The 55587-nt window shown below is 73.9% G+C and carries 55 protein-coding genes and 1 riboswitch (1 of these 56 only partly in view); of the genes, 30 read left to right on the forward strand and 25 right to left on the reverse strand.

Features of this window, described 5'->3' with window-relative positions; genetic code table 11:
• Positions 1 to 215 precede the first annotated feature (215 nt).
• Both Q0963_RS05190 and Q0963_RS05195 read right to left on the reverse strand, forming a co-directional pair.
• Positions 216 to 1397 (reverse strand): hypothetical protein, encoded by a 1182-nt coding sequence (locus Q0963_RS05190; RefSeq protein WP_299443655.1) that lies wholly within the window; start codon positions 1395 to 1397, stop codon positions 216 to 218.
• Positions 1390 to 2157, reverse strand: a complete 768-nt coding sequence (locus tag Q0963_RS05195; RefSeq protein WP_299443658.1) for a fructosamine kinase family protein — start codon at positions 2155 to 2157, stop codon at positions 1390 to 1392. Before Q0963_RS05195 ends, Q0963_RS05190 begins: the two co-directional genes overlap by 8 nt.
• An 88-nt stretch (positions 2158 to 2245) precedes the next feature.
• On the opposite strand from Q0963_RS05195, the gene Q0963_RS05200 reads away from it, so the two are divergent.
• The 5 genes from Q0963_RS05200 (at position 2246) to Q0963_RS05220 (ending at position 6511) form a co-directional block, all read left to right on the forward strand.
• Complete coding sequence (locus tag Q0963_RS05200; RefSeq protein WP_299443661.1) at positions 2246 to 3016, forward strand: GAF and ANTAR domain-containing protein; 771 nt, start codon at positions 2246 to 2248, stop codon at positions 3014 to 3016.
• 23 nt (positions 3017 to 3039) lie between these two features.
• Complete coding sequence (locus tag Q0963_RS05205) at positions 3040 to 4194, forward strand: App1 family protein (protein ID WP_299443664.1); 1155 nt, start codon at positions 3040 to 3042, stop codon at positions 4192 to 4194.
• Positions 4195 to 4203: 9 nt separating this feature from the next.
• On the forward strand, positions 4204 to 5064 hold the full coding sequence (locus Q0963_RS05210; RefSeq protein WP_299443667.1) for an Fpg/Nei family DNA glycosylase: 861 nt from the start codon (positions 4204 to 4206) through the stop codon (positions 5062 to 5064).
• Between the two features lie 100 nt (positions 5065 to 5164).
• Positions 5165 to 6145, forward strand: a complete 981-nt coding sequence (locus Q0963_RS05215) for a hypothetical protein (protein WP_299443671.1) — start codon at positions 5165 to 5167, stop codon at positions 6143 to 6145.
• A gap of 30 nt (positions 6146 to 6175) precedes the next feature.
• Entirely contained in the window at positions 6176 to 6511 is a 336-nt protein-coding gene (locus Q0963_RS05220) for a rhodanese-like domain-containing protein (RefSeq protein WP_299443674.1), read from the forward strand.
• 138 nt (positions 6512 to 6649) lie between these two features.
• Here the strand turns inward: Q0963_RS05220 and Q0963_RS05225 are convergent, their stop codons facing one another.
• Positions 6650 to 6964 (reverse strand): multidrug efflux SMR transporter, encoded by a 315-nt coding sequence (locus Q0963_RS05225; protein WP_299443676.1) that lies wholly within the window; start codon positions 6962 to 6964, stop codon positions 6650 to 6652.
• A 10-nt stretch (positions 6965 to 6974) separates the two neighbouring features.
• Positions 6975 to 7040, reverse strand: a riboswitch (guanidine-III (ykkC-III) riboswitch).
• A gap of 228 nt (positions 7041 to 7268) precedes the next feature.
• Here Q0963_RS05225 and Q0963_RS05230 point away from each other — a divergent pair.
• Complete coding sequence (locus Q0963_RS05230; protein ID WP_299443679.1) at positions 7269 to 8480, forward strand: ATP-binding protein; 1212 nt, start codon at positions 7269 to 7271, stop codon at positions 8478 to 8480.
• Between the two features lie 332 nt (positions 8481 to 8812).
• Here Q0963_RS05230 and Q0963_RS05235 read toward each other — a convergent pair whose 3' ends face one another.
• Entirely contained in the window at positions 8813 to 10000 is a 1188-nt protein-coding gene (locus tag Q0963_RS05235; protein ID WP_299443682.1) for a serine hydrolase, read from the reverse strand.
• Between the two features lie 300 nt (positions 10001 to 10300).
• On the opposite strand from Q0963_RS05235, the gene Q0963_RS05240 reads away from it, so the two are divergent.
• Both Q0963_RS05240 and Q0963_RS05245 read left to right on the forward strand, forming a co-directional pair.
• On the forward strand, positions 10301 to 11170 hold the full coding sequence (locus Q0963_RS05240) for a peptidase inhibitor family I36 protein (protein WP_299443685.1): 870 nt from the start codon (positions 10301 to 10303) through the stop codon (positions 11168 to 11170).
• 160 nt (positions 11171 to 11330) lie between these two features.
• Positions 11331 to 12140, forward strand: coding sequence for an alpha/beta fold hydrolase (locus tag Q0963_RS05245; protein ID WP_299443688.1), 810 nt, complete (start codon positions 11331 to 11333; stop codon positions 12138 to 12140).
• A gap of 41 nt (positions 12141 to 12181) precedes the next feature.
• On the opposite strand, the gene Q0963_RS05250 is transcribed toward Q0963_RS05245, so the two are convergent.
• Together Q0963_RS05250 and Q0963_RS05255 are read right to left on the reverse strand one after the other, a co-directional pair.
• Positions 12182 to 12787: a DUF664 domain-containing protein gene (locus tag Q0963_RS05250; protein WP_299443691.1), complete on the reverse strand. Its 606-nt coding sequence runs from the start codon at positions 12785 to 12787 to the stop codon at positions 12182 to 12184.
• Entirely contained in the window at positions 12784 to 13359 is a 576-nt protein-coding gene (locus tag Q0963_RS05255) for a dienelactone hydrolase family protein (protein WP_299443694.1), read from the reverse strand. Before Q0963_RS05255 ends, Q0963_RS05250 begins: the two co-directional genes overlap by 4 nt.
• Positions 13360 to 13414: 55 nt before the next feature.
• On the opposite strand from Q0963_RS05255, the gene Q0963_RS05260 reads away from it, so the two are divergent.
• Positions 13415 to 14380 carry a YafY family protein gene (locus tag Q0963_RS05260; RefSeq protein ID WP_299443697.1) on the forward strand — a complete coding sequence of 322 codons (966 nt, stop codon included), beginning with the start codon at positions 13415 to 13417 and terminating at the stop codon, positions 14378 to 14380.
• 687 nt (positions 14381 to 15067) lie between these two features.
• On the opposite strand, the gene Q0963_RS05265 is transcribed toward Q0963_RS05260, so the two are convergent.
• The 6 genes from Q0963_RS05265 to Q0963_RS05290 form a co-directional block, all read right to left on the reverse strand.
• The gene (locus Q0963_RS05265; RefSeq protein ID WP_299443700.1) at positions 15068 to 15574 is read right to left on the reverse strand and encodes a metallophosphoesterase; all 507 of its coding nucleotides are present in this window, start codon (positions 15572 to 15574) and stop codon (positions 15068 to 15070) included.
• Positions 15575 to 15668: 94 nt separating this feature from the next.
• Positions 15669 to 18443 carry a sugar-binding protein gene (locus Q0963_RS05270; protein ID WP_299443703.1) on the reverse strand — a complete coding sequence of 925 codons (2775 nt, stop codon included), beginning with the start codon at positions 18441 to 18443 and terminating at the stop codon, positions 15669 to 15671.
• A 43-nt stretch (positions 18444 to 18486) separates the two neighbouring features.
• On the reverse strand, positions 18487 to 19314 hold the full coding sequence (locus Q0963_RS05275; RefSeq protein ID WP_299443706.1) for a carbohydrate ABC transporter permease: 828 nt from the start codon (positions 19312 to 19314) through the stop codon (positions 18487 to 18489).
• Positions 19314 to 20249 carry a carbohydrate ABC transporter permease gene (locus Q0963_RS05280; protein WP_299443709.1) on the reverse strand — a complete coding sequence of 312 codons (936 nt, stop codon included), beginning with the start codon at positions 20247 to 20249 and terminating at the stop codon, positions 19314 to 19316. The genes Q0963_RS05275 and Q0963_RS05280 overlap by 1 nt, the downstream gene beginning before the upstream one ends.
• On the reverse strand, positions 20246 to 21607 hold the full coding sequence (locus Q0963_RS05285) for an extracellular solute-binding protein (protein ID WP_299443712.1): 1362 nt from the start codon (positions 21605 to 21607) through the stop codon (positions 20246 to 20248). The genes Q0963_RS05280 and Q0963_RS05285 overlap by 4 nt, the downstream gene beginning before the upstream one ends.
• Positions 21604 to 22758: a carbohydrate kinase family protein gene (locus Q0963_RS05290; RefSeq protein ID WP_299443715.1), complete on the reverse strand. Its 1155-nt coding sequence runs from the start codon at positions 22756 to 22758 to the stop codon at positions 21604 to 21606. The genes Q0963_RS05285 and Q0963_RS05290 overlap by 4 nt, the downstream gene beginning before the upstream one ends.
• Before the next feature lie 131 nt (positions 22759 to 22889).
• On the opposite strand from Q0963_RS05290, the gene Q0963_RS05295 reads away from it, so the two are divergent.
• From Q0963_RS05295 to Q0963_RS05305, 3 genes are read left to right on the forward strand one after another with little or no spacing between them, the layout of a single operon-like run.
• Complete coding sequence (locus Q0963_RS05295) at positions 22890 to 23651, forward strand: DeoR/GlpR family DNA-binding transcription regulator (protein WP_299443717.1); 762 nt, start codon at positions 22890 to 22892, stop codon at positions 23649 to 23651.
• Complete coding sequence (locus Q0963_RS05300; RefSeq protein ID WP_299443720.1) at positions 23648 to 24997, forward strand: 6-phospho-beta-glucosidase; 1350 nt, start codon at positions 23648 to 23650, stop codon at positions 24995 to 24997. Before Q0963_RS05295 ends, Q0963_RS05300 begins: the two co-directional genes overlap by 4 nt.
• A gap of 48 nt (positions 24998 to 25045) precedes the next feature.
• Positions 25046 to 25693: a DUF2510 domain-containing protein gene (locus Q0963_RS05305; RefSeq protein ID WP_299443723.1), complete on the forward strand. Its 648-nt coding sequence runs from the start codon at positions 25046 to 25048 to the stop codon at positions 25691 to 25693.
• 9 nt (positions 25694 to 25702) lie between these two features.
• On the opposite strand, the gene Q0963_RS05310 is transcribed toward Q0963_RS05305, so the two are convergent.
• The 3 genes from Q0963_RS05310 to Q0963_RS05320 form a co-directional block, all read right to left on the reverse strand.
• On the reverse strand, positions 25703 to 27052 hold the full coding sequence (locus Q0963_RS05310) for a serine hydrolase (RefSeq protein WP_299443726.1): 1350 nt from the start codon (positions 27050 to 27052) through the stop codon (positions 25703 to 25705).
• A 54-nt stretch (positions 27053 to 27106) separates the two neighbouring features.
• Positions 27107 to 27910 carry a sigma-70 family RNA polymerase sigma factor gene (locus Q0963_RS05315; RefSeq protein WP_299443729.1) on the reverse strand — a complete coding sequence of 268 codons (804 nt, stop codon included), beginning with the start codon at positions 27908 to 27910 and terminating at the stop codon, positions 27107 to 27109.
• A gap of 165 nt (positions 27911 to 28075) precedes the next feature.
• Complete coding sequence (locus tag Q0963_RS05320; RefSeq protein WP_299443732.1) at positions 28076 to 29002, reverse strand: NADP-dependent oxidoreductase; 927 nt, start codon at positions 29000 to 29002, stop codon at positions 28076 to 28078.
• Between the two features lie 157 nt (positions 29003 to 29159).
• On the opposite strand from Q0963_RS05320, the gene Q0963_RS05325 reads away from it, so the two are divergent.
• Positions 29160 to 29456, forward strand: a complete 297-nt coding sequence (locus Q0963_RS05325; RefSeq protein ID WP_299443735.1) for a hypothetical protein — start codon at positions 29160 to 29162, stop codon at positions 29454 to 29456.
• Between the two features lie 167 nt (positions 29457 to 29623).
• Positions 29624 to 30592 carry a DUF808 domain-containing protein gene (locus tag Q0963_RS05330; protein WP_299443738.1) on the forward strand — a complete coding sequence of 323 codons (969 nt, stop codon included), beginning with the start codon at positions 29624 to 29626 and terminating at the stop codon, positions 30590 to 30592.
• 132 nt (positions 30593 to 30724) lie between these two features.
• On the opposite strand, the gene Q0963_RS05335 is transcribed toward Q0963_RS05330, so the two are convergent.
• A complete protein-coding gene (locus tag Q0963_RS05335) occupies positions 30725 to 31552 on the reverse strand; it encodes a class I SAM-dependent methyltransferase (RefSeq protein ID WP_299443741.1) in 828 nt (275 codons plus the stop codon).
• A gap of 167 nt (positions 31553 to 31719) precedes the next feature.
• Here Q0963_RS05335 and Q0963_RS05340 point away from each other — a divergent pair, with 167 nt between their 5' ends.
• Positions 31720 to 32436: a helix-turn-helix domain-containing protein gene (locus Q0963_RS05340; RefSeq protein ID WP_299443744.1), complete on the forward strand. Its 717-nt coding sequence runs from the start codon at positions 31720 to 31722 to the stop codon at positions 32434 to 32436.
• An 82-nt stretch (positions 32437 to 32518) separates the two neighbouring features.
• On the opposite strand, the gene Q0963_RS05345 is transcribed toward Q0963_RS05340, so the two are convergent.
• Both Q0963_RS05345 and Q0963_RS05350 read right to left on the reverse strand, forming a co-directional pair.
• Positions 32519 to 33157 (reverse strand): TVP38/TMEM64 family protein, encoded by a 639-nt coding sequence (locus tag Q0963_RS05345; protein WP_299443747.1) that lies wholly within the window; start codon positions 33155 to 33157, stop codon positions 32519 to 32521.
• Positions 33158 to 33207: 50 nt separating this feature from the next.
• On the reverse strand, positions 33208 to 34671 hold the full coding sequence (locus tag Q0963_RS05350; protein ID WP_299443749.1) for an MFS transporter: 1464 nt from the start codon (positions 34669 to 34671) through the stop codon (positions 33208 to 33210).
• Positions 34672 to 34817: 146 nt separating this feature from the next.
• Here Q0963_RS05350 and Q0963_RS05355 point away from each other — a divergent pair, with 146 nt between their 5' ends.
• Both Q0963_RS05355 and Q0963_RS05360 read left to right on the forward strand, forming a co-directional pair.
• The gene (locus Q0963_RS05355) at positions 34818 to 36449 is read left to right on the forward strand and encodes a cation:proton antiporter (protein ID WP_299443752.1); all 1632 of its coding nucleotides are present in this window, start codon (positions 34818 to 34820) and stop codon (positions 36447 to 36449) included.
• Positions 36450 to 36477: 28 nt separating this feature from the next.
• Positions 36478 to 36861, forward strand: coding sequence for a tetratricopeptide repeat protein (locus Q0963_RS05360; RefSeq protein WP_299443755.1), 384 nt, complete (start codon positions 36478 to 36480; stop codon positions 36859 to 36861).
• 28 nt (positions 36862 to 36889) lie between these two features.
• On the opposite strand, the gene Q0963_RS05365 is transcribed toward Q0963_RS05360, so the two are convergent.
• Both Q0963_RS05365 and Q0963_RS05370 read right to left on the reverse strand, forming a co-directional pair.
• Positions 36890 to 37471: a methylated-DNA--[protein]-cysteine S-methyltransferase gene (locus Q0963_RS05365; RefSeq protein WP_299443758.1), complete on the reverse strand. Its 582-nt coding sequence runs from the start codon at positions 37469 to 37471 to the stop codon at positions 36890 to 36892.
• Positions 37468 to 37947, reverse strand: coding sequence for an RNA polymerase sigma factor (locus tag Q0963_RS05370; RefSeq protein WP_299443761.1), 480 nt, complete (start codon positions 37945 to 37947; stop codon positions 37468 to 37470). The genes Q0963_RS05365 and Q0963_RS05370 overlap by 4 nt, the downstream gene beginning before the upstream one ends.
• Positions 37948 to 38084: 137 nt before the next feature.
• Between Q0963_RS05370 and Q0963_RS05375 the strand changes: the two genes are divergently transcribed.
• From Q0963_RS05375 to Q0963_RS05400, 6 genes are all read left to right on the forward strand, one after another.
• Complete coding sequence (locus Q0963_RS05375) at positions 38085 to 38486, forward strand: rhodanese-like domain-containing protein (RefSeq protein ID WP_299443765.1); 402 nt, start codon at positions 38085 to 38087, stop codon at positions 38484 to 38486.
• Between the two features lie 89 nt (positions 38487 to 38575).
• Positions 38576 to 39400 (forward strand): glycerophosphodiester phosphodiesterase family protein, encoded by an 825-nt coding sequence (locus Q0963_RS05380; protein WP_299443768.1) that lies wholly within the window; start codon positions 38576 to 38578, stop codon positions 39398 to 39400.
• A gap of 9 nt (positions 39401 to 39409) precedes the next feature.
• A complete protein-coding gene (locus Q0963_RS05385) occupies positions 39410 to 39901 on the forward strand; it encodes an ATP-binding protein (protein ID WP_367180030.1) in 492 nt (163 codons plus the stop codon).
• A gap of 150 nt (positions 39902 to 40051) precedes the next feature.
• A complete protein-coding gene (locus Q0963_RS05390; RefSeq protein ID WP_299443771.1) occupies positions 40052 to 40939 on the forward strand; it encodes a DUF5926 family protein in 888 nt (295 codons plus the stop codon).
• Positions 40939 to 41682: a glycosyltransferase gene (locus Q0963_RS05395; protein WP_299443774.1), complete on the forward strand. Its 744-nt coding sequence runs from the start codon at positions 40939 to 40941 to the stop codon at positions 41680 to 41682. The genes Q0963_RS05390 and Q0963_RS05395 overlap by 1 nt, the downstream gene beginning before the upstream one ends.
• Positions 41679 to 43214, forward strand: coding sequence for a hypothetical protein (locus Q0963_RS05400; RefSeq protein ID WP_299443777.1), 1536 nt, complete (start codon positions 41679 to 41681; stop codon positions 43212 to 43214). Before Q0963_RS05395 ends, Q0963_RS05400 begins: the two co-directional genes overlap by 4 nt.
• On the opposite strand, the gene Q0963_RS05405 is transcribed toward Q0963_RS05400, so the two are convergent.
• The gene (locus Q0963_RS05405) at positions 43132 to 45300 is read right to left on the reverse strand and encodes a hypothetical protein (RefSeq protein ID WP_299443780.1); all 2169 of its coding nucleotides are present in this window, start codon (positions 45298 to 45300) and stop codon (positions 43132 to 43134) included. The two genes, Q0963_RS05400 and Q0963_RS05405, sit on opposite strands and share 83 nt — an antisense overlap.
• Positions 45301 to 45336: 36 nt before the next feature.
• Here Q0963_RS05405 and Q0963_RS05410 point away from each other — a divergent pair, with 36 nt between their 5' ends.
• From Q0963_RS05410 to pheA, 4 genes are all read left to right on the forward strand, one after another.
• Positions 45337 to 46611 (forward strand): glycosyltransferase 87 family protein, encoded by a 1275-nt coding sequence (locus tag Q0963_RS05410; protein ID WP_299443783.1) that lies wholly within the window; start codon positions 45337 to 45339, stop codon positions 46609 to 46611.
• Entirely contained in the window at positions 46608 to 47114 is a 507-nt protein-coding gene (locus tag Q0963_RS05415) for a hypothetical protein (RefSeq protein ID WP_299443786.1), read from the forward strand. Before Q0963_RS05410 ends, Q0963_RS05415 begins: the two co-directional genes overlap by 4 nt.
• A gap of 61 nt (positions 47115 to 47175) precedes the next feature.
• Positions 47176 to 47601 (forward strand): DUF4446 family protein, encoded by a 426-nt coding sequence (locus Q0963_RS05420; RefSeq protein WP_299443789.1) that lies wholly within the window; start codon positions 47176 to 47178, stop codon positions 47599 to 47601.
• Positions 47598 to 48527: a prephenate dehydratase gene (gene pheA, locus Q0963_RS05425; protein WP_299443792.1), complete on the forward strand. Its 930-nt coding sequence runs from the start codon at positions 47598 to 47600 to the stop codon at positions 48525 to 48527. Before Q0963_RS05420 ends, pheA begins: the two co-directional genes overlap by 4 nt.
• Positions 48528 to 48529: 2 nt before the next feature.
• Here the strand turns inward: pheA and Q0963_RS05430 are convergent, their stop codons facing one another.
• Genes Q0963_RS05430 through Q0963_RS05440 form a run of 3 tightly spaced genes read right to left on the reverse strand, consistent with a single transcriptional unit; the run spans position 48530 to position 50954 of the window.
• A complete protein-coding gene (locus tag Q0963_RS05430) occupies positions 48530 to 49027 on the reverse strand; it encodes an META domain-containing protein (protein WP_299443795.1) in 498 nt (165 codons plus the stop codon).
• A 52-nt stretch (positions 49028 to 49079) separates the two neighbouring features.
• The gene (locus tag Q0963_RS05435) at positions 49080 to 50090 is read right to left on the reverse strand and encodes a 1-acyl-sn-glycerol-3-phosphate acyltransferase (RefSeq protein WP_299443798.1); all 1011 of its coding nucleotides are present in this window, start codon (positions 50088 to 50090) and stop codon (positions 49080 to 49082) included.
• Positions 50091 to 50129: 39 nt separating this feature from the next.
• Positions 50130 to 50954, reverse strand: coding sequence for a patatin-like phospholipase family protein (locus Q0963_RS05440; RefSeq protein ID WP_299443801.1), 825 nt, complete (start codon positions 50952 to 50954; stop codon positions 50130 to 50132).
• Between the two features lie 51 nt (positions 50955 to 51005).
• On the opposite strand from Q0963_RS05440, the gene Q0963_RS05445 reads away from it, so the two are divergent.
• The 3 genes from Q0963_RS05445 (at position 51006) to zwf (ending at position 54901) form a co-directional block, all read left to right on the forward strand.
• A complete protein-coding gene (locus tag Q0963_RS05445) occupies positions 51006 to 51437 on the forward strand; it encodes a DUF1801 domain-containing protein (RefSeq protein ID WP_299443804.1) in 432 nt (143 codons plus the stop codon).
• Positions 51438 to 51447: 10 nt separating this feature from the next.
• Positions 51448 to 52833 carry an HAD-IB family hydrolase gene (locus Q0963_RS05450; RefSeq protein ID WP_299443807.1) on the forward strand — a complete coding sequence of 462 codons (1386 nt, stop codon included), beginning with the start codon at positions 51448 to 51450 and terminating at the stop codon, positions 52831 to 52833.
• 619 nt (positions 52834 to 53452) lie between these two features.
• Positions 53453 to 54901, forward strand: a complete 1449-nt coding sequence (gene zwf, locus Q0963_RS05455; protein ID WP_299443810.1) for a glucose-6-phosphate dehydrogenase — start codon at positions 53453 to 53455, stop codon at positions 54899 to 54901.
• A gap of 36 nt (positions 54902 to 54937) precedes the next feature.
• On the opposite strand, the gene Q0963_RS05460 is transcribed toward zwf, so the two are convergent.
• Positions 54938 to 55587: the 3' portion of a diacylglycerol kinase family protein gene (locus Q0963_RS05460; RefSeq protein WP_299443813.1), read on the reverse strand. Its footprint extends 493 nt past the window's final position; only the last 650 of its 1143 coding nucleotides appear in the window; the start codon falls outside the window, past its right edge; its stop codon occupies positions 54938 to 54940.

A 55587-nucleotide genomic window follows, 5' to 3' on the forward strand; every position in this document is an offset into this window, starting at 1 on the left:
GGCGCCGCCGGGGGTCGGCCTCGGTGAGGGCGGTGTCGGACGGGTCCCTGCAACCCGTTCGGCGCCGCCGGGGGTCGGCCTCGGTGAGGGCGGTGTCGGACGGGTCCCTGCAACCCGTTCGGCGCCGCCGGGGGTCGAGCCCCGTCGAGGGGCGGTGTCGGACGGATCCCCTGTGCCCGTCCGGCGCCGCCCTACCGGCCCCAGGACCGGCGTGCTCAGCCGGCCGTGACGAGCTCGAAGGCTCCACTGGACAGGAGGCTGCGGACCGTCGCGTCGACCACCTCGGCCGCGCGCGGGTGGCCGCCGTGGACCGCGACCGCAGCCGCGGTGAGCGCCTTGATGCCCAACGGCTCGGCCGCCGCCTGCCACAGCGTGGCGGCCAGGCCCGGCAGGCCGAGCGGGACCATGCCGACGACGGCGAGGGTCGCTCCTTCGGAATGCAGCGCGAAGCGGTACGACGCGCGGCGGACCCGACCGGCAGTGGACCAGCCGGTCACGTCGCCTCCCGCCGACGCCTGACGGGCCTCGGTGCCGTCGCCCAGGCACGGGCCCGGCTCCCAGGTCCAGTCCATCCGCGGGGGGACGGCCGGGGGGCGGACGAGCCCCTCGAGCAGCGCCCGGCAGTCCGCGATCTCGCGGTACCGCAGCCGCCACGGCCCCCCACCGGCGCACAGCGCGCCCGCCAGGGCCGTCGCCGGCTCCGCCATCCGCAGCCAGGCGGAGGTCTGCGGGATGACCTCGACGGCGGCCTCGACCAGGCCGATCTCGGTGAGGGTCGGCGCGTCGACGGCGGGGTCGCGCTCGAGGACGACGACCCCACCCAGCCGCAGCCGGTCCGGGGCCCGGACCAGCCCGAGCTCGTCGGGAGAGGACTCGATCTTGTCGTGGGGTGAATCGGGGTCGACGACGACCGAGAGCGGCTTGGGGTAGGCGCGCACCGTCAGGTCGTCCTCGATCGCAACGGTCTCGTCGCTCACGTAGCCGAAGGACCGCCCCAGCGTCCGCGCGGCCGTCGTCTTCCCCGTGCCGGAGGGCGCGACGAGGGCCAGGGTCGTCCCGTCGGGGGCGGCGACCCCTGCCGCGTGGAGCAGCAGGCAGGCCCCGCTGCGCCGCCCGATCGAGGCGACGGTGAGGGCGCGGGACACGGCGTACGGCACCGCGTCGTCGTGCACCCGGTACGGGGAGCCGTCGATGATCACCGCGTCGTCGGCGCGGGTGATGACGAAGTCGCGGACGTCCTCTGCCTCCCCGCCGAGGTGGGGCGGTGCAGCCCGGCGCCACAGCTCGCGCATCCGGGCATCCAGAGGGGCCCCGAGCCCGTGGACGTCGAGCCGCCATCGCGCGCCGAAGGCGTCGACGGCGCTCGGCCCCGGGGCGTCGCCGGCGTGCTCAGGCATACCGTGCGGCCGCATCGAGGGCGCGACGGACGTAGGAGCCGCCGAAGAGGACCGCGTGCACCAGCAGCGGGTGGACCTGGTGCAGCAGCACCCGGTCCCGCCACCCGGTGGCGAGCGGGGCGGCCTCGTCGTAGGCCGCGAGGATCCGGTCGAGGTGCGGCGCCCCGAAGAGGGCGAGCATCGCGAGGTCGGCTTCGCGGTGGCCGCCGTGGGCCGCCGGGTCGATGAGGACCGCCCCGTCCGCGGTCCACATGATGTTGCCGGACCACAGGTCGCCGTGCAGGCGGGCGGGGGCATCCGCGGTGTCGAGCCCACCGGACCGGAGGGTGGCGGCCAGGCGGTGCAGGGGGGCGTCGGCGCCGGCGTCGAAGACGCCCCGCTCGCGGCCGAGCCGGGCCAGTGGGAGCACCCGTGCCTCGGCGTAGAAGGCGGCCCAGCTGTCCCAGGCCCCGAGCGTCAGCGGCAGCGGCTCGTCGAGAGGGCCGAGCCACCCGTCACCGGCCCAGCCGGCCGGGCCCGCGCCGAACGCGCCAGCCCCGGCCGCGTGGGTGGTGGCCAGGGCACGCCCGAGCCGCTCGGCGGCGTCCCGGTGAGACGGGGCGGGATCGAGCCGGACCAGGTCGAGGTGCGTGGCGGCCACGTCGACCACCCCGACGATCGGGGCACCCCCGGCGTCGGCGAGCCACCGCAGCCCGGCGGCCTCCCAGGCGAAGTAGCCCGGGGGCACGTCGTCGGAGGACTTGCGGTACCGGGGGGGCATTGCCACATCGTCGCACCGTGGGCCCACCGGGGATGGACATGGCGCTACAGTGCGGGTCGCACCCAGGTTGACCTCGGAGGACAGACGCATGGCCGACATCCTGACGCAGCCGCTGCCGGACGACGCCGACACCGACGCGACGACCGTGCTCGAGTCCATGAGCAACGACATCGGCGGGGTCCTGGAGTCGATGGAGGAACTGTCGGACTACCTCGAGCGGGTCGTCCACGCGGTCCGTCGGCACGTCGTCGGCTGCGACGAGGTGGGCATCACCATCCTCAGCAACGACCGCCCGCACACGGCGGCCTACTCCACCGTGCAGACCCTCGAGATCGACGCCGTCCAGTACGCCCTCGACGAGGGTCCGTGCCTCGACGCGGCCCGCACCGGTGAGGAGCAGCGCGTCGACGACCTCGCCACGGACGACGGACGCTGGCCCGCCTTCGCGCAGGTCACCCGCCAGGACGGGATGCGCAGCCTCTACGCGGTGCCGCTGCGCAGCGGTGAGGAGTGTGTGGGCGCGATCAACCTGTACGCGTGGGAGCGGAACGCCTTCGACGGCTTCGACGCCGCCCTCGTGCGCGTCGCGGCCGGCCGGTGCGCCGATGCGGTCGTCGCCCTCACCCAGCTCGACGGGATGCGACGGCTCGCCGGCCAGCTCGAGCAGGCGATGGCGAGCCGGGCGGTCATCGAGCAGGCCAAGGGCGTGATCATGGCCCTGCGTGGCATCCCGGAGCACCAGGCGTTCGAGGTGCTGCGCCGGACCTCCCAGGACCGCAACGTCAAGGTGCGGGCGCTGGCCGAGCAGGTCATCGCGGGTGTCGTCGACGGAACCGACGGGTTGCGTCCACCGGTCTGAGAGTTCTCACATAGAGTCACGGCATGGCGCGACCGCACGCGGCTGCACTCATCGAGGACGCCTATACCGACCGTAAGGCGCGCCTCCTGGAGAGGCGCGGCTGGGCGACCCGCATCGTCCCGAGCACCGGATACGGCAGCACGGCGCAGCTTCGGGTCTTCGGCCGGGTCATCATGAGCCGGCCCCGCCCGGAGGAGGAGCCCCTCGACGCGACGTACGCGGCACGGCTGCGCGCGGTCGAGCTCGAGACGCGCGGCTGGCGCGCCTTTTTCGCCGCGCCCGTCGCGGACGAGCCGGTCACGGTGCGGGTCAACGAGCGCCTGGTCACGACCCGCACCGACCGCGGTGGCTACATCGACCTCACGGTCCGCGGGCACGGGCTCACTCCGGGCTGGCACCAGGTCTACCTCGACTCCCCCCGGGCGCAGCCGATGGAGGCGCCCGTGCTCGTCGTCGGGTCCCAGGTGACGCACGGGATCATCAGCGACATCGACGACACGGTCCTGTCGACGTCCCTGCCCCGCCCCCTGATCGCCGCCTGGAACACCTTCGTCCGGTCCGAGGGGGCCCGCCGCCCGGTCCCGGGGATGGCGACGATGTACCGCGAGCTGCTCGCGTCCCAGCCCGACGCCCCGGTCATCTACCTCTCCACCGGCGCCTGGAACACCGCCCCCCAGCTGACCCGGTTCCTGCGCCGCAACGGCTACCCGGCGGGGCCGATGCTCCTCACCGACTGGGGGCCGACGAACACCGGGTGGTTCCGGTCCGGGCAGGAGCACAAGCGCGCCCAGCTGCATCGGCTGGCACGGGAGCTGCCGAACGTGCGTTGGCTCCTCGTCGGCGACGACGGTCAGCACGATCCGAGCCTCTACACCGAGTTCGCGAGCAAGCGCCCCGACCGGGTGCGGGGCATCGCGCTCCGCGAGCTGACGGCCGGCGAGCAGGTGCTGTCGCACGCCCTCCCGGTCGCCACCGACGACATCGCCCCGGCGCCCACCGCGCGCCTCGAGGTGCCGGTCCTGCGGGGCGCGGACGGGTACGCGCTCCGCCGCCGGGTGCGCGGGGTGTGGGGCGAGCGTGAGCACCCGCGCACCCTCGGCGAGTACGCGTCGGCCGTCGCCACCGGCGGTGTGGACGACCCGCCCGACTACCTGCTGCCGGACCCCGACGAGCGATAGCGTCGGCACATGCCCGAGCTGCCCGAGGTGCAGGCGCTGGCCGACTTCCTGCGTGAACGCACGGACGGGCTCGTCGTCACCGGCGTCGAGCTCGGGTCCTTCCACGTGCTGAAGACCTTCACCCCGCCGCCGGAGGCGCTCGCCGGGGCGCCGGTCGACGGCGTCTCCCGGCACGGCAAGTTCCTCGACCTCGATTGCGGGGGAACGCACCTCGTCTTCCACCTCGCTCGTGCCGGGTGGCTGCGGTGGTCCGACGCGATGCCGGCGACGAGGCTGCGGCCGGGCAAGTCGCCGATCGCCCTCCGGGTGCGCTTCGACGACGGCTCGGGCTTCGACCTCACCGAGGCGGGGACCCAGAAGCGGCTCGCGGCGTACCTCGTCAACCGGGTCGAGGACGTCCCCGGCGTGGCCGCGCTCGGGCCCGACCCGCTGGCGGACGACTTCACCGAGGAGGCCTTCGGCGCGATCCTCGCCGGGCACCGGATGCAGGTGAAGGGCCTCCTGCGCGACCAGTCGATCATCGCCGGGGTCGGCAACGCCTACTCGGACGAGATCCTGCACGTCGCCAAGCTGTCGCCGTTCGCGCTGGCCGCGACCCTGGACCCCGAGCAGGTCCGGCGCCTCTACACGGCGCTGCGCGACACCCTGGGGCACGCCGTCGCCACCGCGTCGGGCAAACCCGCGAAGGAGCTCAAGGACGCCAAGCGTGCCGGCATGCGTGTCCACGGCCGCACCGGCGAGCCGTGCCCGGAGTGCGGCGACGTCGTCCGGGAGGTCTCGTTCGCCGACTCCTCCCTGCAGTACTGCGCCACGTGCCAGACCGGGGGCAAGCCGCTGGCCGACCGCCGGACGAGCAAGTTCCTCAAGTAACGGTCCGGTCGCTGTTCCCCTGGCCGGTCGAGGCGATCGGGTCTAGGGTCTGGAACCGACGCGTCGGGGGGAGACCGGCGCCCGAGGGGGAGGACCCACCATGTCCGTCGTTCACACCCGCCGTCGGCTGCTCGGCCGAGGCGCCATCGCCGTCGCAGCGCTGGCCGGGGCGCTGGCCGGCGGGCCGGCCCCCGCCGCCGTGGCGGCGTGCCCACCCGACGACCAGTGCACCTCGCTGCCCAACGTCAACGCAGGCCGCGTCCTGCTCGCCGCGACGCTCGACCCGTACCGCACGGACTCGGTGACGACCGCGCACGACCACGTCCTCCGGGTCGAGAAGGCCCTCGTTGCCGAGGGGTACCTCGCGAGCACGTGGTCCGACGGGTACTGGGGGACGACGACCACCGCTGCGTGGGCGACGTTCGAGAAGGCGCTGGGCCAGAACGGCGTCCACACCCGCAACGGCATTCCCAGCCCCTGGGAGCTGCGGCAGCTCGGCGGCAACCGGTTCGACACCGTCGGGTCCTACGACGTCGGCAAGCGCATCACGCTGAGCAAGGCCCCGGGCGGGCTGAGCAACGACGGCACCGACGTCGTCAACGAGCGGACCCGCGACATGTTCGTCGAGGCGCGGGCGCTGCTCACCCGGCGCGGCCAGGACAACGCCGCGAAGATGATCATCACCCAGGGCGGGTACTGCGGGGCGTCGTGCGCCGGCTCCTCGTACGGCACGCACGACGGCGGCGGCATCATCGACGTCCGGATCACCGACTACGCCGGCAACCGCACCGTCATCGACAACCGGCTCCAGGCCCTACGCGACGTCGGCTTCGCCGCCTGGGAACGCAGCGACCACATCCACGCGGTGGCCGTCAACGACTACCAGATGGCCTGGACCGTCCACGGCGACACCACGCCCCCGGCCGACGTCCTCGACCAGGGGTACCCGCGCGGTTACTGCCAGGTCTACGAGTGGACGTTCAAGAAGGACGGGCTCGGCAACTGCGACGACCGGGTGCCGTCGAGCTCGCCGCAGCGCACGGTGGTCACGTGGGAGGACTACCAGGCAGCCCAGGGCTGATCGGGTCCCCTGCTCTGGGATGCTGGAGGGATGAGTGAGTTCCCCGAGGTCCCCGTGACCGACGTGCCCGACGACCAGGCCTTCCTCGACATCCGCGAGCAGGACGAGTGGGACCGAGGGCACGCCCCGACCGCCGTGCACATCCCCATGTCCGAGCTGCCGCAGCGGGTCGACGAGCTCGCGCCCTTCCTCGACCGCGACGAGCCGCTGGTCATCGCCTGCCGGTCCGGTGGGCGGGTCCAGCGCGTCATGCCGTGGCTCGCGCAGCAGGGGTACGAGGTGGCCAACCTCGCCGGCGGGATGCGGGCGTGGCTGGCCGCGGGGCGCCCCATGGACGCCAAGGACGGCGAGCCCACCGTCTCCTGACTCGTTGGATCTCGGGGGCGCGGACAGTCGGGTGAGCGGACGACCCGGCCGCGGCACACCGGTTCGTCAGCGTGGCGCGGCTTCGGACCCCGTGCCGGCCTGACATTCCGGAGTGACCCCGGAATGTCAGGCGGGGGGTCAGTGGGTGAGCTTGAGGCCGATGACGCAGCCGACGACGCCGAGCACGAGCAGGATCCGCACGATCGAGACCGCTTCCTCCCCGGTGGCCATTGCGTACCCCACGGTGAGCACCGCGCCGATGCCGACCCACACCGCGTACGCCGTGCCCACGGGCAGGTCGCGCATCGCGAAGCCGAGGCCGAGCATGCTCGCCAGGAGCGCCACCGCGAAGACCACGATCGGGCCGACGCGGGTGAACCCCTCGGCGCGACCCAGGGCGGTGGCCCAGACGGCCTCGAGCACCCCGGACAGGATGAGGACGAACCAGGACATGACGCACTCCTTCGAGCCGTCTTGTCGCGTGTCCGGGTACGGCGTCCCTCGTCCGGGAGCCCGTACCGGGCTCTGCACCCAGGGTCGCACGCCGCCGCGGCGGGCAGCAATCCGGCGAACAGCATCATTAGGCGCCGGGCCGTCCCCCTCGATCGGTTCGTCTCACGTCGTCTAGCGTCAGGGATAGATGACCGTAGCGAGGCGAATCGGAGGCCGGCCCCCTCGGACGGCTGCCGCCCGACACGCGATGCCGCTCTCTGCGGATGTATCGGGTGGGCGCTAGAGAACCTCATACGCTGCGATCGTGGACCCGATCCGGAACCCGTACGCCCCTGGCGCCGGCCAGCGCCCGCCCGAGCTCGCCGGGCGCGACGAGCAGCTCGATGCCTTCGACGTCGTGCTCGAGCGGGTGGCGCGCGGCCGGCCGGAGCGCTCCATCGTCCTCACGGGGCTGCGCGGCGTCGGCAAGACCGTGCTGCTCAACGCGCTCCGGTCCGCCGCGGTGCGGGCCGGATGGGGGACCGGCAAGCTCGAAGCGCGGCCGGACCAGTCGCTGCGGCGACCGCTGTCCTCGGCCGTGCACCAGGCCGTGCGCGAGCTCGGGCCGGCCGGCGGAGCAGGGGACCACGCCCTCGGGGTCATCCGGTCCTTCGCGCAGCGCGAGCCCGTGGCGGCCACCCGCGGAGGTGCCGCGCCCAAGCTGCGTGACCGCTGGAACCCGGGCATCTCGGTGCCGGCGGTGGCCGGGCGGGCCGACTCCGGGGACATCGAGATCGATCTCGTCGAGCTCCTCTCCGACCTCGGCGGGATGGCAGCCGACACCGGGCGCGGCATCGCCGTGTTCATCGACGAGATGCAGGACCTGGAGCCCGACGACGTCTCGGCCCTGTGCGCGGCCGCCCACGAGATCAGCCAGACGGGGTTGCCCCTCATCGTCGTCGGGGCCGGCCTGCCGCACCTGCCGGCCGTGCTGTCGGCATCGAAGTCCTACTCCGAGCGCCTGTTCCGCTACTCCCGGATCGACCGGCTCGACCGCGCCGCCGCCGAGGCGGCGCTCGTCCGTCCCGCGCAGGAGGAAGGTGCGGAGTACGCAGCCGACGCGCTCGCGGCGCTGTACGCGGCCACCGGCGGCTACCCGTACTTCATCCAGGCGTACGGGAAGGCGGTGTGGGACAGGGCTCCCGGCTCGCCCATCACGGCCGCGGACGTGGAGGTCGCCGCGCCCGAGGCCGAGTCCGAGCTGGCCGTCGGCTTCTTCGGCTCCCGGTTCGAGCGGGCGACGCCCGGCGAACGCGAGTACCTGCGCGCGATGGCGGAGGTCGCGGCCGCCTCCGGCGCCGACGAGATGGACGCCGTCCCGACCGCCGACGTCGCGGCCCACCTCGAGCGCAAGCCGCAGTCGCTCTCGCCGGCACGTGACGCGCTGCTGAAGAAGGGCCTCATCTACTCGGGCGAGCGCGGCCTCATCGCCTTCACGGTCCCGCACTTCGGCCGGTACCTGCGCGACCACACCTGACCGCTCGGCGCCCACCTGACATTGCTTCCACAGCACGCCTCAGCTCGAAGGGCCCCGGCTTCCGCGGCCCCGAGTCACCCAGGTACCGCCCGTTGTGGGGTCACCTTCGATCGTGGAGTCCGGGCGCGTGCGCGTCCCCGCGCGGTCCCCCGACCTGTGCTCACCCGTCGAGCCACGACGACGGTCGACCACGATCGCAACGATCGCAACGACGACGATGGCCCCGATCGCCCATCCCCACATCCACATGTGCGTCTCCTTTCGCCGCTCTCGCGTCACCGATGGGTCCGTCCAGGCTCGCCACGGAGGTCCCTTCTCGTGGGCCCGAGCCCTCAATCGAGGAGCAGTCCCGCGTTGACGAGGTGGCGTACGTAAGGGAGGACGTCGACCGTGGAGGGGGAGAGGATCGCGACGCTCAGATTGTGGGCGGGGTAGACGGCCACGACGCTGCGGTAGCCGACGGTCCCGCCCCGCATGCCGTATCCGTCTATGTTCCACCTGAGCCAATGGGGCGTCGTGAAGTCGAAGGTCGCCAGACCGTAGCCGGGTCCGACGTTCTGGTCGAAGTCGGTGAGCTGGGCCACGCTCGCGGGCGCCAGCACGAGCCCGCCGTAGAGGGCGTAGCCCCACTGGGCCACCGATGCAGCGTCGCCGGCGACCCCATGGGACGCCGCGATGGCGCTGGCCAGGGAGCGGAACGGGAGGTAGGGCCGACCGGTCTGGCCCTGGGGAAGGTCCTCGTCCTCGCCGGGGGCGGCGATCGGTTCGGGTAGACGCTGCTCGTCCTGGTAGGCGAGCCGCTCGAGCCCGAGCGGCGTCCACAGATCGCCGTCGATCGCGGTGGCGGTGCTGCGACCCGACACCTTCTCGAGAACGAGGGCGGCCAGGACGTAGTTCGTGGTGTCCTCGTAGAACGTCTCGCCGGGGGGCGCCGTCGCCTTCGGCACGGGAGCGAGGAACTGCTTGGTCGACCAGTGCGTGTCCGGGGTGGTGAACACGGCGGCGTACGGCTCCTGGCCGGGGTCGGGGATGCCGGCGCGGTGGCCGAGGAGCTGGCGGGTCGTGACGCCGTTGGCGAGCTGCCGTGCGGGGACGTAGGTCGAGGCCGGACGATCCAGGTCGAGCTTCCCCTGCTCGGCGAGCAGCAGCGCCTCGGCGGCCACGAAGGTCTGAGTCACGTTCCCCAGCGACATGCCAGAGGTGGGCTCGAGACGGGCCCCCTGCCCGTCGACGCCGACGGCCGCGCTCCAGACACCGTATGGCGACACGACGGCAGCGGTCGCGCCCGGCATGAACTCCCGGTCGATCCAGCGCTGCATCTCGGCGAGCATCGGCGTGCTCCGGTCGGCGGGCAGGGCAGAAGTCGGCGGCGCCGGCCACGGGAGTGCTCTGGAGGACAGGATCGGCGTCTGCGCGGGCCTGGTCGTCGGCAGGACGGACGGGTCCGAACCCATTCTCGAGCCGGTGCACGCGGCGAGCATGAGGACCGAGAACAGCGCCGCGCCTGACCGGGCCGACATCCCCATGGCCACCTCCCGACCACCGAGCCCGCGCCTCGGCAACGGACGCAGGCGTCCCGCGGTCCAGTATCGACCCGGGCCGCTTCGGGGACCATAGTCACGTCGGACCCTCCCCGAGGCCATCCCGGGTCGTCGCCGACGTTGGCGCCGCACTCCCTGGGCTGGCGGGGGCCCGTCGGCTCGGGCACGATGGCCGCGTGCGGGCTCGTCGAGCCCGCCGGGGGAAGGCCCGGGGCGCCACGAGGCGGGTCCGGGCGTCGATTCGTCGGCGGCCGCAGGGCCGTCGCAAGGGGGTTCACCATGATGAAGAAGATCGCGCTGCTCGGCGCGGCCGCGGCACTCGCCGCGGCGACACTGGCGACGGCACCGGCGGCCCAGGCCGCCACGGCCAAGAACGGGGTGTGCGAGACGGGCGAGTTCTGCCTGTACTACAACTCCGACCACGGCGGCTCGCTCGTCGACCTCGCGAACAGCCAGAAGGACTACGGCACCGGCGCGGGGTGCATCGAGTTCGTGTCGACCGGCAGCGGCAAGGGCCAGTGCATCAAGAACAATGTCGCGTCGGTCTGGAACCGTGAGTCCACCGTCGTCACGGTGTTCTACAAGAGCAACTGGTCTGGCGCCATCGACTCCATCGCCGCGGGTGACAAGGTCAATCTCCGGCCCGAGCTGAAGAACGAGAACGCCGGCCACGTCGTCGGCGTGGCGGGGAACGATACCTTCGAGTACGGCGTCTACCACACCGGGTCGGCGCGGGTCACTGCCTGGTTCGACGGCTACCTCCAGACCTCCGGCCGGCACGAGGGCATCGATGTGGCCCACCAGTCCGGCGCGGACGTGCACTCGATGCTCAACGGCACGGTCACCCGGGTCAGCGAGGGCGGGGGCACGGGCAACGACCTGTCCACCCTGGCCATCTACAACGCCGGCTTCGACAAGACGGTCATCTACCTCCACCTCAACCCGCTGAGCCTCTCGGTCGGGCAGTCCATCTCTCGAGGACAGAAGATCGGGACCGAGGCCTCCCGCGGGGCAGGCTCGTCGCACACCCACGTCGAGGTGCGCAACGGCCGCCAGACCGCGGCGAACTACAGCAGCGACAGCACGCTCGTGAACGACATCCCCACCCAGTTCTGGATGGACCGGGGCTACAACGCCTGCTGCCAGTGACGCACGCCCGCTGACCCGACGGCCCCCTCCGAGCGAGGGGGCCCGTCGCGTCGCGGGGGCGCGGACGGCCGTCGGTGCCGCGTGCCGCGCCCCAGGACGCAGCTCTCGCGGGGTCGCACTAGCGTCGGGGGCGGACCACACGACCGACGAGAGGGCGGACATGCCGGTGACGGCCAGCGGGATCAAGTACGACCGTGCGGGTGACCCGGGGCGACCATCGGTGCTGCTCGTCCACGCGGGGGTCGCCGACCGGCGGATGTGGGACCCCCAGTGGCCGGCGCTCGCGGCCGGGTTCGACGTCGTCCGGCCGGACCTGAGGGGCTTCGGCGACTCCGCGGCGGCGCCCGAGGGTGCGCTTGACCACGTCGCCGACCTCCTCGCCCTCCTCGACGGGCTGGGCGTCGACCGCTGCCACGTCGTGGGGTCCTCCTTCGGCGCCGGGGTGGCGGTCGAGCTGGCCCTGACCGCCGCCGACCGGGTGGCGTCGCTCCTGCTCGCCCCTCCGGGTGGCAGCCTGCTCGCCGCGATGACCCCGGACCTGCGGGCCTTCGTCGACGCCGAGTCGGCGGCACTCGACGTGGGTGACCTCGACGCCGCGGTCGAGGCCAACGTCGACGCCTGGGTCGTGGGCGCCGACCGCGACCGGGCCGACGCCGACCCGGCCGTCGCCGCGGCGGTGCGCCGGATGCAGCGCCGCGCCTTCGAGGTGGGGGAGGCGCTGGGGGAGCCCGAGGAGGTCGAGCTCGACCCGCCTGCGCTCGACCGGCTCGGCGAGGTCCGCGCACCCACCCTCGTCGTCGTCGGTCGGCACGACCTGGACACGAGCCGGGATGCCGCCGACCGGGTGGCCCGCGGCATCCCGGGCGCCCGCCGGGTCGACTGGCCGGATGTCGCGCACCTGCCCTCGATGGAGCAGCCGGCGCGCTTCACCGACCTCCTCCTCGACTGGCTCGCCGAGCACCGCGCCTGACCCCAGCCGTCGCCGACGGGGAGGTGCCGGCGAGCCGCACCTCAGGAGAAGGTGGCGGAGCCCGTGGCGCGCCAGCCCGGGGGCGGGTCCTCGCCGACGCGGCCGTCCACCGCCTCGCGCAGCAGGTCGGCGTGCCCGGTGTGCCGGCCGTACTCCTCGAGGAGGTCGAACAGCACGCGGCGGACGCTCGCGTGCCGACCGTCCGGCATCGAGATGTGGGCCTCGCCACCGAGTCCGCGTTCCGAAATCACCGCGGCGACAGCGGCCCGGGATCGGGCGACGGCGCCGTCGTACGTCGCGTAGAGCGTCGCGGGGGCGTCGGCATCCGCCGAGGTCAGCTCCCAGTCCTCGTCCTCGTCCCAGCCGTTGTCGTCCCAGACAGCCGGCAGGGGTGCCCCCGTCAGCTTCTCGGTGGAGTAGGAGTCCTCGACGGCGGCGAGGTGCTTGAGCAGGCGCCCGAGGGTCAGCGCGGACGCGCCGACACGAGTGCCGAGCCCCTCGGCGTCGAGGGCGTCGACCTTGTACCGGAACGTCCACCGCATCCGGTCGAGCGCCCCGAGGAGGTGCTCGGCCTCGCCCCCCGCCAGCGGCGGCTCCCACAGCGTCTCGGCGCTTCCGGGCCCGGGCGCCACGGGTGCCTCGCTCACGACAGCCGTCCGAGCAGGTCGAGCGAGCGCTCGACGACGAGCCGGGTCGCCCCTTCGTCGTAGGACGGTAGTGAGCTGTCGACGAACAGGTGCTCGCCGCCGGGGTACGTGAAGACCTCGACCGCCTCATGGTCGGCTGCGAAGGCCCGAGCGGCCTCGAGGTCGCCCTCGAGCGCGAAGAACGGGTCCGCGTCCATCCCGTGCACCTGCGCCGACAGACCGTCGGGCCAAGTCCCGAACTCCGCCGGGTCGGCGAAGCTCTCGTAGAGCAGCGCCCCCGCGATGCCCGGCTGGTTCGTCGCCACCTGGAGCGCGGCCATGACCCCGAAGGAGATGCCGGCGACGACGAAGCCCGGCGGCAAGCCGTCCGCCGCGGCGAGGGCAGGTGCCCGGACCGCGTCGAAGCCGACCGAGCGGGCGTAGGCGAACCCGTCGTCGATCGCGCCGAACGTCCGGCCGTCGAAGAGGTCCGGGGTGTGGACCTCGTGACCCGCGGCGCGCAGTGCATCGGCCAGTGCGACGACCCCGGGGGTGAGGCCCTGGATGTGGTGGATGAGCAGGACGTGTGTCATGGCGAGCACCGTAGGCCCGGTTGCGGACGGAACGCGTCCGGATCACGATGGCGTGGTGAGATCGGAGACCTCGCCCGCGGCGCGGGCCCTGCTCGCGATGGAGGCGATCCGGGACCAGCCGGGCATCACGGCCGACCGGCTCGCGGCGCGGCTCGGAGTGTCCGACCGAGCCGTGCGTCGCTACGTCGACATCCTCCGGCAGGCGGAGATCCCCGTCGAGTCGGTCCGTGGGCCGATGGGGGGGTACCGGCTCGGCCGGGGGACCCGCCTGCCGCCGGTGGCGTTCAGCGGGGACGAGGCGCTCGGGCTCGTCATGGCCGTGCTCGACGGGCACCACCCGACCGCCGACCCGTCCGACCCCGTCGGCGCCGCCGTCGCCAAGCTGCTCCGGGCGATGCCGCAGCACGTGGCCGACCAGGCCGACGTCGTCCGCCGGGCCACGGCCGCCGCGCCGGACCGTGGCGCCGCCCGGCCCGACCCGGCGACGACGGTGGCCCTGGTCCGGGCGCGCAGCGAGCTGCGCTGCGTCGCGGTCGAGTACCGATCGGAGAACGGCCGGGAGTTCAGGACCGAGGTCGAGCCGTGGGCCGTCGTCGTGCGGCACGGACGCTGGTACCTGCTCTGCCGCTCGGTCCGCTCGGGGTCGGTCCGCACCTACCGCGTGGACCGGGTCCTGCGGGTGGAGGACCTGGACCGGACCTTCGCGCTGCCCCCCGCCCTCGACCCCGTCGCGACGCTCGAGGAGCATCTGGGGGTCGGGTGGGAGCACCCGACCGAGGTCGTCATCGACGCACCGATGGCCGAGCTGGCCTGGCTGAACCGGGCGATGGGCCGGCTCGAGGCGGTCGACGCGACGAGCACGCGGCTCGTCGGCAGCACGAGCGACGTGAACGGCTACGCGCATGACCTCGCTCGCCTCCCGGCCCCGTTCCGGGTCATCGCCGGCCCGGAGCTCCGCGCGGCCGTCGACGCGCTCAGCCGACGTCTCGCCGACGCGACGCGGGCGACACCCGCCCCGTAGCGCGCCCGGGACCCCGCACCTCACCCGGGAACCCCGCACCTCACCCAAGGAGTCTTCCCGGGCGATGTGACGGCTTCCCGGGTGAACTGGCGCGGCCGAGCCCGGTCAGCGCGGGGGCAGTCCGTGCAGGCGCTCGTGGCCCCGCCGTCCTCCAGGTGCAGCGCCATCCGCGTGGAGTCGGGCCCCCGGCCGGACACCTCGGCCGGGTCAGGGGTTCTCAGATGCCGCCGAGCCCACCCGGGAGGTCCGGATTCGAGCCTTCCTGATCTACTCGCTTGTGGGCCGGTAGATCCTCCTTGCGAATGGTCCCGCTGGCCCGTCGTCTGCGAAGCATGAGCACCACGACGAGGAGGGCCGCCGCCAGAGCCAGGGCCCACACCCACCACATGGTCGGTTCCTCCCTACCGGGGGGCTCGTAGCCTCCACCGTCACGGATGTCCGGGCGGTGGAGGTGACGATCCTCCGCCTTCTTGCTGCCTGACGAGCCGCGTCGATTCTCGACGACGACCGCCAGGACGAGGGCCACGACGACGGCCAGAACCCACCGCCACGTGTCCGACTCCTTCCGCGGACGTCGCAGATCGCCCTCCCAGGATCCGCCCGTGCTGCCCGGTTGTCCAGGTGTCGCCGTCGAGTCGAAGCGGGCGCCCCGCCGTGCTCTGAAAGCGCCCGGCTTCGTGCCTGGTTTCAGTGGGGCGCGAGGCGGTGCAGGACCACGTCGTGGACCCCGCCGTCGGCCAGGCGCAGCGTCATCCAGGTGAAGTCGGGCTCCCGGCGCCGGTCCGTCGGCGAGCCGGGGTTGAGGAGGCGGAGCCCGTCGTGCGAGGTGTCCCAGGGGATGTGGCTGTGCCCGAAGACGAGCAGGTCGACGTCGGGGTAGTCCCGACGCATCCGCTCTCCCCGGCGGTCCTTGGAGCCGGTCTCGTGCACGACGGCCACACGCACGCCCTCGACGGTGGCGCGGGCCACCTCGGGGAGCCGGGCCCGCAGATCCTCGCCGTCGTTGTTGCCCCAGCATCCGAGCAGGCGGGCCGACCGGGCCTCGAGACGGTCCAGGAGGTCGACCTCCATCCAGTCGCCGGCGTGGATGACGAGGTCGGCCTCGTCGACGGCCCGCCACAGCGCCGGCGGCAGGTCCTTGGCGCGCCGGGGCAGATGGGTGTCGCTCATGAGCAGGACGCGGCTACCGGTCACCCGCACCACCCTGCCACCCGCCCCGAGCCAGGGACCCGCGAGGGGCCGAGCCGCACGATGGCGACCCGGCCCCTCCCGGTGGTGCTGCCGTGCGTCAGCCGAGGTCGGCCCGCGAGGCGAGCGTGCCTCCGGACCCATCGAGCCAACCGACGAGGACGCGGGCATCCTCACCCGGTGCCTCGTCCAGGTCGAGAGTCACCGCGGACCTGCCCGCCGGGACCTCGACGGTGCGCGAGCCGACCGTGCCGTCGGCGTCGACGACGAACACGTGCGCCTCACCCGGCCCGTTGGCCCTCATCTGCACGGTCACGGTGTCGCCCGCTACCGAGGCCGACTCGGCCCACCCGGCGTCGCCGCGGGTGCTGGCGGGGTCGCCGGCGAGCGGCACGTCGATGCGCACCGCCTGCTCGATGCTCTGCGGGCTGTCGAGCGAGGACAGCGCCGTCGTCGGGATGACCGGCTCCGGCGCCTCGCTCGGACGGTCGGCCGGGGGCTCGTAGCCCGGGAGCGTCGCGACGCCCCAGCGGTACGGGTCGCCCTGCACGCCGCCGAAGGTGGACCAGCCGATGCGGCTCTGCCCCGTCTTGTCCTGGGTGTCGGAGTCGTAGACGAAGATGTTCAGCCCCATGTGCTCGGGGTCGATCGCCCCGGGCAGCTCGGCCATCGGGATCGCCACCTCCACGGTGTACCCGTCGAACGGCTCGGCCACCGTCGAGGCGACCTCCATGCCCGGGGCGGTCTCCGCTGCCGGACCCTGGCGGTTGTCGGCGTCCCGCAGGCCGCACGCGGGGCCCTCGGTCGTGGCCGGCAGGACCGCCGCCTTGAACGTCGTCGACGTGTTCTCGCTGTCACCGCGGGGGTCGACGGCGATCTCGACCGAGTCGGTCCGCCAGTGCCGCTTGCAGTCCGAGGTGTCGAGCCGGGTGCCCAGCACGTCGTCGGTCACGTGGACGAGGACGTTGAGGGTGTCGTCGTGCCAGGCGACCTTGGCCGTGGCCGAGCAGTCGGCCGCGGACTCGCAGGCGCTGCCCTCCCACCGCCGGGAGATGTCGATCGCCTCGCCCGGGTACTCGCCGTCACCCTCGACGCCGTCGACGACCGGCGCGGCCGAGGCCTCGTCCACCGCCGTCGTCGGGACGAGCTCGAGTGCTGCCCGGCTCGTGGCCGGCCCCGCTGCCGTCGTCGTGACGATGGAGTAGGCGTAGTCACCGGCCGCGGCCCCGGGCGTGCCGCCCTGGTTCGCGGTCGGCAGCGAGGAGTCGGTGTTGGTGACGGTGAAGGTGACGCTGCCGTCGGCACCGGCCGCGAGCGGGCCGTACGCCCGGCTCGCGGGTGACGCCGAGAAGCCGTCCGGCAGGTCGAGTGAGACCTCGCCGGACTCGGCGTCGGACCCGTTGTTGTGCAGGTCCACCCGGACCTCGCGGGAGCCGCCGGACGGCAGGGTCAGGACCGGGGTCACCGTGCCGCTCAGCTGCGGCTGGTGCGCCTCGTCGGGAGCCCAGTCCTCGAAGACGGCGACCTGGGGCAGCAGCTGCTGCTGCGCCGTCACCGACGGCACGACCTCGACGACGCGGTCCGAGTAGCCGGACCCGGCCTTCGTCGACAGCCGGGCCGCGACCCGCTGGCGCTCACCGGAGGTCGCGTCGGCCGCCGGGGTGACCGTGAAGGTCTTCGTGACGGTCCGGCCCGGGGTCAGCGTGCCGAGCGCGCCCGACCCCGTGGCTGTCCAGCCGTCGGGGAGGTCGAGCGCGACCGAGGCGCCCGGCAGGGCGCGCTTCGGAGCGGTGACCGTCACCGTCGCCTCGAACGGCGAACCGGCGAGGACGCCGTACTGCTCGGTGTCGACCCGCAGACCGGTGCCGAGCGGGACGGCGCCGGGGGCCCGGACGACGGACCCGGCGAGGGCGGCCGAGGACTGCTGGGCCGCCGCCGTCCCCGGCTCGGCGAAGGGGACCCGCGAGTCGATCTGCCGGAAGTAGTCGCAGCCGATCTTGGCGGGGTCGCTCGGCACGTCGGGGAAGCTCGCCCATCCCTGGGAGGCGTACTGCCGCTGCGCCTCCCGCTCGACCTCGGCCCAGGTGCGGCCGTCGGGCGCGGTCTCACCGGCCCAGACGCCGTAGACCGTCTGGGTGGGGTCGGTGAGGCTGATGTCGCTCATGCAGCGCTCGCCGGTGGGCCCGGTGGCCCGGCCGCGCATGAGCAGCTTGTCGGGGGAGAAGGGCTCGAGGCCCTCGTCGGTGATCTGCTCGGGGAAGCGGGACGGGTCGCCGGCCACCTCGAATGCCTCGATGGCGAGCCGTGCGGCGTGCTGGTGGTTGCCGTGGTTCCCCGGCGACGGGGCCGGGTCCATCGTCGAGAGGATCTCGGGCCGGGTCTCGCGGATGATCCGGACGACCTTGCCGAGCACCTGCTCGTGGTCCCACACCTGCTGGGTCAGGGCGTCGCTGACGGTGTAGTAGAAGTCGACCTCGTCGAGGTTGAAGATCTCGGTGATGCCGGCCCGGGCGACGGCCGCGCGCTCCTCCTGCTCGCGGAGCAGGCCGAGCGCGGGTCCCTCCTCGGGTCCGACGGCGTTGCCGCCGCCCTCCCCGCGGGTGACGGTGACGACCCCCGTCCGCAGGTCGTGCTCGTCCCCCCACTCGCCGTAGGCCGACAGCTGGAAGGCCTCGTCGTCCGGGTGGGCCCCGATGAACAGGGCCCCGAGGTCGACCGGGGTGCCGGCCGAGGTGGTCGCGTCCGGCGGCTTCGGGCCCCCGGCTCCGGGCGCCGCCGTGACGGCTCCCGCCCCGGCGAGCGCGAGCGCGGCCGCTGTCGCGACGGCTCCCGCTGCGCGCCGGGTGGCGCGCGCTCTGGTGTCGAACCTGGTCATCGTTGACCCTCCCTGTCGTTCTGTCGGATTCCCCTGCGTGGTGTTACTCCCGGACGGCCCCTTCGAGCATCCCGGCGATGAAGTGGCGCTGCAGGAACAGGTAGAGGACGACCACGGGGGTGGCGACGATGCACGCCCCGGCCGCGAGCAGGGTGAAGCCCTGCGTGTACTGCCCCTGGAAGAACGCCAGCCCGAGCGGTGCCGTGCGCAGCGACTCGGAGACGACCATGACGAGAGGGACGAGGAACTCGTTCCACGTCCACATGAAGACGAGCACGGTGAGCGTGACGATCGCGGGCCGGGCCAGCGGCACGAGCACCTGCCACAGGATGCGCCAGGTCGACGCGCCGTCGAGCCGGGCGGCCTCAACGATGGAGCGGCTCGAGGAGCGGAACCAGGCACGCATCCAGAAGGTCCCGAACGCCACCGACTGCGCGATCTGGGGGAGCACGATCGCCCAGATGGTGTCGGTGAGCTGCAGCGCCCGCAGGTCGTAGTACAGCGGCACGAGGACGGCCTCGCTCGGCATCATGATGCCGACGAGGAACACGTAGAACAGGACCGTGGCGCCGCGGAAGCGCATCGTCCCGAGGGCGTACCCGGCGAGCAGCGACAGGACGAGGCTCACGACGACCACGGTGCTCGAGACGAGCAGGCTGGTCTGCAGGTAGGTGCCGAACCTGCCCTGGTCCCAGGCGGTGACGAAGTTCTCGGGGTGCAGGCCGAGGACCCCCCCGGTCACCGAGGCGCCGGCGGCGTCGTCCGGGCCGAGCGCGGCCACGACGACGCTGAGCACCGGCCAGAGGGCGAACACGGCGAAAGCGACGAGCACGACGTAGTTGGCGGTGGCCTCGCCACGGTTGACGCGCATCAGCGGTCCCGTTCCGCGATGCGGGTGATCCCGAACGAGATGGCGAAGATGATGACGGTGAGGACGACCGCGATGGCGGCGGCCGAGCCGACGCGGCCCTGCTGGAAGGCCCGGTTGTACACCTCGTAGGACGGCACCGACGTGCTCGTCCCCGGCCCGCCGCGGGTCGTGACGTAGACGAGGTCGAAGGTCCGCAGCGCCGCGATGACGGTCAGGGTCAGCGCCACGGCGATCTCGCCGCGCAGCGCCGGCAGGGTGACCGTGAAGAACTCGCGGACCGGGCCGGCGCCGTCGAGGCGGCAGGCCTCGTACAGCTCACCGGGGATCTTGCCCATGCCGGCGAGGAGCAGGACGGTGACGAGGCCGATCTCGAACCAGGTGCCGATGAGCCCGACCGCGGGCAGCGCGGCGGTGTAGTCCCCGAGCCAGCCGCGGGTGAGCCCCCCGAGCCCCAGCGCGCGCAGGAGGTCGTTGACGCCGCCGTCCGGGGAGTACATCCGCCGCCACGCGACGGCGATGACGACCATCGCGACGACCTGCGGCAGGAAGACGACGGTGCGGAAGAACCCGAGGCCGCGGACCCTGGCGCGGCCCAGGATCGCCGCCAGGACGAGCCCGACGGCGAGGGGGAGCACGGCGTAGAAGCCGATGAGGACGAGCGCGTGGCCGAACGAGGCGCGCAGGGCGGGGTCGCGAACGACCTCGACGTAGTTGTCGAGCCCGACCCAGGTGGCGAGGGTGTTGCCGTTCCAGTCGTACAGCGAGATCTGGACGGCCCGCCCGAGCGGGTAGAGCAGGAAGGCGGCGTAGACGAGCAGCGCCGGCAGGGCGTACAGCCAGCCGACGTTGCGGGGCTCCCCGGGCGGGCCGGAACGGTGGCGCGGCCGGCCCGGGGAGCTGACGCGGTGCGGGACCGCGGTCGTCGTGTCCGTCATCCGTTCTGCGCGACGAAGTCGCCGTAGTCCTTCTGGACCGTCTCGAGGAACTGCTCCGGCGTCGCCTTCTTCGCGAGGAGATCCTGCAGTGCGGCGCCCAGGGTGTCGGCCATCGTCGGGGTGGCGTAGTCGAGGTACGGCACGAGCGCGTCGTCCTCGACGGCGGTGCCGAACGCGGTGAAGACGTCCTGCCCGAGCGCGTTGGGGGCCTTCTGGGCGGCCGTGTCGGCCACCGGGAGGTTCTCGTTCTCGGCGAGCACGGTCATCGCGTCGGCGTTCGTGATGAAGTCGATGTACGCGGCCGCGGCGTCGGGGTGCTCGGTCTTGCTCGAGACGGCCCACGGGATGCCGGTGCCGCCGGTGGCGACCGGAGTGCCCTGCGCCGGCGGCGGGAGGACGAAGGTGACGTCGTCACCCATCGCGCTCGCCAGGTCGGCCTGCAGCCAGGTGCCCGCAATGAGGTAGGCGCCCTCGCCCTTGGTGAAGTCCTGCCAGGCCGGGTCGTAGCCGAGGCCGTTGACGTCCTTGGACAGGTATCCCTGGTCGACCCAGTCGACGAGCGTCTGTGCGGCTTCGGTGTTCTCGGGGGTGGTCCAGCTGCCGCCGGGCTGGCCGAAGCCGAGGGTGCGGATCTGGTCGGCGGGCGTCGTCTGCGCCTGCACGGTGCCGAAGACGTGGATGGCCGGCCACTTGTCGAGGTTGCCGAGGACGAGCGGCAGCTCGCCGGCGGACTTGACGGTCTCGAGGCTGGCCTCGAAGTCCGCCCACGTGGCGGGGACCTCGTCGACGCCGGCGTCCTCGAGCAGGGCGGTGTTGGCGAAGATGCCGACGACCTCGCCGACCTGGGGCAGGCCGTACAGGTTGCCGGTCCCGAAGGTCGTGCCGTCCTCGGAGTAGCTCGAGTACTTGCGCACCGACTCGGGGTAGCGCTCGCCCCAGGCGTACGCCTCCGCGTAGCGGTCGAGCGGCAGCAGCTGCCCGGCCTGGACGAACTTGCCCATGTCGGGGCGGCCGTTGTTGGCCTGGAACACGTCGGGCGCGTCGTTGCCGGAGAGGGCGAGGCCCAGCGTCGTCTTGAGATCGTCGAAGGACCGGGTGACCCGCTCGATCGTGATGTTGGGGTACTTCTCCTGGAACTCCTTGTTGAGCTGCTCGATCTGGGCCGCCTGGCCGCCGCGCACCTCCTGGTCCCAGACGGTCAGCGTGACCTCGCCCATCGAGGCGGGGTCGGTGTTGACGTCTCCGCTCGGCTGCTCGCTCGGGCTGCTGCCGGTGGTCGAGCCGGGCGTGCAGGCGGTCAGGGCGAGTGCCCCGAGCACGCTTGCCGCGAGCAGGGTGGTGGTCGGACGTCTCCTCATGCGGATGCTCCTCGGTGACGGGTGGTGTCGGGGGGGTATCCCTCGACGTCGACGTGGCGGGCGATGGTGGCGGTGGCGCGGTGGACGGCCCCGAGCGGGACGTGGGGGACGAGGTCGTCGAGGAACTCGTAGCGGCGGCGCAGCGACCGGTGGTAGCTGTCGGTGGCGGCGCCGTCGCGCAGCCCGTGCCACCAGTCGGCGATGTCACCCCAGCCGGGGGCGGCGAGGGAGCCGCCGAAGTGCTGGACGGCCAGCGCCGAGCAGAGCGACGCGAACGCGACGCGCTGCGGCAGCGGCCATCCGGCCACGGTGCCGAGCACGACGGCCGCGCCGAAGACGTCGCCGGCGCCGGTGGGGTCGAGCGCGTCGACGCGCAGTGCCGGGACGACGGCCTCCTCGCCGGTGCGTGAGTCGATGGCCAGCGCGCCTTCCTCGCCGTTCGTGACGACCGCGAGCGGGACGAGGTCGGCGAGCACGTACAGGGCCTCGTTGGGGGTCCGGGTGCGGGTGTAGGCCATCGCCTCGACGGCGTTGGGCAGGAAGGCGTCGCACACCTGCAGCTGGTCGAGGAGGTCGAGGGGCCAGCGACCCGTGGGGTCCCAGCCGACGTCGGCGAAGATGAGCGCCCCGCCCGCCTTGGCCTTCTCGACCCAGGTGGGCCCGTCGGTGCCCAAGAGGGGGCGGTCGGGGGTGAGTTCGGCCATGACCGCGCGCGACCGGGGAGGGTCGCCGATCAGGGCGGAGGCCTCGATGGGCGGCGGGTGGCCGTGGCTGACCATCCCCCGGTCACGGGCGACGGCCATCGACACGGTCACCGGCGAGTGCCAGCCCTCGAAGCGGCGGGAGCGGCTGAGGTCGACATGCTCCTCGTCGGCGAGGGTGTCCCAGCAGAAGTCCCCGTAGGCGTCGTCCCCGAACGCGGCGGCGAGCGAGGTGCGCAGGCCCAGCCGACGGGCCGCGACGGCGAGGTTGGCGATGCCGCCGGGGCAGGACCCCATCCCCTCGGCCCACACCTCCTGCCCGCCTTCGGGCAGCGCCTCGAGACCCGTCATGATGATGTCGAGGAACACCGTCCCCCACACGAACACGTCGACGTCGGGGTCGCCGTCCCGTCGCAGTGCAGCGAGCGGGTCGAAGGCCTGCGAGGACACGGTGGGGCTCCTTGGTCTCGTCGGTGAAGTCGCCAGCATGCACCCCACGAGGGGTCCGAGCAAGCAATAGATGCACAGAAACATTCAACAGCCATCAGGCTTTGAAGAATTATGCTCGGTATGGTGTCGGCATGCGGGTAGCCCGACAGCGATCGATCGTGGGCCGTGTCCAGGCCCAGGGCACCGCCACGACCGAGGAGCTCGCGAGCCTGTGCGGGGTCAGCATCGCCACCGTGCGCCGCGACCTCATCGAGCTCGAGACGCTCGGGGCGCTGCGGCGGGTGCACGGGGGTGCCATCCCTGCCGACGTCGCGGATGCCGACGCCGTCCGGGGCTTCGCGGAGGTCGCCGCCACCGATGCCGCGGACAAGACCGTGGTCGCGCGGCGGGGCGCGGCGCTGGTGCGCGACGGCGACTGCGTCGTGCTCGACATCGGGACGACGACCATGCTGCTGGCGAAAGAGCTCCGGGGGCGCCCGATCACCGTCGTGACGGCCAGTCTCGCCGTCTTCGACGTGCTGCGCGACGACGACGCCGTCGAGCTGATCCTCCTCGGGGGCGTCGTCCGGCGGACCTACCACTCGCTCGTCGGCTCGCTCACCGAGGACGCCGCCCGCCAGGTCCACGGCAGCCACGTCTTCCTCGGCGCCAGCGGCGTCCGCGCCGACGGGACCGTGCTGGACACCACCGCCGTCGAGGTGCCGGTCAAGCGGGCGCTGCTGCGCGCGGCCGACACCGCGGTCCTGCTCGTCGACCGGCACAAGATGCCCGGCACCGGCTCGCTGCGGGTCTGCGAGGCGGGGGCCGTCGACGTCCTCGTGACGAACGAGGGAGCCGACCCGGCGACGCTCGCCGCGTGCCGTGCGGCGGGCACCGAGGTGATCCTCGGATGAGGCTCGCGATGCTCGGCGGGGGAGGCTTCCGGACCCCGCTCGTCTACGGCGCCCTCCTGCGGGACCGGCACGAGAGCAGGGTCGACGAGGTCTGGCTCCACGACGTCGACGAGGCGCGCCTCGCCACCATCACCCGGGTCCTCACCGAGATGGCCGCCGGGCACGACGACCCGCCCCGGGTCCACGCGACGACCGACCTCGACACCGCGCTCGAGGGCAGCGACTTCGTCTTCTCCGCGATCCGCGTGGGCGGGCTCGAAGGGCGCACCGCCGACGAGCGCGTCGCGCTCGACCTCGGGCTGCTCGGCCAGGAGACGACCGGGCCCGGCGGTCTCGCCTACGGGCTGCGCACCGTGCCGGTCGCGATGCACGTCGCGCAACGCGTCGCGGCGCTGGCACCGGGCGCCTGGGTCATCAACTTCACCAACCCCGCGGGCATGATCACCGAGGCGATGCAGGCGGTGCTCGGCGACCGGGTCGTCGGCATCTGCGACAGCCCCATCGGCCTCGCGCGCCGGGCCGCCGCGACCCTCGGGCTCGACCCGGCCGCCACGACCGTCGACTACGTGGGCCTCAACCACCTCGGCTGGCTGCGGGGGCTGCACCACGACGGACGGGACGTCCTGCCGGACCTCCTCGCCGACGACGCCGGGCTCGCGGCGATGGAGGAGGGCCAGCTGTTCGGGCTCGACTGGGTGCGGACCCTCGGCATGCTCCCGAACGAGTACCTCTACTACTTCTACTTCACCCGCGACGCGATCCGGTCGATCACCGCGGCGGCGCAGACCCGCGGCGAGTACCTGCTCGACCAGCAGCAGGGCTTCTACGACGGCCTCGGCGCCGGGGCGCCGGGGGTGCTGGCCGAGTGGGACCGGGTGCGGCTCGAGCGCAACGCGACGTACATGAAGGAAGCCCGCGGGCAGGACGAGGAACGCGCCGAGGTCGACGTCCAGGGCGGCGGCTACGAGGGCGTCGCGCTCGCGATCATGGCCGCCATCTCGCGCGGGGAGCCGGCCTCGCTCATCCTCAACGTCCGCAACGGCACCACGGTGCCGGGGCTCCCCGCGGACGCCGTCGTCGAGGTCCCGTGCACGGTCGACGCCGACGGGCCCCACCCCGTCCCGACCTCCCCGCTGCTCGGGCATCCGCTGGGGCTCGTGCAGCAGGTCAAGGCGGTCGACCGGCTCGTCATCGAGGCCTCGCTCACCGGGTCACCCCGCCGAGCGGTCGAGGCGTTCGCGCTGCACCCGCTCGTCGACTCGGTCACCGTCGCTCGCGAGCTGCTCGCCGGGTACCGCGCCCGGATCCCCGCCGTCGACGCCGTCTTCGGTCCCACCGGGGCCTGAACCGCGGTCGGCCTGTCGCGCGGGCGCGCCCGGCCCTAGCCTGGACCCATGAGCGCACCCCCCGGATGGCACCCGCAGCCCGACGGCCGCGAGCGGTGGTGGGACGGCCAGCAGTGGACCGAGCACTTCCGGGACCCCGTGGCGGCACCGGTGCCCGCGTACGGCGACGCCGGCTACGCGCAGCCCGGAGGCCAGGCACCGATGCCCCAGAAGACGGGCATGAGCAGTGGCGCCAAGGGCTGCCTCATCGCCGTCGTCGTGCTCGTCGTGGTCGCCATCCTCGTCGCCATCGCCGGTGTCTTCTTCTTCGCCCGCTCGGTCAACGAGGCCGTCGACGACGTCCGCACCTCCATGCCGACGGGCTTCCCCACCGAGATCCCGGAGGGCACCGGCACGACCGTCGTCGTGGTCATCGGGGACGGCTTCGACGTCGGCGGCGCCCGGGTCGAGGACGGCTGGAGCCTCGAGGAGAACGGCGGCATCGGTCGCTCCGTCGAGGGGATGCAGGCCACCTTCGCGGACGGTCAGGCGGTGCCGCTCTTCTTCACGATGCAGTTCACCGGCGCCGACGGCGGCACCGTCGACACCGTCTGCAGCGCCACCGGCGAGGGCGGCGGGACCTCCGACGTCTCGTGCATCCCGCTGTTCGGGGACGTCGACGAGAACGGCGACGTCGAGGTCACCTCCGCGTTCTGAGGGCCACCCTCACTCGGGCGGGGTGAGGGCGACGAGGTCGCGGACGAGCTCGTCGGTGCGCAGACCGGACGCCTCGACCCGCGGCGAGAAGCCGAGCCGGGCGACGACGAGGCGAGCCGACGGCACGACGTACAGCCGCTGCCCGTCGTGGCCGCTCGCCCAGTACGCGTCCTCGGGCAGGGCGGGGTTGACGAGGCTGCCGTCGGTGCGCCGGTTGACCCACCAGCCGGCCGCGTAGCCCTCCTCCTCGCTCTCGGCCACGCGGGTGGCCGTCGTCGACTCCGTCATCCAGCCCTCGGGCAGCAGCCGCTCCTTGTTCCACACCCCGTCCTGGAGGGCGAACTGCCCGATCGTGGCCCAGTCCCGGGGCGTCGCCCACAGGTACGAGCTGCACACCGGGCGGCCGGCCGCGTCCGGCTCCCACACGGCCGACGACAGGCCGAGGGGCGCGAACAGGGCGCTGCGCGGGAAGTCGGTGTCGGGGACGTCGGCGAGCGAGGTGACCCAGGAGCAGAGGATGTTCGTCGAGCCGCTCGAGTACTGCTGGTACGTCCCGGGCTGGTGGACGATGGGCTGGCTCGCGGCGTACGCGGCCATGTCCGGCTCGGCGTACAGCATCTGGGTGATGGGGGTGCCGAGGTCGTAGGTCTCGTCCCAGGAGAGCCCGCTCGTCATCCGCATCAGCTGGTCGACGGTGATGTCCTTGCGCTCGTCGGTCCACTCCGGCCGCAGCCCGGACTCCTCGATCGACAGCTCGCGGTCCAGGACGTACCGCCCGACCATCAGGTTGGTCACGCTCTTGGCCATCGACCAGCCGAGCTGCGGGGTCTGGGCGTCGAACCCGTCGGCGTACCGCTCCGCGAGGAGCTTGCCGTCGCGGAGCACGACGATGCCGCGGGTGCCGAGGGTCTCGCGCTCGCCCTCGGTGCGGTCGTCCCCGAAGGCACGCGCCACGGCGGCGTCGACGTCCGGGTCCGGCTCCGGCGCGGGCGCGTCGCTCAGCGGGTTGGGGTCGCTCTCGACCTTGGTCGCGCGGCCCAGCTCGGGGCGCTCGGCCGCCACCGTGCAGCCGTAGCCCGGCGCGTAGTAGGCCTTCTGCTTGGCGAGGAGCCACAGCGTCGCCGCTGTCGCGGACCGGCCGGCCTTGTTCTCGTAGCCCGTGAGGTAGGGGACGAGCGGGTTGGGGGGCAGGTCGGCCGCGGGGTCGTCCCGGCCCGCGATGAAGGTGACGGCGCACGCGTTGTGCGCGGCGTACCCCGTCCCGGTGTGGACGAGCGGGCGGGCATACCAGTAGCCCGCGACGGCCCCACCCACGGCGAGGACGAGGACGAGGACGAGGACGCGGCCAACCACACGCATGGCCGCGACGCTACCCGGCGCGAAGCCCAGGGGGCCGCAGGTCGCGCGGGCGGGTCAGGCGGCGGTGGCGGGGTCGAGCCCGTCCCGAAGGCGCCGCAGGATCGACGCGAGCAGCCGGGACACCTGCATCTGGCTGACCCCGACGACCTTCCCGATCTCGCTCTGGGTGCGCTCGTCCTCGAAGCGCAGGCACACGATGAGCCGCTCCCGGGGGCTCAGCCGCGCGAGCTCGGCCCGCACCGCCGCCCGCAGCTCGATGTCCGACGCGGCGTCGCCCGGGGCCGCGAGGAGGTCCCCCACGGTGCCGCCCATCGGGGTCGGTGCGTCGAGGGAGCCCGGCGAGAAGGCCGAGGCGCAGCCACGAGCGTCGTAGACCTCCGCGGTGCTCCGCCCGACGACCTCGGCGACCTCGGCGGGCTCAGGGTTGCGGCCCAGGTGGTGGCGCAGGTCCTCCTCGGCGCGGACGACCTCTGCGCGCAGCTCCTGCATCCCACGCGGCGGCCGGACCATCCAGCCGGCGTCGCGGAAGTGGCGCTTCAGCTCGCCACGAATCGTCGGCACCGCGAACGCCGTGAACGGCCGGCCGGCGTCGGGCCGGTACCGGTGGACGGCAGCCACGAGCGCCGTGCGGGCCACCTGGGTGAGGTCCTCGCTGTCGATGCCCCGGCCGGCGTACCGCGCGGCGAGGCTGTCGGCCAGGGGAAGGGTGGCGTGGACGACCTCGTCGACGATGCGCGCTTGCTCGGTCGGGCAGGTGGCGTCACCGAGGGCGGTCAGCAGGTCCTCGACGCTGGGGACAGTGGGGGTGGAGCCCAGCGTGGGCTGGGTGCTGTCGGCGACTGCGTGGACAGGAGGCATGCGGGCTCCGATTCGTTGACGAAACGGATGGCACGCTGCTCGACCATCAGGCCCCGGGGAGGGCCGTTTCGAGACGTTACCGCCGAGACGGCGCGCGATTCGGCATCGATGCAGACCAATTGACAAGGCTTGACAGAGCCTCTGCGTCCGGTTCGACCGCGGGCCTCAGTCGTGCGACACGACGACGACGAGCTTGCCGCGCACGTGGCCCTCCTGGCTCCTGCGGAACGCCTCGGCGACCTCGTCGAGCCCGTAGAAGCCCGCGATGTCGACGACGAGAGCACCGGAGACAGCGAGCTCGGCGAGCCAGCGGAGCGCCTCGCCGTCCGGACGGACCCAGACCGACGTGCCGCCGTGCTCGAGCACCGCCGGGTCGGCCACCGAGGCGTGCCGGCCGCCGGGGCGCAGGACGGCGAGAGTGTCCTCGACGACTCCGCCGACGAAGTCCGCGACGGCGTCGACCCCGTCGGGGGCGTGGTCGCGGACCCGCGCGGGGAGGCCCTCGCCGTAGGTGACGGGTGTGACACCCAGCTCGCGGAGCCGGGCGTGGTTGGCCTCGGACGCCGTCCCGATGACCCGGGCCCCGAGCTCGCGGGCGATCTGCACCGCGAACAGCCCGACCCCGCCCGCCGCGGCATGGACGAGGACGGTGTCGCCCGCGCCCACCTCGAGGCGGCGCAGCGTGCGCAGCGCGGTGAGCCCGGCCAGGGGCAGGGCGCCCGCCTCGTCCCAGCCGAGCCCCGCGGGCTTGTGCGCGATGGCGCGGGCCGGGACGGTGACGAGCTCGGCGAAGGTCCCGCCGTGCACCCAGTCCTTGCGCGCGTAGGCGAGCACCTCGTCCCCGACGGCGGCCTCCGGGGCGTCCAGGCCGACCTGGCGCACGACCCCGGCGACGTCCCAGCCGGGCACGACGGGGAAGCTCGCCTCCAGCATCGGGTCGAGGCCGCCGGCCATCACCTTCCAGTCGACAGGGTTGACGCCGGCGCGCCGCACCTCGACGAGGACCTCGCCGGGGCCGACCTTGGGGTCCGGGAGGTCGCGGACGCGGAGGGAGTCGAGGTCTCCGTAGGAGTCGTAGGTGGATGCACGCATGTGCAGGTCAAGGGCCGGACGCGGCACGACATTCCGCGGGCGGCGGCGCGGCCCGCTGACCTGCGGAAATCGGAGAAGCCCGTTTGCCCGTCGGGTGGTCGGGGTAATGTCGTGGACGCTCGCCGACGCGGGCGGACGGACGAGGAGGTCCGGTGGGATGACGATGGTGCAGCAGGACCGGGGGACGGACGAACAGCCCGAGGACCCGACGCTGGAGAGAGATCTCGACGACCTACGGCGCGCGTTCGCCGACCACCCCTTCCCCACCCGGCAGGACGACCTGATCGCTGCGTGCCTCGGCCGTCACGAGCCCACCCGGCTCGCGTGTCGCCTGTCGAAGATCTCCCGCACCCGCGAGTACGCGACCCTCGACGAGGTGCTGGCCGACGTCGCCGCGGCCGCCACGGCCGCCGCCGCTGCGAGCGCCGCGGACGAGCAGGCCCTCGTCGACTGACCGGCCGGGGCGGCCCGGCTGCGGCCATCTCGCGCCGCGCGACGAACCCGGGACGGCATTCCTCGGCGGACGTCGGGCCGTCGTCACCGCCGGGGCCCGATAGCGTTTGCCTCCACGGGAGCGCCGAAGCAGCTCGGTGTCCCGAACGCACCGAGAGGACCGCACCCATGGCCGGAGGGCTCGTCGCCCTGCTCGACGACATCGCCGCGATCGCCAAGATCGCGGCCGCGTCGGTCGACGACGTCGGGGCTGCGGCCGGGCGCGCGAGTGCCAAGGCGGCGGGGGTGGTCGTCGACGACACCGCGGTGACTCCGCGCTACGTCGAAGGGGTGACGCCCGACCGCGAGCTGCCCATCGTCAAGAAGATCGCGATCGGCTCGATCCGCAACAAGCTGCTCATCATCCTGCCGCTGGCCCTGTTGCTCAGCCAGTTCCTGCCCTGGCTGCTGACGCCGATCCTCATGCTGGGCGGGACCTACCTCGCCTTCGAGGGTGCCGAGAAGATCTGGGAGAAGCTCGCGCACCACGAGACGCACACCGAGCCGGTCGTGGCGGTCGGGCCCGAGCAGGAGAAGGCGATGGTGTCGGGGGCCATCCGCACCGACCTCATCCTGTCCGCCGAGATCATGGTCATCGCCCTCAACGACGTGGCCTCCGAACCGTTCGTGACCCGGGCGCTGATCCTCGTCGTCGTCGCCTTCTTCATCACCATCCTCGTCTACGGGGTCGTCGGGCTCATCGTGAAGATGGACGACATCGGGCTGCATCTGGCGGAGCGGGAGTCCGAGGGCGCCCGGCGGCTGGGGGAGGCCATCGTCCGGGCGATGCCCAAGGTGCTCGCCGGGCTCTCGACGCTCGGCATCGTCGCGATGCTCTGGGTCGGTGGGCACATCCTGCTCGTCGGGGCCGACGACCTCGGCTGGCACGGGCCGTACGCCGTCGTGCACTTCCTCGAGGAGGCTGCCCACGACGCCACCGGTGCGCTCGGCGGGGTCCTCGGCTGGGTGGTCAACACCATCGGGTCGGCCGTGGCCGGCGCCCTCGTCGGCGCGGTCGTCGTCGCCGTCGTCACCGCCGTGCGCCGCGCCCGGCGGGGTGGCGACGAGCCGGCCCACACCGAGCCCGCCGCCCACTGACCCACCGATCCCGCCGCCTCTGACCCGCCCCTCGCCCCCGCGGTTTCCCCGACTTTTCAGGCCGGCGTCCGCTGACACGCCGTCGAAACGGCGCGCCGCGCCGACGCCAGCCTGAGAAGTGCGAGGGGTCGGTCAGGTCCGGGTCGCGGTGACGAGGAGGTACTCCCAGCGCATCGTGCCTCCGCCCTCGTCGGCGTCGGCGGCGAGGCTATCCATCGCGGTCTCGAGCGCCACCTGCTGCGCCGGATCGTGGGCGACGGACCGGTGCGCCGCATGCGTCGGCCCGTAGCGCTCGACGAAGAAGCGGCGGAACTCCTCGGGGGTGGCGAAGGCGTCCACGATGACCTCTCGGCGCTCCGCGCGTAGGTCGGTCACGGCGTCCCCCAAGAGTGCGCGGACGTGCGGTTCGGAGCCCCACAGCGGGGGTGGCTGCGCCCCGGGGGGTGGCGTCGCGGCCCAGGGCTTCAGCGTCGCCAGGAGGCGCCCGACGAACCCCTCCGGGGTCCAGTTGGCCAGCGCGATCCGGCCGCCGGGTCGACAGACGCGCAGGAGCTCTGCCGCCGCCGCCTCGTGGATCGGGGCGAACATCACCCCGACGCAGGACAGGACGACGTCGAAGTCGGCATCGGCGTAGGGCAGGTCCTCGGCGTCCGCCACGTCCCAGCGGAGGTGCAGTCCCTCCGCCTCGGCCCGTGCCCTGCCGGCCTCGAGCAGCTCCGGGGTCAGGTCGGACGCGGTGACGTCCGCCCCCGTGCGCGCCGCCCACAGCGAGGCGTTTCCGGACCCGGCCGCGATGTCGAGGACGCGCTCGCGGGCGCGGACTCCACCGGCCTCGACGAGGGTCGCGCCGAGGCCGGGGATCACGACGTCGGCGACGCTGGCGTAGTCCCCGAGGGCCCAGAGGGCGCGGTGGCGCTGCTTGACCTCCGACGGTGCTGGGGCCGGGTGGTGGACAGTCATGGTGATGCTCCTTTCGTGGGGCCACCAACGTCCCGCGCCGCCGCGTCGGCGTCGAGTGCGGGATCTGGACCGGCGACGGTCCACGATGTGTACTGGCGCGTGCCACCCGGCATCGGTTGACTTGGGGAAGGGCGCCGGGACCTGTCGGCGCGCCACGGAGGTGGGTCATGGGATCGACGTACGGGCAGTTCTGCCCAGTGGCCAAGGCGATGGAGGTGCTCGACGAGCGCTGGACCCTTCTCATCGTCCGTGAGCTGCTCAGCGGGAGCCAGCACTTCAGCGACCTGCGACGGGGCGTACCGAAGATGTCGCCCACGCTGCTCTCGAAGCGACTGCGGCGGCTCGAACGGGCCGGTGTCCTCCGACGGGTGAGTCGCCGCGGGCGCCCGGTCTACGAGCTCACCGATTGCGGCGAGGAGCTGCGCGGAGTCGTCGACGCGCTCGGCGCGTGGGGGGTGCGCTGGGTCGGTGAGCTCGGGGACGAGGATCTCGACCCGCACCTGCTCATGTGGGACCTCAAGCGCACGATCCCGGTCCGCAGCTGGCCACGGCGCCGCACCGTCGTGTCGTTCACGTACACCGACATCGAGCCGCGGGCGCGTCGGTGGTGGGTCGTGGTCAGCGGGGACGACGTGGACGTGTGCGACGAGGACCCGGGGTACGACGTCGATGCCCGCCTGACGACGACGTTGCGGACGATGACCGAGATCTGGCGCGGGGACCGGGCCTGGGCCGATGCGGTGCGGCGCTCGTTGGTGACCGTCGACGCCCCCCGTGACGTGGCCCGCGCCGTCCCGACCTGGGTCGGTCAGTCGACCCTCGCCCGGGTGCCGCGTCCGGAGCGACCCCAACCTCTCCCCACTTCTCAGGCCGGCGTCCGCTGACACGCCGTCGGAACGGCGCGCCGCGCCGACGCCGGCCTAAAAGTCGGGAAAGAGCGGGGGGGAGGAGGGCGGCGGGCAGGGGTCAGTGGCGGCGGAGGCGGCGGGCGAGCAGGGCGGTCGCGACGAGGAGGAGCACCCCGGCGGCCAGGGCGAGGCCGATGGTCGTCGCGTCCTGGCTCACCGACGCCCCGACGACGACGTAGGCGACCGTCCCGGGGACGACCCCGACAGCCGTCCCGAGGACGAAGTCGCGCCACGAGACCGCGCTGACCCCCGCGCCGTAGTTGATGACCGTGAACGGCACCACCGGGGTGAGGCGCGCGAGCACGACGGCGAGCAGACCGCGTCGGCGCAGCAGGTCCTGGACGCGGACGACCCGAGGCCCGGTCAGCTCGGCGACGGCGCGGCGGCCGAGCCGGCCCGCGAGCCAGAACGTCACGACGGCGCTGAGCATCGCCCCGGTCCAGGACGCCGCGATGCCGCCCGCCACCCCGAACAGCGCCCCTGCAATGCCCGCCAGCAGGTTCTTCGGCACCGGGACGAGGGTGAGCGCGACGTGCACGGCGACGTAGACCAGCGGACCCCACGCCCCGGTCGAGGCGACGAAGCGCTGGACCTCGTCGAGGTCGCCGCCCACGAGCACCGCGATGACGGACCCGACGACGAGCGCGGTGAGGACGGCCGCCACGACCCGTGCCCGGTCCGGGCCCGGACCGGGCACCACGGGACCGGCCCCGGAGTCCCCCGACGGGGCCGGGCCGGCCGCCCCGGTCATCCGACCGGCACGCGTCGGGGCCCGCCGAGCCGGCGCGAGCGCACCGCGACGAGCCCGGCGAGGACGATGACGAGCGTGATGATGCTGAACCCGAGGGCCGGCTCCAGGGGCACGAGGATCCCGATGGTCCCCCCGACCACCCAGAACGCCTGGAGGATCGTCTCGGACCACGAGAAGACCCGCGCCCGGGTCATGTCCGCGACGTCGCGCTGGACGAGGGCGTCGAGGCACAGCTTGGCGAGCTGCCCGTACACCCCCGCCGCCAGGCCGACGAGGATGAGCGTCCACACGGAGTAGAGCAGGATGGTGACGATCACGACGGCGACGGCGACGAACGCGATGACCGTCGCCATCGCCTCGGGTGCCGGGTTGTCCTTGCGGTTGCCGATGAGCGAACCCAGGGCGTTGCCCACCCCGGCCGCCGCGACGACGAGGCCGAGCACGAGCGGGCCGCTCCACCCCGGGATCGGGTGCTCACGCATGAGGAAGAGCAGGAACAGGGTGAGGAAACCGCTGAGGAGCCGAGCGCCGGTCGTCAGCCACAGGACGTAGCGGACCGGCACCGGCAGGGCCCGCATGCGCCGCGCGCCGCGCTCGGGCTGGTCCAGGGGCTCCCGCCCGACCGGCGTGCCGTCGACGTCGACCTCCCCGAGGGTCGAGTCGACCCGGTCGGGGAGCCGGATCGACATGACCGTGGCGATGACGAAGATGACGAACGCGACGCGCAGCGACCACTCCGGGCCGACCTGCGAGGCGGCCCCGGCCAGGCCGCCGCCCAGGGTCATGCCGACGATGCCCGAGATGTTCAGCCGCGCATTGGCGCTGACGAGCGTGATGTCGCGCGGCAGGAGGCGCGGCACGGCCGCGGCGCGCGCCACGGTGTAGCTGCGGGACGCGACGAGGCAGCCGAGCGCGGCGGGGAACAGCCACGCACTGTCCTCGACGACCGCGGACGCGAGGACCCACGCGAGGAAGCCGCGCAGCGCCAGGGTCGTGCCGAGCGCCCACCTGCGACCGTGCCGGAACCGGTCGAGCAGCGGGCCGATGAGCGGCGCGAGCAGCACGAACGGGGCCATCGTGAGCAGGAGGAACAGGGCGACCCGCCCCCGGGCCTCGTCGGTGGGCATCGCGAAGATCGTGCCCGCGAGCGACACGGTGACCGCCGCGTCGCCGGCCACGGTGACCGCGTGCATCTCGGTGAGCCGGGCGAGGCCGGTGTCACCGGCCCCGTCGGCCGAGGCGAACCGACGGAAGTGCTGCCCCGCGGCCCGGCCGCCACGGCCCACGGCGCGCGCCGACGCCGCCCCGCCGCGCCCCACGGCACGCGCCGACGCAGCGCCGCCCTTGCCGACCTTGCGTGCCGACGCCCCGAACCGGGCCGGGCCCTCCCGCGGCCCGCGGCGCCCGGGCCGGGACGGCCGGGGCTCCTGCTCCGGGGTCGGGGGGTGCGGAACGCTCACGTACCGATCCTCCCCCGAGACGGCGCCTGCGTGGGGGACCGGGTCGGCCCCGTGTCCGCCCGCAGGCGTGCCCGAGGCCCCCGGCGAGCAGTGCCCCGGCGGCCCGCGCCTGCGACAATGGGGGCCCGGTCGACCCAGGAGGGACGGTGGACGGCATCTCGACGATCCTGCTCGCCGCGCTCGTCGGCGGGCTCGTCGCCTCCTCCGTGCGCGTGCCGCCGCTCGTCGGGTTCCTCGCCGCGGGCTTCGTGCTCAGCGCCGCCGGCGTCCAGGCGGAGCCGACGCTCGAGTTCGTGGGCGACCTCGGCGTTACCGTCCTCCTCTTCGGTGTGGGCCTGAAGGTGGATGTGCGCACCCTGCTCCGCCGCGAGGTGTGGGGCACCGCGGCCGCGCACATGCTCGTCACGACGACCGTCATCGCCGGGGCCATCGGTGCCCTCGGCGCCCTCGGGGTGGGCCTGGCCGGGACGGCTCCGAGGACGTGGTTCCTCGTCGGCTTCGCGTTGTCGTTCTCGAGCACCGTCGTCGTCGTCAAGCTGCTCGAGGTGCGCGGCACCAACCGCTCCTTCGGTGGCCGCACGGCCATCGGCATCCTCGTCGTCCAGGACGTCGCCGCCGTGGCCTTCCTCGCGTCCGCGGAGGGTCGACCGCCCAGCCCGTGGGCGGTCCTGCTGGTCCTCGTCATCCCCGGCGCGGTCGTGCTGCGGCGGGTGCTGTCCGTCGTGGGGCACGGCGAGCTGCTGGCTCTCTTCGGCGTCGTCGCCGCCCTCGTCCCCGGGTACGCGCTCTTCGAGGCGCTGGGGGTCAAGGGGGACCTCGGCGCGCTCGTCATCGGGATGCTGCTGGCGCGCCACCCGGTCGCGGACGAGCTGTCCAAGAGCATCTTCGCCCTCAAGGACCTCCTGCTCGTGGCGTTCTTCGTCTCCATCGGGCTGGGTGGCCTGCCGACCCCCACCGAGCTCGGGGTGGCCCTGGCGCTGCTGCTGCTCCTCCCGCTCAAGGCGCTGGGCTTCTCGGTCCTGTTGTGGCTGGCCCGACTCCGGCGGCGCACGGCGATCCTCACCGGGACGACCCTGGGCAACTACTCGGAGTTCGGGCTCATCGTCGTGGCCCTCGCTCCCGTCGGGATGCTCGACCCGGAGTGGGTACGCGTCATCGCGACCACCGTGGCGGCCAGCTTCGTCGTCGCGGCCCTGCCCGGGCGCTTCCCCGAGTACCTGTCCGAGGCGCTGCGGGGGGTGCTGCCGGACCGGTCGGTCGAGCGGACCCACCCCGAGGACCGGCCGCTCGACCTCACCGGGGCCGACGCGGTCGTGCTCGGCATGGGGCGGGTGGGTCGCGCCGCCTACGAGCGGCTGCGCCACGGCTACGGCCTGGAGGTGGTCGGCGTCGAGACCTCACGGGACCGCTGCGAACGGCTCGCCGCCCACGGCCTGCGCGTCGTCGAGGCCGACGCGACGGACCCCGAGCTGTGGTCGAGCCGGCCGTTCTGCGACGTCTCCCTGGTCGTCCTCTCGATGCCGTTCCACGGCAACAACCTCGACGCGCTCGACGAGCTCCGGACCAACGGGTACGAGGGGGCGGTGGCGGTCGTCGCCCAGCACGACGACGACCTCGCGACGGCACTGGAGCGCGGCGCCCACGCCGGCTTCCAGCTGTACGACGGTGCCGGCGTCGAGCTCGCCGACCGCGCGGCCGCGGTGATCGGCCGCCGGCTGCCGAAGGGCAAGCCCGACTCCGGCCCGCTGCGGGCGCCCCAGGACGAGCCGCCGGAATGACCCCCACCCGAGCAGTGTTGTGCGTCCCATGAGCACGTCCGAGACCGGGATGGCCGAGCGCTACCAGAGGGCGCGGGGCCTCTTCGAGCACGGCGAGTACCAGGCGGCCGCCGAGGAGCTGTCGGCGCTCGTCGACGCCAGCGCGCTCGAGCCCCCGCTGCACGGGACGACCGAGCTCCGGCTGCTGCTGGCCCGCTCGTACTACCACTCCGCGCAGCTCGGCCGGGCCGAGCGGGTGACCCGGGCGATCCTCGTCGACGACCCCGACGAGGCCTACGCCAACCTGCTGCTCGGGCGCACGCTGCAGCGGCAGGGCCGGCCGGCCGAGGCCAAGCCGCACCTGGCGATGGCCGAGCTGCTCGGCGGCTATCCCGACGAGGGGCGCCTGCTCGACCCCGACGACGACGCCTGACCGCCGCGCACCCCGGTCGCCGTCCGGCTCAGCCGCCGGCGGCCTCGAGCGCCAGGAGGCGCTCCTTGGCCGCCGGGCCGCCGGCGTACCCCCCGATCCCACCCGTGGCCGGCACCACCCGGTGGCACGGGATGACGACGCAGAGCGGGTTGCCGCCGAGCGCGGTCCCCACCGCGCGGGCGGCCCGCGGGTGCCCGATCCGGCCCGCGAGCGACGCGTACGTCGTCCGCTGCCCGTAACCGACGCTCGTGGCCAGGCCGGACAGCACCTCTCGCTGGAAGGCCGAGGCGAGGGCGAGGTCCGGGACGACGTCGAGCGTGCGCGTCCGTCCGGCGAGATAGTCCTCCACCGCGTGCCTGAGGGCGTCGGTGTCAGCGGGTCGGCGCAGCACCCGCGGGCTCACCCGGTCCGCGACCCGCTGCAGCCAGCGGCCCGCGGCCTCGTCGTCGGGCGCGTACGCGCAGGTCACGACGCGGCGGTCCGCGCGGACGGCGAGCAGCAGCCGGCCCACAGCGGTGTCCTCGACGACGTACGAGACGTCGGTGGGAGGCAGCACCGGCGGGTGGGAGGTCCTGGGGGCGAGGGCGGTGAACGGGTTGGGGATGCTCATGAGGGGTCCTCGATGTCGAGCCGGAGGGTGGCGAGAGCGTCGCTGACCAGACGCCTGCTCATGCCGGGGGTGGTGCCGAGGGCGGTGGCGATCGCGCGATGGTCGAGGTCGCCCACGAAGCGCAGGACGACGGCCTCGCGCTGCCGGGCCGGGAGGGCCGCGACCCGGGCCCACAGCTCGCCGTCCGGCGGCTCCGGGTGGTCGACGGTCGCCGTCCCGGCGAGCGAGGGCGGGTCGTCGTGGGGCACCGTGCGCCGGGCCGAGCGGTGATGGTCCATCGCACATCGGTGCGTGATCGTCAGAAGCCACGAGCGGAGGTTGCGGGCGTGCGTGAGCCGGGGGTACGCGGCGAGCGCCTGGGTCCACGCCTGCTGGGCGACGTCCTCGGCGTACGACGGGCCGACGAGCCCGTGCGCGAGGCGCGCGACGTCACGCCAGTGGTCGTCGACGAGGTGCTGGAACGGTGGGAGGCTCACGATGGTCCAACGGTAGAGCGACGCAGGGTGTGAGTCCGGCGGTGTCGGTGGCGACGCGCGGCCCGGGACCGGCGCGCGGCCCGGGATGACCCGTTGGGGCCATATCGCAGCCTCGGCCCGCGGCGTAGCCTCCGGCCATGACCGCAGAGGCCACGACGCGGCGCGCGGGGATCGACGAGCTCGTCGATGTCGCCCGCCAGGGTCTCGACCGGGTCCAGGCGACGGACCTCGCAGCCGAGATGGCGGCCGGGGCCCTGGTCGTGGACACCCGGCCCGTCGAGCAGCGGCAACGGGACGGCGAGCTGCCGGGCGCCCTGGTCATCGACCGGAACGTCCTGGAGTGGCGCCTCGACCCCACCAGCCCGCACCACGTCGCCGAGATGACCGGCTCCGACTGCCGGGTCATCATCGTGTGCAACGAGGGCTACAGCTCGAGCCTGGCCGCCGCGACCCTGCGAACGCTCGGCATCGGCAGGGCGACCGACGTCGTGGGCGGGTTCCAGGCCCTGCGCCTCCTCGCCGGAGGCCCGACTCCCTGAGAGCCGGCCCGCCGGCCGCGGTCCGCTGCGGAGGTGGTTTCGGCGGGTTGCGGTCGCACACGGGGAGTCGGTACGCGAGGATCAGTGGTGTGACCGTCGAGCAGCAGACGCCCACCCGGACGCGACCCGTCGTCGTTGCCCACCGCGGGGCGAGCGCGGACCGGCCGGAGCACACCCTCGGGGCCTACGAGAAGGCCTTCGAGGACGGCGCCGACGGCGTCGAGTGCGATGTCCGTCTGACGGCGGACCATCATCTGGTCTGCGTCCACGATCGGCGCGTCGACCGGACCTCGAACGGTGCCGGCCTCGTCTCGACCCTCGAGCTGTCCCGCCTCGAGGAGCTCGACTGGGCCTCCTGGAAGACCCCCGCCGGCGACGACGAGGCCCCCGACCAGGACGAGGAGCGGGGGCGGCTGCTCACGCTGCGCCGGCTGCTCGACACCCTGGTCGGTACCGGGCGGGAGGTCGTCACCCTCATCGAGACCAAGCACCCCACCCGGCACGGCGACGACGTCGAGAAGACGCTCGTCCAGGCGCTGCGCTACTTCGACCTCGACCGCGGTGACACCCCGGGGCGGCCGCACGTGCGGGTCATGTCGTTCTCGGCCCGGGCGTTGGCGCGGGTGCACCGGCTGTCGCCGAAGGTCCCGCTCGTCCTGCTCATCGCGGACCGGGTGACGGCCAAGCCCCTCGACGGGACCCTGCCGCGCGGCGTCGGGGCGGTGGGCCTGGACATCCGGCTCGTCCGCCGCAAACCCCACCTGGTCCATCGGTACCGGTCACGGGGTCACAACGTGTTCGTGTGGACCGTCGACGAACCCGCCGACCTCGACCTGTGCAGCGATCTCGACGTCGACGTCGTCATCACGAACCACCCGGCCATGGCCATCGACCGGCTGGGAGCCAGAAGGTAGGGTCACGCCGTGACTTCGGACGACGTAGTTTCCTCCACCCGGATGGGCGATGACGGTCTGGCCGTCACCGAGTCCGCGGGGCCCGGCGCCGACAGCGTCATCTGCACGATGCGCGTCCCGGCCGACCCGGCGTCCGTCCGGATCGTGCGGCACGAGATCGTCCAGGACCTCCTGAACCGGGACCTCGACGAGGAGATCGTCGGCGAGGCCGAGATGGTCGCCTCCGAGCTGCTGACCAACGCGGTCCGGCACGCGCGTCCGCTGTCGGACGGCACGATCCGGGTCCGGTGGAAGATCCGCGCCGAGGTCGTCGAGGTGGAGGTCACCGACGGGGGCGGCGCCACCGTCCCGAAGCCTGCGCCGCGCACGGTGTGGCTGTCGTCGGGCCGCGGGCTGCGGATCGTCCGGTCGCTGGCCCACGAGTGGGGCGTCACCGAGGACCGCACCGGCAACGTCGTGTGGGCCACCCTCGGCGGGCCCAGCCGCCGCCGCGCCACCTGACCCGCCTCGACATTTCGGGGTCACCCCGGAATGTCAGTGCGCCGGGGATTCGGACGTCGTGCAGCGCTGACGAAACGGGGTGTCGCGCGGCGTGCGCTTCGAGCGGGGCGCCGGTCCGCCGCACGCCCGCCGGGCATTAGGGTGACGCGCATGGGCAAGGCATCTCGTCGTCAGCGCGCAGACCGCGCCTCCCGTCCCGCGGCCCCGAAGCCGGCGCCGTTCGAGCGGCGCCCGTTCGCGGGCCTGCCGAACGAGACCGACTGGGTCGCGATGCGCGAGATCATCCCCGCGGCCACCGCCGTCGTCACCGTCAAGCCGGCCCACGTCCCGGAGGGCGCGCCCGCCGAGGCCACCGTCGCCACCGTCCTGCCGCTCGCGTGGCCCGGGCTGCACCGCACCGACGGCACCGTCCTGATCGGCACCCAGTCCGGCAGCTCCAGCGGTGACGCCTCCCGCGACCTGGCGGCCCAGCTCCTCGCCGCGCTCGCCGCCGAGCAGGGGCACCCCGTCACCGCGACGCCCCCTGTCACGGCCGACAGCCCCCGGCTCCAGGACGTCCTCGCCGACGACACCTCGTTCGAGGTCACCGTCCACGAGGGCTTCGACTTCTGGGTCGAGGACCAGGACCTCGAGGGCGACGCCAAGGCCTCCCTCGAGCGCGCCAACGAGACCGTCGTCCCGACCGTCGCGATGACGAGCCTGCCGTCGGCCTACTGGGTCCGGATCGGCGACCGCGCCCACATCCGCGTCGTCCTGCCCGACGACGAGGACGCCGCCACCGACGCCCTCGCCCGGCTCCATGCCGCCGGCGAGGACGGCCTCGGCGAGGACACCCGCCTCCTCGGGGCCTTCCGGGCCTGCGGGCTGCTCGTGCCCGTCTGGGACCTCGACCCCGAGCGCGAGCCCTCCGACTACGAGGACGAGCTCGCGGCCTGGGGCACGCGCTACGCCGCAGCGCTCGCCGGGGACGCCGCGCTCACTCCCGACGAGCGCCGCGCCCGCTCGGGGCTCCTGAGCCGCCAGGTCACCCTCCGCTGATGAGCTCGATGGCCGCGCGGGTGGCCGTCGTCGTCCCCTGCAAGGACGAGGCCGAGCGCATCGCGGACACGGTGGCCGCCGTCCGCGCGCTGCCGCAGGTGGGCCGGGTCGTCGTCGTCGACGACGGCAGCACCGACGACACCGCCGCCGTGGCCGAGGCCGCCGGGGCCTCCGTCGTCCGGCACGAGCAGAACCGCGGCAAGGCCGCCGCCCTCGAGACCGGGGTGGCCCGGGTGCGCGAGCTGGAGCGGGCCGCCGCCGCCGACGACCCCGACGCCGCCTGGCCGGCCGCCCTCCTGTTCGTCGACGGCGACCTGCGCGAGACCGCCGCGAACCTCGGGGTCCTCACCGAGGCCGTCCTCACGGGCGACGCGGCGATGACCATCGCGACCCTGCCCGCGCAGATCACCGCGGGCGGCGGGCGGGGGCTCGTCGTCGGCCTGGCCCGCGACGGGATCGAGCGGCTCACCGGGTTCCGCCCGGTCCAGCCGCTGTCCGGGATGCGCTGCCTCTCGCCGGCGGCCTACGACGCGGCGACCCCGCTGGCCCGCGGCTGGGGCGTCGAGACCGCGCTCACCGTCGACGTGCTGCGGGCCGGGCTCGTCGTGCGTGAGGTGCCGTGCGACCTGCAGCACCGGGTGAGCGGGTCGGACTGGCGGGGCCAGCTGCACCGAGCCGCGCAGTACCGCGACGTCTGGCTGGCGCTCGTCCGGCGCGGCTGGCGGCCGTGGCAGCGGGGGTGACGGCGGACCCGTCGCATCGCGTCGGGGGACCCGAGACGGCCCGGCGCGCCCTGCTCGCGGTCTCGGTCGCGCTGCTCCTCCTCGTCGGCCTCAGCCGGCCCAACGCCGCCCAGCCCGACCTGCTGCCACGCGGCTGGGCTCCCGGGCCGCTCCTGCCGGTCAGCCTCGACCCCGCGGCCGTCACCGCCGTCCTCTGGGGCGCCTACGGCCTGGGCGCCGTCGCGGTGTGGCTCGGGCTGCGCGGTGCCGTCCCCGCGCTGCGCAGCCGGCTCGTGCCGCTCGGCGTGGGAGCCGCGGCGCTGCTGACCGCGCCGTTCGGCTCGGCGGACCACGTCAGCTACGTCGCGTACGGCCGGATCCTCGTCACCGGCGGGAACCCCTGGGTCGAGTCGCCGGTCGAGTGGGGCGGCGGGGCCGACCCGGTGACGAGCCGGGTCGAGGCGCCCTGGACCGAGGAGCCCAGCGTCTACGGGCCGTTCGCCACCCTGCTGCACGGCCTGTCGGCCTGGGCCGGGGGCGACTCCCTGCGCCAGGAGGTCTGGGCGTGGCAGGTGCTCGTCGTCCTCGCGTGGGTCGGGACGCGGGCCGCCCTGCGCCTGGCCCTGCCCGTGGAGCAGCACGGTCGGGTCGACGTCGCCTGGACCCTCAACCCGCTCGTCGTCGGCGTCGGGGTGCTCGGGGCGCACGTCGACGTCGTCGCCGTCGGGCTCGTCGTGGCGGCCGTGGCCCTCGGGGTGCGGCTCGCCGGCCCCCAGGGCGCTGCCGCCGCCGGGGCGGCGCTCGGGCTGGCCGCGTCGACCAAGGCCACGTACTCGATCGGGCTCCTGGCCTTCGCCGCCGCGGCGTGGCTCGTCCGCGGCGACGGCGCCCGCGCCGCCCGGGACGCGCTCACCCGGATCGCCCTCCTGGTCGTCGGGTTCGTCGTCGTCGCCGGCGCGCTGCAGCTGTGGGCCGGGGCCCACGTGTACGACCAGCTCGCCCGCTCGCGGCAGGCGGTGAGCCTGGCGACGCCGTGGCGCCCGCTGCTGGAGGCTCTGCGCCCCGAGCTCGGCGACGCCGACGCGCGCACCGTCGTCTCGGTGGCGGCAGCGGCGCTCGCGCTGGTCTTCGCCGTCGTCCTGCTGCGGGCCACCCGCGCCGTCGGCTCCGGGTCCGGCCGGCCCGCGGGCTGGGCCGCGACGGCGCTGTGGGTGCTCGCCGGGCTGCAGCTGGCCTACGTCCTCGCGGCGCCCTACTCCCTGCCGTGGTACGACGCCCTCGTCTGGGCCGCGCTGCCCGCGGTGGTGCCCGGCCGCGTCGACCTCCTCGCCCTGGCGCGGCTCACCGTCGCGGCGGTGGCCTACGTCCCGGGCCGGGTGCTCGGCATGACCCCGGGGGTGGAGGCGCTGACCCTCGGCTTCCGGCGCGAGGTGGCGCCCTGGCTCGTCCTCGCCCTGTGGCTGGCGCTCGTCAGCGTCGTCGGCGCCCGGCGCGCGTCCCGGACTGTGCCCGCGCCTCCTCGAGGACGACCCCGACGGTCACCGACACGATGAGCGGCACCGCGAGGGTCGCGCCGACGGCGGGGATGGCGACCCCGGAGTCGTTGAGCGCGAACCCGATGGCCAGGCACAGCAGCAAGGCGACGAGCCCGGCCCGCAGCGTCGGCGCCACCGCGTAGGAACGCTGCAGCGCGCGCGAGCCCCAGGACGTGGGGCGTGCGAGGACGACGGCGAGCACGAGAAGGGCGAGCGGGACGAGCAGGCTCAGCGGGGCCGTGTCGCGGATGAGCTCCAGGTTCTGCTCCGCCTTGCGCACGACGATGTCGTCGGCGGTGCCGTCGATGAGCGCCTGGATGAAGCGCCCCAGGTGGCTGCGGGAGCCGGGCGCCCGGAGCCAGTCGAGGCCCGAGACGGCGAAGAAGACGACGACGACCGCGGCCGCGAGCACCAGCCCGCGCTTGACGGTGAGCCGCAGCCCGAGGATCGCGAGGACGAAGACGACGACGGCGGGCAGCAGCGCCGGTGGGCCGCCCCCGTCCGCGCCCCAGAAGGGCGCCGCGTCGACGACGAGCGCGACGAACCCCAGCACGCCGACGGCGATCGCGGCGGCCTGGCGCTGCCCGCGGACCACGAGCGCCGACGACACGGCGGTGGCGAGCAGGAGGGTCGCCGTGGCGAACAGGGCGAACGTCGGGTTGCCCATGCCGTAGTACCGGCCGCCCACGACGGGCTGGAGCCCCATGAGGGAGGACAGCTGGAGCCGCGAGCCGGTGATGACGTCGGTCGCGAGGACGAGCATCGTCACCGCCGACACGAACGCCATCGGCCCCAGCGCCCAGTGCCGCCACGGGCCGCGGAGCGCGGCGGCCGCGATGAGCGCGACGAACCCGAGGACGACCGCGACGAGCGCGACCATCTCGACCGGGAAGCGCCACCACGGCACGAGGTTGGCGAGGAACGTCGAGACCGGCACGGCCGCCGCGGCGACCGACAGCGTCCGGACCCGGCCGAGCACCGTCGTGCGGGTGGCCTCCGACCCGATCCGGCCCTTCCACACGAGGAGGACGAGCAGGTACACGGCGAGCTGGCCGTACGCGAAGACCTGGAAGAACGGCTCGACGAGACCGTGGACGTCGTGGCTCGCCTCGTCGAGGTCACGCAGGGTCTGGACCCGCTCCAGCGCCCGCCGCTCGGAGTTGTCCGGCGCCGGGTCGGTGGTCAGGGTGGAGCCCTGGACCGCGTCCGGCACCGCCATCCCGACGCAGGAGAGGACGGTCGCCGTGACGTCCGCCGCCTGGGCGAGCCCGACCTGCCGGGTGGATTCCGAGACGAGCATCCCCGGGCCGAAGCTCGGCCCGCGGGCGAGGACCATGCGGAGCCGCTCGGACCGCCCGGCGTCGGCGAGGCTCGCGACGATGAAGTCGGCACCGTTGGGTCCGGCGTCGACGACCGCGCCGATCCGCTGGTCGATCTCGCGGATCTGCTCGGCACGGGAGCCGGAGCCGAGCTCGCCCTCGGGGAGGTCGTCCGGGTCGCGCACGGAGCCGACGTCGACGAGGGTGACCGGGCAGGCGTTGAGGTCGACGAGGAGGTTCTCGGGGTCGAGCTCGCTCCACATCCCCACCGTCCCGTCGGGCAGCGCCGCTCCGGCGGCGGCGTACCGGCCGAGGGAGCGCAGGCACATCCCGGAGTCCGCGACCTGCTGCCCGAGCAGGCCGAGGCGGGTGTCGAACGCGGTGGCGTCCGCGGCCGCGACGTACGTCGGCCACTCGGTGACGCGGTCGCCGACGACGGTGGGGGGGCCCGGGCACGGCCGGTCGGCCGGGTCGGCGGCGGCGCCGTCGCGGGGCGCGCCGGCACGGGACCCCGCCGAGAGCCCCAGCCACCCGTCGGCCGGGCAGGTGTTGGCGGCGACGGAGCGCACCGACATGGCGGCGGAGGAGCCGTCCCGCAGCAGGAGCCACAGGTTGGGCGTCGTCTCCTCGTCGATGTCGGACCAGCTGATGCCGCCGGTGCCGATGAGCACGACCGCGCCGGTGCGGTCCTGGGCGACGGCCGCATCCGAGCGCGCGAGGCCGACCCCGGCCCCGGCGAGCGCGGCAACGAGGGCCAGCGCAACGGCGAGGGCTCTGCGGGTCACGCGGGACAGGCTACGCAACGCTGTGACAATGGTCCGGTGAGCACCCCGACCTCGACGCGCCGTCGCGCCGTGCCCCGGCACCGGTGGGTGCTCGCGGTGGTGCTCATCGCGGCCGCGGCGAGCCCGGTCGCCCTGCGCTACCTCGTGTTCTGGCCGCTGGACCAGTGGCAGGTCGACGTCGACGTGTACCGGGACGCCGGGGTCTCGATCCTCACCGGCCGCCCGGTGTACGAGACGCTCACCGAGGCGCCGCAGCTGCTGCCCTTCACGTACCCGCCGTTCGCGGCGCTGCTCGCCGTGCCGCTCGCGCTCCTGCCGTTCGGGGTCGTCGGCTGGCTGTGGACGGCGATGCAGGTGCTCGCGACGACGATGACCACGTACTACGCCGGGTGGCGGATCCTGCGCCCGACGGGGCCGTGGCTGCCTCTGGCCCTCGCGGCGCTCACGGCGCCGATGCTGTGGCTCCACCCGGTGGGTGACGGCATCCGGTTCGGCCAGGTCAACGCGTTCATCGTCCTGGCGTGCCTCATGGACCTCCGCGAGCCGCGGCCGGGCCTGGCCCGGTGGCTGCCCCGGGGCGCGCTCGTCGGGCTCGCGATGGCCGTCAAGCTGACCCCGGGCGTCTTCGTCGTGCACTTCCTCGTGACCCGCCGCTGGCGGGAGGCCGCGACCGCCGTCGGCACGGCCGCTGCGGTGACCGTCGGCGCGGCCCTCGTGCTGCCCCAGGCGTCGTGGGCGTTCTGGACGGGTGCGCTGCGCGACAGCGACCGGCTGGGTCCGAACGCGGGCACCTCGAACCAGTCGATGCGCGGCCTGCTGCTGCGGATGGGGCTGGACGGCACCGGGGGGACGCTCGCCTGGCTGGCCCTCGTCGGGGTCGTCGCGGTGCTCGGGTTCGCGCTGGCGCGGCGGATGTACGAGCGCGGCGACTCCGTCGCGGAGGTCGCGGTCGTCGGGTTGCTCGCGTGCCTGCTCTCGCCGGTCGCGTGGGTGCACCACTACCACTGGGTCGTCGTCGTCATCCTCGCGCTGCTCGGCGCCGCCCCGTGGCTCGACCGCCGCCGGCTCGTCGCCGGGGTGGCCGTCGCGGTCTTCTTCACCCTCCGGCTGCCGTGGTGGGGTATCGACTGGCTGGCCCAGCGGGACTGGCCCGAGTGGCCCGGCCGGGTCCTCCAGAACGCCGACGTGGTCGGCGGCCTGGCGTGCCTGGCCCTGCTGTGGTGGGTCGCGCGGCGGCCCCCGGCCGCCGCGGACGTGGCCCCCCACGTCCCCGCCGCGCAGTCCGCCGCGCTCGGGGGGCGCGCCCCGTGAGGCCCGACGGGATTCTGCTGCCGGACACCCCGGCCGGGGCCGAGGTCGAGGTCCGCTCGCGGTCCGGTGTCGACCTCGTCGTCGTGGCCGAGCGGGTCGGGCTGCCGTTCCGGGTCCGTCCGGTGGCGCTGTCCACGGCCCTCATCGCGGCGGGTGTCGTCGCCGTCGTGGTCGTGGGTCGGGACGCCCCGGCCGGCCCCGACCTCGGCGCGTGGCAGCTGCTGGTGAACCTCGGCGCCATCGGTGCGGCGTACGCGGTGCACCGGGTGGCGGCCGTGGTCCAGCGGGCCGCGGTGCGGGCGCGTTCGACGCGGTGGAAGGTCGGGGTCGTCGCTCCCGACCCGCACCGGGCCCCCCGTGGCCAGTGGGTCCTGCTCGAGGAGCGGCTCCCGGCGGGCGAGGACCCGCGGGACCGGATGGGCGCACTCGTCGACGACGTCCGGTCCGGGGGGTTCGACACGCAGAAGCGCGTGCTCGGGCTGCGGGCGTCGCTGCGACGCTGACGCGGCGGCCGATGCTGGAACGTCCGCGCGCGCCCGCGGTCTCCGCCCTAGCCTGAGGGGCATGGTCCTGCCGCTCCCGGTCGAGCTCGCCGTCCTCGGCGGCTGGCTGCTCGCGCTCGCGGCGCTCGGGGTGGTCGTCGTCCTCCTCGCCCGCACCGCGGCGCTGGGGCGGCGGCTGTCGGCGCTCGAGCAGCACCGCCCGGCGGGGGACGCCGACCTCGCGGCACTCCGGGCTGAGGTGGCGCAGACGCTCAAGCACGTCGCCGTCGTCCGCTACGACGCTTTCGCCGACATGGGCGGCCGGCTCAGCTTCAGCGCCGCCGTCGTCGACGACTCCGGTGACGGCCTCGTGCTCAGCTCCATCCATGCCCGGGGAGAGTCCCGGACCTACGCCAAGGGCGTGGTCGCCGGTGCGTCCGACGCCACGCTCACCCCCGAGGAGCAGCAGGCCCTGGCCGCCGCCCGCACCGGGAAGGACCCCTCGTGACCGCACGGTTCGGCTACCTCGGCCCCGAGGGGACCTTCACGTCGATGGCGCTCGACCAGTGGGCGCCCGCCGCCGACGCCGAGCGGGTCGCCTACGGCTCGGTCGACGGCGCCCTGGCGGCGCTGCGTGCCGGCGAGATCGACGGCGCGATGGTGCCGATCGAGAACTCCGTCGAGGGCGGGGTGTCGGCGACGCTCGACGCGCTCGCGAGCGGGGACCCGCTCCTCGTCACCGCCGAGGTCATGGTGCCCATCACCTTCGTGCTGGCCGCTCCCCCCGGGACGGGCCTGGCCGAGGTCCGCGCCGTCGGCACGCACTCGCACGCCTGGGCGCAGGTGCGGGGCTGGATGGGGGCGCACCTGCCGGACGCCGCCTACGTCCCGACCTTGTCGACGGCGGCCGCGGCCGCAGCGCTCGCCACGGGCGACCAGCCGTTCGACGCCGCGGTCTGCGCCCCCGCGGCCGCGTCGCTCAACGGCCTCGCGGTGCTCGCCGCCGGGATCGGCGACATGCAGGCGGCGGTGACGCGGTTCGTCCTCGTCGCCCGGCCCGGCACGATGCCCGAGCCCACCGGGGCCGACAAGACGACCGTGGTCCTCTACCAGCGCGACGACCACGCGGGTGGCCTGCTCGAGCTGCTCGAGCAGTTCGCGGCCCGTGGCATCAACCTGACCCGGCTGGAGTCCCGTCCCACGAAGGCGTCGATGGGGGCCTACTGCTTCTCGGTCGACGTCGAGGGCCACGTCCGCGACGAGCGGCTGGGCGAGGCGCTCATGGGGCTGAAGCGGGTCTGCGCCGAGGTGCGCTTCCTCGGCTCCTACCCCCGCGCCGACCGGCGCCGGGCGACCGTCGGGCCGCGGGCCAGCGATGCCGACTTCACGGCGGCCCGTGACTGGCTGGGCCACATCCGGGGCGACCGCGCCTGACGTCAGGGCGCGGCCGTCGGCGTCTCGCGTTCCAGGCCGAGCCAGAACCGCTCGCCCGGACCCCAGTGCAGGGCGAGGTACGGGCCCGCGGTCTCGAGTCGCGGGCGCGCGGCGAGCATGTCGAGGACCCACCCCTCCTGCGCGGTGACGGCGGGGTCGAGGCAGCCCATCTCGGTGACGGCCAGCCCGGTGTCCGCGATGACGAGGCGGGAGTCCTCGACGGCGACCGTCCCGCTGCCGCTGTTGCAGCCGGTGCTGACCTGGAGCAGGTCACCGTCGACCGCCAGCACGATGGGCGCGGCGAAGGGGGCCGGCGTCGTCGTGTCGTTGACGGCGGTCCACCGCCCGGCCAGCTGGTCGAGGGACCGGACCGGCGTCTGGTCGCCGCCGAGGGCGTCGTCCCCGGCCGGTCCGCCCCACCGGGTGGCGACGATGACGGTGAGGACGAGCACCGTCACGGTGGCCGCGACGGCGGCGGCGACGACGCGCTTGCTCCTCATGGAGGTCCGACGCCGGCCGGGGCGGGCCGGTTCCGGGGCCTGGCGGCGGCCGTCACACCGGGCCGTCGGTGTGCTCGCTGACCCACGCGTCGACCTCGCGCCAGCGGTCGTCCAGCCAGGCCCCGAACACGACGGGGTCGCCGGGCACGGTGTCGGCGGCGTAGGTCCAGGTCGTGACGAGGAACGGCCGGCCGTGGAACGGCAGCGCGTCCCAGATGAGCCGCGCCGTCGACAGCTCGCCGAACCCGGCGTGCGCGATGACCATGACGTCGGCGTCCGGCCGGGCCGAGCGCACCGCCCACGCGCCTCGGACCTTCGGCGGCAGGACGTGGACGAGCCGCTCGGCGCGCTCCGCCCGGTCGTGCTGGCCGCGGCGCCGCAGCGCGGTGATGACCCGTCGCCGGCGGGTCGGGGTCCAGTTCTGCCCCTCGGGGAACAGGAGGAACACCTCGTCCTCCTCGAGGCTCGCGGCCATCGAGCGCACCCCGGCGAGCCGGTCCTCCCTGCTGCCGGAGGGGACGAAGAACGAGTCGAGCCGGGTGAGGATGGTGTCGACCCCGGGGTCCCACCGCATGGCCTCCGCGAGGACGATGCGCGGCAGCCGGCCGACGGTGCGGGTCAGCAGCCACGTGATCGCGAGCGAGTCGAAGGGGCCGGCATGGCGGGCGAACGCGACGAGCGGCTCGGCGTGGCTCCCGAAGTGCATCCGGTCCGCCAGCTTGACCTCGAGCCCCAGCCACCGGCGCGTGTAGTACATGAGCGAGTCGAGGGCGCCGCCGAGGAGGCGTTCGTGGTCCTCGCGCCACGTGGGGGAGGAGCCGTCCGGGCTGCGCGCCCACAACGCCCAGCAGTGCACGAGCATCCGGATGTCCACCCACATGAGCACGACGGCGAGGCATGACACGCGGAAGAGGCGTGCCCGCCGGTCGACGAGGGAGTGCAGGGCGCCCGCGACGATCACCGGGACCATGACGCCGGTGATGACGACCCCGACGAGCGGCCACACGACGTGGAGGAACCGCCGCGCGAGCTGCGGCGGGGGCGGGATGCTGCGCAGGCCCATGCCGGGAGCCTAGGGGGCGGCGGGCTCGCTCCCGGGAGGTCAGAGCAGCGACAGGTACTCGGCCGACGCCTCGTAGGCCTGCTGGGCGCGCTCGCGCATCCGGCTGGTCCGCACGTGCCGCACCGGCAGGTTCGGGCTCGACGCCGCACCGCTGGGCAGGACGTGCGTCTCGACCGAGTCCGGCATCGCCTCCATCTCGTGCACGAACCGATGCCTCCGGGCGATCTCGAACGCGACCGTCCCCACCTCCCACGGCCAGCGCGGCGGGCTGAGCGGCTGCTCGACGCGGCCGACCTGGAGGACGAACATCCGGGTCACCCCGAGCTCCACGGCCCGCCCGACCGGGATCGAGTGCACGAGCCCGCCGTCGAGGTAGTGGCGACCGCCGATCTCGACCGGCGGGAAGAGTCCTGGTACCGAGCACGAGGCGGCCACGGGGCCGACCAGCTCGCCGGAGGTGAACCACTGCGCGCTGCTGTCCTCGATGCAGGCCGCCACGCACTGGAACGGGACGGCGAGCTCGTCGAAGAAGTCGACCGGGAGGTACTCGTCGACGACGCGGCGCAGCGGACCGCTCGAGAACAGGTGCGTCTGGGAGCGGGCGAACCGGGCCACCTGCCGCACGGGGTTCTCGACGAACACCCGGTCGGCGATGACGGAGTCCCACACCTGGGCGAGCCGCTCCGCGCCCGCGGGGGTGGGGTCCGCCGCCACGAACGCCCCGTTGAGCGCACCGATGCTCGTGCCGAGTACGAGGTCGGGGCGGATGCCGCCGTCGGCCAGCGCCCGGATCATCCCGACCTGCGTCGCGCCGAGGATGCCCCCGCCACCGAGGACGAAGGCCGTGAGTGGGCGCGCTGTCATGCGCTCAGCCTAGGCATGACATCCCATCGGACATCTGGGATCCTCGAGCGCATGACACAGCGCCGTCGTCACCCTGGCGTCGACGCGTACATCGTCGGTCTGCCGGGCTGGCAGAGCGAGGTCGCGGGGCACCTGCGCGAGCTGGTTTGGGCGGCGGACCCGGGCATCGAGGAGACGATCAAGCGCAGAGTCCAGCCGTACTTCGTCCTCCAGGGGAACGTCTGCGCCCTGCTGGGCACGAAGGACCACCTCAACCTCTTCGTGTACGACGGGGCGATCGTGCCGGATCCCGCCGGCATCATCACTGGAGGTCACGACAACGAGACCGCGCGCACGGTCGCGTTCTACGAGGGCGACGCGATCCCCGACGGCCCCCTGACGACCATGCTGCGTCAGATCGCCGCGAACAACCGTGCCGGCGGCTGGCGGCGCATCAAGGCGCAGATGGCCGCGCGCGAGGAGGGGCAGCACCCCGCCGGGTAGCCTCGGCTCCATGTCCGGTGCGGCGATCTTCGACCTGGACCGCACCCTCCTCCAGGGCGGCACCGGCCCCCTGCTGTCGCGCGCGATGTACGACCTCGGCGTCGTCACGCGCCGCCTCCCCGGCGAGGGGCTCCTGTACTCGGTCTTCGACCGCCTCGGCGAGACCCTGCCGTCGATCGCCCTGGCCCGCCAGGCCACGAGGATCGCCAAGGGCCGCGAGGGGACGACGTTCGACGTCGCCGCCACTGCGGCGGCCGAGGCCATCGCCGACGTCGTCCACCCGTTCGCGCTCCGGCTCATCGAGGAGCACCACGCCGCCGGACGCCCGGTGGTGCTCGCGACGACGACGCCGGAGCATCTCGTGCGCCCACTCGCGAAACGGCTCGGGGTCGACCACGTCGTGGCCACCCGGTACGCCCTCACCGAGGACGGCCTCTTCGACGGCACCCTGGACGGGCCCTTCGTGTGGTCCCGCGGCAAGCTCGCCGCCGTGCGCGCCTGGGCGGAGCGTGAGGACATCGACCTCGCCGAGAGCTTCGCGTACTCCGACTCGATCTTCGACCTCCCGCTCCTGCGGGCGGTCGGGAACCCCGCCGCGGTCAATCCCGACCCGCGGCTCACCGTCTACGCGCTCGCCCGGGGGTGGCCCATCGTGCATTTCGACGTCTCGCCAGGAGTGGTGAAGGTGCCCGTCCTCGGGGTGGAGCTGCAGCGGCTCCTCTTCCTGGCCAACCCGCCGGTGTTCTGGCCCTACGCCCGGTTCGACGTGTCCGGGACCGAGCACATCCCGAGCACCGGCGCGGCCGTCCTCGCCGGCAACCACCGGTCCTACTTCGACATCCCCGCGATGATCCAGATGATGCGGCCCACGAAGCGGACCGGGCGGATCCTCGCGAAGAAGGAGCTCTTCGAGCTGCCGGTCGTCGGGCCGCTGGCGCTGGCCCTCGGTGGCATCCCGGTCAACCGGTCCTCCGGCGGCACGGAGTCGCTGGAGGCCGCGGCCGCCGCGCTCGAGGCCGGCGAGATCGTCTGCCTGCTGCCACAGGGGACCATCCCGCGGGGCGAGCGGTTCTACGATCCCGTCCTCACCGGTCGCACCGGCGCCGCCCGGCTGGCGGCCGCGACCGGCGCCCCGGTCATCCCGTTCGGGATCTGGGGGAGCGAGAAGGTGTGGCCGCGGTCGTCGCCGGTGCCGCGGATGCACACGCTGACGAACCCGCCGACGGTCCAGGTGCGGGTGGGGCCGCCCGTCGAGCTCGACGGCGAGTCCCCCGTCGAGGACACCCGGCGCATCATGGCGGCCATCGCCGACCTCCTGCCGCCCGAGGCGCGTGAGGCCCGGACCCCGACGGCGGAGGAGATCCGGCTGGCGTCCCCGCGCCCCCGAAAGAGCTGAGCCGGGGCGGCCGGCCGGTCCGCGCCCCGCCGCGGAAGGTGGTGACCGGGCCGGTACCTGCCGTGACCAATAGGTCGATCGGGGTACGGAAGGCGGTGTCCGGTCCGTACCTGCCGTGACCTATTGGTCGATGTCGGTACGGAAGGTGATGGTCGGGCCCGTACCTGCCGTGACCAATAGGTCGATCTCGGCACGGAAGGTCCTGGTCGGGCCCGTATTTGCCGTGACCAATAGGTCGATGTTGCGACGAGTCGGCAGGCGCTGGAGCCGGTCGAGCGGCCAGGTGCGGGAGGGCCGCGCGAGCCCCTGCGCTGGCACGGTCCCCTCCCGCCGATGCTCGCCCAGCAGGGCGGCACCGTCGACTCATACAACTCCCCGATTGGGGAAATTTATTCCTCAGGCTTCCGCGCCCGTACCTGGCGTGACCTATTGGTCGTTCGGGGTACGGAGGGTGGGGGTCGGGCCGTACCTGGCGTGACCTATTGGTCGATCGGGGTACGGATGGGGGGTCGGGTCCGTACCTGGCGTGACCTATTGGTCGATGTGGGGACGGGGAGCAGGGACGGAGGAGAGGGGACCCGGGGTAGCGCCCGAACCGCGCGGACGACAGGGTGGACCCATGACCGCGCCCACGACCGTGATCCTCTTCGGAGCCACCGGTGACCTCGCGAAGCGCAAGCTCATCCCGGGCCTGCTCCACCTCTTCCAGTCCGGCCTCCTCGACGACCTGCGCGTCGTGGGGACCTCGCTGGACGAGATGTCCGTCGACGACTTCCGCGCCCTCGCCCTCACCGCAGTGCGCGAGCACAGCACCCGAGAGACCGACGACGCCGACTGGCGCGAGTTCGCCCAGCGGCTCGACTACCTGCCGCTCTCGGCGGGCCCGGAGGCGCTGCGTGACGCGGTCGTGCACGCCGAGGGGCTCCTCCCGGGCGAGACGCGGCTGCGGCTGCACTACCTCGCGGTCCCGCCCAAGGCCGCCCTCGCCGCGGTCACGACGATCGCGGACGCCGGGCTGTGCGAGCGATCCCGGGTCGTGATGGAGAAGCCGTTCGGGCACGACTACGAGTCCGCCGTCGCGCTCAACGCCGAGCTGCACGAGTCGTTCCACGAGGACCAGATCTTCCGGATCGACCACTTCCTCGGCAAGGAGCCCGCGCAGAACATCCTCGCGTTCCGGTTCGCCAACGGCCTGTTCGAGCCGATCTGGCACCGCAACAGCATCAGCCACGTCCAAATCGACGTCCCCGAGTCCATCGGGCTCAGCCAGCGCGCCGACTTCTACGAGTCGACCGGCGCCTACCGCGACATGGTCGTCACCCACCTCTTCCAGATCCTCGCCTTCACGGCGATGGAGCCGCCGACCGCGCTCGAACCGCTGGCCATCAGCCGCGAGAAGAACAAGGTCTTCCGCTCGATGCAGCCGGTGCAGCCGGCCGACGTCGTCCGTGGCCAGTACACGGGCTACCACGACGAGCCCGGGGTGGCCGGTGACTCCGAGACCGAGACCTTCGTCGCCCTCAAGTGCTTTGTCGACAACTGGCGGTGGGCCGGCGTGCCGTTCTTCCTCCGCACCGGCAAGCGGATGGCCGAGGGGTCGCGGATCATCTCGATCGCCTTCAAGGAGCCCCCGCAGTCGATGTTCCCCAAGGGGTCCGGCGTCGGCGACCAGGGCCCCGACCACCTGACCTTCGACCTCGCCGACCGCTCGCGGATGTCGCTGTCGTTCTACGGCAAGCGTCCCGGCCCGGGCTTCCGGCTCGACAAGCTGTCGATGCAGTTCGCGATGCAGGAGTCCGACTGGGCCGGCGCCGGGCTCGAGGCGTACGAGCGGCTCATCTACGACGCCGCCCGCGGCGACGGCACGCTGTTCACCACCGCGCCCGGCATCGAGCGGCTGTGGCAGATCAGCCAGCCCGTGCTCGACAACCCGCCGCCGGTGCACCCCTACGCCCAGGGCACCTGGGGGCCGAACCAGATCCACCAGCTCATCGCGCCCTTCACCTGGCGTCAGCCGTTCGAGCGTCCCTGGCGGGAGCGGCCCGGGCCCGACGTCGGACCCAGCTGAGCGCGGGCGGGCCCGGCCCGATACACGCGACGCCGCTCAGGCGCCGGCGCCACCCTTGGCGCTCGGGGTGCGCACGATGAGCGCCCGGGGCTCGATCTCGACCGAGAGGCGGCTCGCCTCGCCGATGATGTCGCCGTCCACCTGCACCCGCTGGTGCTCGTCGACCGTGACGGTGGCGGCCCCGCAGCGCGAGCGGGACAGCGTCGAGCTGGTGCGGTCGCTGCGGGTGACGACCCGGGCGGCGACCGACGCCCACGCGGCGACGCCCGGGGGCGACAGGACGATGATGTCGAGGAGGCCGTCGTCGGGCTCCGCCTCGGGCATGAGGTCGATGCCGCCGGTGATCTTCCCGCAGTTGCCGATGACGACCATCCGGGCCCGCCGCGTCTCGGTGTCGCCGCCGTCGCACGTGATGGTGACCCGGAACCGGTCGGTGAGCCAGTGCGCGAACCCGGACGGGACGTAGGCGGCCCACCCGATCCGCTTCTTCAGCTCCTCCGACGTCGAGTCCATGATCGCGGCGTCCAGGCCGAGCCCGGCCATGACGAAGAACGCGTGGCGACGCTCGCCCGAGGACGAGTTCTCGCCGGCGCCCTCCTCGAGGACCAGGTCGTCGTCCTCGGGGTCCAGCGTCATCCATGCGGCGTCGATGCGCCGGTTGCGGCCGGTGAGCGCCACCGCCATCG

This window comes from uncultured Phycicoccus sp. (genome assembly GCF_947495705.1).
Lineage (GTDB): Bacteria > Actinomycetota > Actinomycetes > Actinomycetales > Dermatophilaceae > Phycicoccus.

Coding starts and splice junctions, on each gene's coding strand:
- Q0963_RS05340 (WP_299443744.1), top strand. CDS start 31,720: ATGGGATCGACGTACGGGCAGTTCTGCCCAGTGGCCAAGGCGATGGAG.
- Q0963_RS05295 (WP_299443717.1), top strand. CDS start 22,890: ATGCGGGTAGCCCGACAGCGATCGATCGTGGGCCGTGTCCAGGCCCAG.
- Q0963_RS05240 (WP_299443685.1), top strand. CDS start 10,301: ATGATGAAGAAGATCGCGCTGCTCGGCGCGGCCGCGGCACTCGCCGCG.
- Q0963_RS05205 (WP_299443664.1), top strand. CDS start 3,040: ATGGCGCGACCGCACGCGGCTGCACTCATCGAGGACGCCTATACCGAC.
- Q0963_RS05430 (WP_299443795.1), bottom strand. CDS start 49,027: ATGAGGAGCAAGCGCGTCGTCGCCGCCGCCGTCGCGGCCACCGTGACG.
- Q0963_RS05280 (WP_299443709.1), bottom strand. CDS start 20,249: ATGACGGACACGACGACCGCGGTCCCGCACCGCGTCAGCTCCCCGGGC.
- Q0963_RS05325 (WP_299443735.1), top strand. CDS start 29,160: ATGACGATGGTGCAGCAGGACCGGGGGACGGACGAACAGCCCGAGGAC.
- Q0963_RS05200 (WP_299443661.1), top strand. CDS start 2,246: ATGGCCGACATCCTGACGCAGCCGCTGCCGGACGACGCCGACACCGAC.
- Q0963_RS05375 (WP_299443765.1), top strand. CDS start 38,085: ATGACCGCAGAGGCCACGACGCGGCGCGCGGGGATCGACGAGCTCGTC.
- Q0963_RS05310 (WP_299443726.1), bottom strand. CDS start 27,052: ATGCGTGTGGTTGGCCGCGTCCTCGTCCTCGTCCTCGTCCTCGCCGTG.
- Q0963_RS05445 (WP_299443804.1), top strand. CDS start 51,006: ATGACACAGCGCCGTCGTCACCCTGGCGTCGACGCGTACATCGTCGGT.
- Q0963_RS05300 (WP_299443720.1), top strand. CDS start 23,648: ATGAGGCTCGCGATGCTCGGCGGGGGAGGCTTCCGGACCCCGCTCGTC.
- zwf (WP_299443810.1), top strand. CDS start 53,453: ATGACCGCGCCCACGACCGTGATCCTCTTCGGAGCCACCGGTGACCTC.
- Q0963_RS05320 (WP_299443732.1), bottom strand. CDS start 29,002: ATGCGTGCATCCACCTACGACTCCTACGGAGACCTCGACTCCCTCCGC.
- Q0963_RS05225 (WP_299443676.1), bottom strand. CDS start 6,964: ATGTCCTGGTTCGTCCTCATCCTGTCCGGGGTGCTCGAGGCCGTCTGG.
- Q0963_RS05190 (WP_299443655.1), bottom strand. CDS start 1,397: ATGCCTGAGCACGCCGGCGACGCCCCGGGGCCGAGCGCCGTCGACGCC.
- Q0963_RS05450 (WP_299443807.1), top strand. CDS start 51,448: ATGTCCGGTGCGGCGATCTTCGACCTGGACCGCACCCTCCTCCAGGGC.
- Q0963_RS05330 (WP_299443738.1), top strand. CDS start 29,624: ATGGCCGGAGGGCTCGTCGCCCTGCTCGACGACATCGCCGCGATCGCC.
- Q0963_RS05305 (WP_299443723.1), top strand. CDS start 25,046: ATGAGCGCACCCCCCGGATGGCACCCGCAGCCCGACGGCCGCGAGCGG.
- Q0963_RS05420 (WP_299443789.1), top strand. CDS start 47,176: ATGGTCCTGCCGCTCCCGGTCGAGCTCGCCGTCCTCGGCGGCTGGCTG.
- Q0963_RS05390 (WP_299443771.1), top strand. CDS start 40,052: ATGGGCAAGGCATCTCGTCGTCAGCGCGCAGACCGCGCCTCCCGTCCC.
- Q0963_RS05335 (WP_299443741.1), bottom strand. CDS start 31,552: ATGACTGTCCACCACCCGGCCCCAGCACCGTCGGAGGTCAAGCAGCGC.
- Q0963_RS05235 (WP_299443682.1), bottom strand. CDS start 10,000: ATGTCGGCCCGGTCAGGCGCGGCGCTGTTCTCGGTCCTCATGCTCGCC.
- Q0963_RS05255 (WP_299443694.1), bottom strand. CDS start 13,359: ATGACACACGTCCTGCTCATCCACCACATCCAGGGCCTCACCCCCGGG.
- Q0963_RS05285 (WP_299443712.1), bottom strand. CDS start 21,607: ATGAGGAGACGTCCGACCACCACCCTGCTCGCGGCAAGCGTGCTCGGG.
- Q0963_RS05195 (WP_299443658.1), bottom strand. CDS start 2,157: ATGCCCCCCCGGTACCGCAAGTCCTCCGACGACGTGCCCCCGGGCTAC.
- Q0963_RS05220 (WP_299443674.1), top strand. CDS start 6,176: ATGAGTGAGTTCCCCGAGGTCCCCGTGACCGACGTGCCCGACGACCAG.
- Q0963_RS05440 (WP_299443801.1), bottom strand. CDS start 50,954: ATGACAGCGCGCCCACTCACGGCCTTCGTCCTCGGTGGCGGGGGCATC.
- Q0963_RS05365 (WP_299443758.1), bottom strand. CDS start 37,471: ATGAGCATCCCCAACCCGTTCACCGCCCTCGCCCCCAGGACCTCCCAC.
- Q0963_RS05245 (WP_299443688.1), top strand. CDS start 11,331: ATGCCGGTGACGGCCAGCGGGATCAAGTACGACCGTGCGGGTGACCCG.
- Q0963_RS05360 (WP_299443755.1), top strand. CDS start 36,478: ATGAGCACGTCCGAGACCGGGATGGCCGAGCGCTACCAGAGGGCGCGG.
- Q0963_RS05210 (WP_299443667.1), top strand. CDS start 4,204: ATGCCCGAGCTGCCCGAGGTGCAGGCGCTGGCCGACTTCCTGCGTGAA.
- Q0963_RS05315 (WP_299443729.1), bottom strand. CDS start 27,910: ATGCCTCCTGTCCACGCAGTCGCCGACAGCACCCAGCCCACGCTGGGC.
- Q0963_RS05275 (WP_299443706.1), bottom strand. CDS start 19,314: ATGCGCGTCAACCGTGGCGAGGCCACCGCCAACTACGTCGTGCTCGTC.
- Q0963_RS05215 (WP_299443671.1), top strand. CDS start 5,165: ATGTCCGTCGTTCACACCCGCCGTCGGCTGCTCGGCCGAGGCGCCATC.
- Q0963_RS05270 (WP_299443703.1), bottom strand. CDS start 18,443: ATGACCAGGTTCGACACCAGAGCGCGCGCCACCCGGCGCGCAGCGGGA.
- Q0963_RS05395 (WP_299443774.1), top strand. CDS start 40,939: ATGAGCTCGATGGCCGCGCGGGTGGCCGTCGTCGTCCCCTGCAAGGAC.
- Q0963_RS05435 (WP_299443798.1), bottom strand. CDS start 50,090: ATGGGCCTGCGCAGCATCCCGCCCCCGCCGCAGCTCGCGCGGCGGTTC.